A 55,280-nucleotide genomic window follows, 5' to 3' on the forward strand; every position below is an offset into this window, starting at 1 on the left:
TACACTTTACTTGGTCTGCATAACTTTAAACCAAAAAATGGTTAATTGTCGTATTTAATAAATGTCCATTTATCGGGGTCTTGACCACAGGCACCAAGATCAAGATCTTTTTCCAATACTAATATATTATTTCACTAATGACTTACAATGTTCTTCTACTTCTTCCCATGTCATAAAAATTCGAACTATATCTTCTTCAATAAGTTGTGAGCCAGCCTGAACTTCAATAAGTTCCAAATCAGTAATAGCTTTAATAGCATGTTTCGCTTCAGCAGGTATAACTAATACATCACCAGGTCTAACTGTGCGTATTTCATCATTTAATGCAAATAGACCTTCACCTTTAATAATTGTCCAAACCTCACTTCTTGCATAATGTTTTTGATAGCTTAAATTCTTCTCTGCCTTTACACTAATTCTCTTTGTTAGGACTTCATTTCCTCCTTTAAATTTTGTATGATCAAGGACTCTATACCAACCCCAACGACGTTCTTCATACATTGGCCGTTGAACAATTCCCTTTAGAATCTCCTTTACTCTGGGACTTTCAGACTTATCAGTAACTAGAATCCCATCAGGACTTGCTGCAATAACTGCATCCTTAATACCTAAAATAGTTACAGGGATATCTAACTCATTGATTAAATGAGTATTAGTTGAATCTCCGCTAATTATCCCTTTTCCGATTTGTTTTGTACCCATTTCTTCTGTTAACGTATTCCATGTTCCAAGATCTTTCCAACTTCCGCTGTATGAAAGAGCAATAATTTTTTCTGCCTTCTCGACAACTGCGTAATCAAAACTGATTTTTTCAAGATTCTGATACTGTTTCATCAACTCTACATATTGAATAGGTAAACCTTTATCAACTAATAAAGAAAGTACATATTCAAGTTTAAAAGCAAATACTCCACAATTCCATAAAGCATTTTGAGCTATTAATTTATTTGCATCAGCTTCTGATGGTTTTTCTTTAAAACAACTTACTTGAATATATTCATTTTCGTTATTTTGAACCGGGACTATATAACCATACTTTTCTGAAGGAAATGTGGGTTTAACTCCCATCAATGCTAGATTAGCTTTAGACTTTTTTAATGTTGCCTCTAAGTCTTTTATTCTTTCAAAAAAGCTAATATTAACATAAGGGTCAACCGGTAAGACCCCAACCACTTCTTCTAAATTACTCCCTTTTACGGAGTAAAGATAAGTAGCAGCCAAAGCAATAGCAGGAAATGTATCTCGACGTTCAGGTTCTACAATTATTGGAATAGTTTTTCCTAGTTGACTCTGAATCATATCTACTTGGGATTTACTAGTTGCTATTATAGTCGATTCATTTAAATCTAATTTTTCTAACTGCCTCCAAACTCTTTGAACCATCGATTCTAAATTACCGTTATTATCTTCCAGAACTTTTAAAAATTGCTTGGATCTAGAATCATTAGATAAAGGCCAAAGGCGCTTACCAGAACCACCTGAAAGCAATACAAGTTTCATTTGTCCACTCCTCTATTTTTCTATAATATTTTTATTAATTTTTGGTTTACCATTTTATCTGCTTTTTGAAAACTATTTAGTCAGCAACCTATTTTTCATCGATTCTTAAAAAACTATTAATATCTTTACCTTAAGAATCTTTTAAATATAGGCAACTTCTTGAAAGACAGTTCTCCGAAGATTGATTTAAAAATATTATAGCATTTTTGATATTCACTAGTTTTTGCATGAAGTAAAATAAATATAGTGTTTGTTATTAGAATACAAATAGTAGTCAAAAGAATAAAACTCTGCCAATTATCATAAAAAACAAAGTTTGATATAAAATTAAGGAACCAACAACTTATAACGGTAATGAATACCCTGAATACATAGGTAACAAAGTAATTTTTGATACCTTCCTTAAAATAGTTCCTATATAATATATAAGGTTCAATCCATAATGATGTTGTAACTGCACTGATCACCGTTCCTATAAACACACCAGCTATTCCTAAATATTTTAATAATATTATCGAGGCAAATAAATTGATAAAAGCTTCTATTAAAGGTTTGTATCGATCGTTCCAAAATAAACCCAAGGCATTTCTAAAGGATAATATATTCTGTCTCATCCCAGTTATATAAAAGATTGTAACTAGTATTGTTACCAAAAACGGACTGAATAGATATTTTTCACCTATCCATAATTGAATAAAGGGATTTATTAAAACATATATACAAACAGTTGTGAAGAAATAGGCCCAAAAATTTATAAACTCTAATAATTTAAATCTTTGTTTAGCATATTCAGGGGTTTCAGTCGCCGTAAGATTCCCAATACTAGCAGAGACAGACTGTGTAAATTGAGTTAGAAATGCCTTCACCAATCCTATCAATAATAAATAGTTTGAATATATTCCTACTGAACTTAGTCCAAAATAAATCGAAATCAATAGATTATCAGTAGAGTTTACTGCAAGTGAGCCAAATTTATGGTATAATAATGCTCTTATTTTTTTAAATAATTCAACCTTTAAACCCTTAATAAGTTTTTCCGTTAATTTCTCTTTAAAAACTACACTATACTCTTTATTAACTTTATATGATATAGATGCATTTGCTAATATTGTAAATACTACTTTTATTATTAACGTAAATATAAAGTTCTTAGTTAGAATTAATATTATTATCTGAATAATAGTGGATATTATAGAAAAGAGAGACAGTATAAGTGTATTTTTATACTCCTTTTGGTCTGCACTATATAAAGATTTTTTATACGCAAAGAAATAAGTGCTTGCTGTATCTAATACAAGTAAAATATAAATTAATTCTTTATTTGGAAAATTAACATCGCCCTTAATAAAAAAATCCAAAAAAGGTGTAATCAAAATGCCTGTTACACCCACAAAACATCCAATATTAAAATATAATTTTTTATATATGTGTAATAGGGCATTTACCTTGATATAATCCTTCTCTGACAATGGTTTATATAGGCTAAAAATGATTGCATTACCTATGCCTAATTCTGCAAATGATAATAAATTTAATATATTACTAAATAAACCTTGAGCCCCCAAATATTCTATTCCTAAATAATATATAAACACAGTCCTATAAAAGAAGCTCACAAAATAGGTTAGAAACTGTGCAATAATAGTCCAACTGACATTTTTTATTGTCTTTCCAACTCTGCCGCTATTGTTCATCACTTACTCCAGTATTTTCTAGACTTTTAATTGCATTAAAGACACGCATACAATTTCCTCTATCTCTCAAGTTGAAAAACTTATTAATTCTAAAAAGGTATTTATTTTCAATTTTCCCCTCATTAGTTACAATTAATCGACTAAGTTCTTGTATAAGTAATTTTTCATTATCAACGACTGGTCCGAAACCATCAGTTGAATAATCAAAATATGATTGTGCGTAATGATTCTTAATAAATTTAGGAGAATCAAATTGATAATAAACTACAGGTCTTTCCATATAAGCAAAATCAAAAAAAACACTTGAATAGTCTGTAATTAAAATAGCAGATTCATTTAAAAGCTCTTGAACATCATAGTCATTAAAACTTGCAATCCCTATTCTACTATTATTACTGTAAAATTTATCAATATACTTCTGCATTTCATAATGTGGATAAAAGACTAGGTTATAATCTTCTTTTTCAAGTAATCTCTTTAGTTCTTCGTTTGCTAGTAGGTTTATATATGTTTTATAGTATTCAGATTCAATAAATTCTTCGGAGCTCGACAAACTTTTCAGCCAAACCCTCCAAGTGGGCATCACCAGTATACTCTTTTTTGGCTGTATTATATTTAGATTATCAAAACGTGGAAGCCCTAAACACTTTACCACCCCTTTAGGATGACCATAGTTTTCCAAAACAGTTTCATATTCTCTCTTTGCGCTACAAATAAATAAATCTAATTTAACATTGGAATTATACAGCCCGAATAAATTATCTTTAATTACACCATGTTGCAAAAACACTTTCTTTCCCTTTATTATTCCTAACTTATCAAATAAAGAAAATACATCAATATTAGGAGAATACCCCATAATGTGAGTACTAATCTTAATAGATGAATTATACATAGATAAATAGTGTTGAAAGGATCGATATTTAATGACTCTACCTAAATTTTTGACCTTGTCAGTGTCTGCAGATTTAGCTGAAATAATATAACGTATATCAATATCAGGATAATTTTTTCTAATAAATTTAAATAAATGGTATCCATTATCTCTTGCATCTGTTCCCCTCTCAGAAATAATCCAATAAGATCTATTTTTTTTGATAAAAATAATAGAACAGAGTATGGCAACTAAATATTTTATTGATTCTATAAATATTTGTAATATAAAGTGAATTCTCCTTTTAATTCCTTTATAGGCTTGCTCAAAAGTTAATTTTCTAATTTCCAAAGTTTAACACCTCTTATAACAAAAAAAGCAGCCTTTTCCGCTGATTCTCGCTTTTGTGAACTGTTTCCTAGTAGCTCTTTTACAATTTAAAATTTGATTTCCTTACAGTGGTCCTAAATTTTCAAAATAAAGCTTATTAACATCATTTTAAATATTTACTTTTCCTTTTTATTTGATAAGATAAATTCTAATAACGAATTAAATTGCTTTTTTGCAAAATCAATTCCACGCTCTTGAATAATATCTGAAACAATTGTTTTTTCCGGTTTAATATTCTGAACCTTAATTAGCGCTTTTTTTAATTTCTCTATATCATTATTTTCAATTACTAATCCATTGATTCCTTCCCTTACAAAATCCAGGGATGCACCAACTTCTTTTGTACAAATAACTGGGAGTCCTGCAAATACAGCCTCTTGAACTGCAACGGAGTATGGCTCCATACCAGGGTGGACATATGCATCTGCATTCAAATAAAATTGATGAATTTCATCAAAAGGTAAACCAGGAATTAAATATATATTCTCCGTCGGATGAGCCTCTAAGTAATCATTTACTTCTTGGAACTGTTCCCCCTTCCCAATTAATATCAAAGCAGTTTCCTTAGTACAGACAGCTGAATAGGCCTCAAGTAGATTTAATACATTTCGACTTTCAATAAAGTTTCCAATAAATAGATAGGTATATTTATTTGATGTCATTTCAATTATTTGATTTTTCTGGTCGATATTGTTAGTTTTTTTAATTTTTTCCCAATCAAGCGTATATAATCCCTCAAAAATTTTATTACTTGGTATATCCTTTAAAGTCCACAATAATTTTGATGCTGTCCCTGGTACCCACAATGCATCAGCATTTTTTGCCATTAAATAATTTATATATCTAAACTTATATGAACCAAATCGATTTAGTGCGGTATCTACACAATATATAATTTTCCTCTTTTTGAGTTTCATATATATATAAACAAACATAGAAGTTAGCGGCATATATCCCTGAATAAATGCAATATCATACTTCCTTTTTCTTAATACTGAAAAAATTTGAGGGTGAAATTCAAATTTTCTAAATACCTTTTTATTTTTTGTCATCTGTATATCTTCATATTCTTTAAGTTTTAGTTTCCATTCAGTATGTGTTGTTTGATTTGGATATAAGGTTATAATATCCATTTGTTCTTTTAATACTCCCTTTGCATATTTTAATACAGGATCTCTATATGGTGCGGGATGCATAGAGAGGAATAATATATTCATATTTTCTTCATTGCTCCTTTTTATCTTCTAACCATTCATATAATTTTGATATATTTTTTTGACTAAATACAGTTTCAAAATAGGCTATACAGTTTGCTCTCATTTCATCTTCATGATTAATCAAATACTCAATTGCTCGGTTAAAATCCAATTCTATATTATCTTTGTCAATAATATAACCAGTTTTTCCGAAATCAATATGTTGAGTAATACCTTCTACGTTAAAACAAATAATTGGAGTTCCCACCCTATAAGCAACTGGGACATTACCACTTTGAGCTGCAACTGTATGGGTTAAAAATAAAGCTAATGAATCCTGAACAAAATTACTTATTTCATCATCTAAAATAAAATCCTTTTTTATTACCTCTATATTTTTAGATTTGATATTTATATTCTGTCTAGTTAATATACGAAATTTTATATTTGGCCACTTCTGATAAATCTTATCTGCAATTAATAACAACCCCTTAATATCCCTTGCTTTATTAATCGTTCCAACAAAGGCAATGTATTTATTGTCCCTAATCTTCCGCTCTCTTTCTTCCTCAGAGGTTAATAATAGGGGGACGATATGTGTCCTTAATTTCTGCCTTTTATATGGCATCATTTGATAAAGCTTTTCTGCTTGCTTTGATGGTAATATTACATCGGTACAATTCCTAAGAAGTAATTGTGAAAAATAATCTAAAAACAATATTTTTATATATCCGCTTAATCCATAGAGGTATCTTTCTTTAAAAGGAACATATGGTTCATGTAATACAACTGAACGAATAGATTTAGGGTTTTTTTTATAAAAAAACTCCATTAGTCTATGGCATAACGGATGTGGGTTATAAATACATATATAATCATATATTGCTCTTCCACATTTTCTTATAATTTCTTGACGAATATTTTTCCACTCTATGAAATAAGATCTAACCATATTATTTGACATCTTTACAAAATGTATTACATTATCTTCTTTTATTTGGGGAAGAATGAACCTATCATATTCAAAATTCAATAGGTATTCCACATTATAACCAAGTGATTTTAGATGATTACCAATTAAAAAGAATTCTTTGGGTAAACCGGGGGCAGTCTTAATGCTAATAATTAATGCTCTTTTCATTTATTTCATCCTTATTAATTTTTCTATTTGAAATATGTCGTCTTTACCTTTTATTTGTTTTTGTTTTATATTATTTTCAATCTGTGAAATTAATAAAGGATTATCAAGTATCTTACTTAACTTATTAAGAATATCCACTTTATTATTTTCTACAATAATACCATTTTTATTATTGACTACTTGTTCCAATGCAGATACATAATTTGTTACTAACACAGGTTTACCTAAAATTAATGCCTCATCTACAGCCATTGGTTTACCCTCATAATATGATTGAAGTACAAACAAGTTAGATTTTCTAACATATTTATATGGATTATTTTTTTCCCCTAACAAGTACACATAGTCCTGTAAATCATTTTCTAAAATCCTTTTTTTAGCAATATCCTTATCAGGACCATCACCTATTATATACCAAGTGAATTTAAAACCGCGAGACTTTAAACTTTTACAAATCTCTATCATCCTAAATATTGCTTTGGATTGATCGTGAATTCGACATACAGTGACAAATTTAAAAGTATTATTTTTAAACAATGACTCTTCCTCTATTTTCTCTAATGAATCTTTTATTATCTTTTCCTCGTCGAAAATATTATAAACTGTTAGTATTTTATCTTTATAAATTGGAAATCTTTCTGCCAATGTTTTTTTATTGAAATTACTTACAGTTACAATAAAATCAAACCCTTTAAAATAGGGAGAATCTATATTTTTATCAAAGCATGCTTCATTATAATTTGGGTGAATCCAAGCTAACTTCATTTTAGATTTAACTTTGTTAGCAAGGAAGTACATGGGTAACAGTTCTGTCCAAGAAATAGCTACATCATATTCCTTATTTATTCTCTCGTAAACTTTAGAATGCTTAATAGAATATAATTGGCTATCTCTCATTATACTATTCACCGTACATGCACCACGAAAAAGCTTTCTTTTTATTCTTCCCTTAATACTATAGTAAAACTCTAAAGAGTATATCATTTCTATAATTCTTCGAATCCTTCTGTTTTTTATTCCTTTAAATTTTGAACTAATTTCATATACATTTACATCGTTGGAAATTAGTTGCATAAGGTTTCCTTCACAACTAAATGTATATACATCAATCCATTTAGCTTCATAATCCACCAAACATTTATTTATAAAAGCAATTAAACTTTTCCCTGTACCCCCCATTGATATATCACCAGTTATAATTGCTATTTTTTTCATTATGGACCTCCGCTAATTGACTTATAATTTCGCAAATTAAACAATCGGGTAATAAAATAATACCCGATATAATTTTTCCTATTTACATATTGTAAACAAAGATTTTTATTTATAATTCATATGTTAATTTTAGTTGATCAAAACAATTGTAATAGTTAAAATGAGTCATCATCTCAATAGGAACCACTTCCCCTATCAACTTCCATTTACTTTGCCTTTGTCAATGTAAAAAAAGTTAGCAATAATAAGGCTTTAAAGTTCGCTAGAATAAAAGTAAACACGAAAACAAGATTCTATACATCCAACTGTTACACCCTTCCCCGTCCACTGTCTGCTAAATATCGGTCTCTAAAGTCAAAACGTAAACAACTCCGCTGTGGCTTGATTTTCTCTAATCTTGAAATTGGCTCTATAAGTCCGTGACTAGAGCTTCTTGTTTTGTCCAAGAAAGCGGTTCTACAAGAATAAAATTCAATTACAAAATAAAGTCATTAATTATTTGTCGCTTTTTTTATGATTATTTCCTTACCTAAGGATTTTTTTTCAGGCTGAAAGTTAAGAAATAAAATAATAAAATATGTCCAACTTGGAAATATACTTATACTGGATGCAAATATTAACCAAATCAATTTAGCTGTAAGTATAGGTAGTCCATGTTTATCTGAAATCCCTCTATTTCTTCTGAAACTATATCGTAAAGAGCTAATTACGGCTCCTATAAATATAACAAATCCTAAAGCTCCTGTAGTCATTAAAATATCGATATATGTGCTATGAGCCGCAGCACCAATATTAGTGAAAGGCAGACCTTTTAATGTATATCCATTAATACAAAAACCACCAAATAATTGTCTAAAAATGCTTTGATTATAATAGAATTCTAAATAACGTTCTTGAATATTACTTCTTCCTGATGTCGCTGTTGAAACATCATTACTGAACAAAGCATTTAGAACTCCTTCGATTCGAAAGCTATATACCTTAAACAGTGATAAGGTACTTGATGAGTTCATTACAAAATAAATAAATCCAAGCATCCCTAAAAATAGGATTAGAAGTATAGTAATTCTTTTAACCCAACTTATTTTCTTATTAAAAACAATATATATATATAATGCTAATAAACAACAAAGAAGTCCTGTCATACTTCCAGTAAATGAAATCATAATAAAAAGTGTAATCACTAGTAAGCATTTCAGTATTTTATTTTTCATATTTATTGACAACATAAAACAAAAACCTATGCATAAAAACATTGCCATATAGTTAGGATCATTTTGAGTACCACTATAGCGAGCCATGAGATTAATTGAACTTAAAGAGTCATCAAATGCCACTCTTATATTTTGATTAATTAGACCATAAAAGGAAGCACTAAAACACATAAATATATATATTCTAATAAAATGCATCTTCAATTTTTCATTATCGGAATTATTTATTTCTGCAAGTGCAGTAACAAAAGCTATTAATCCTAAACAAAGTATTATGAAGTCATAAAAAGATGTATAATAAGCTATTACAATAAATCCATATAAAAATAAAATTGTTATTAGATTTTTTGATAGATGACTTTTAAAATTTATTTTAAATATTAATACTCTAATGCAAAATAGAACTGCATAAATATTTACTAAAGATACTCCACCGGGATATAAAAATAATCTTGGAGAATACAAAATAAAAATAGGTAATAATAGTATAAATTTATCCTTGGTTAAGAAATAAAGCATTGCAAAACATAAAATAGTTGAAATGCCTATGTCTATTAAAATGTTTTGATTAACAAATAAAGGGCATATAATTGCTAATATTAAAATTAATGCATCTAAGGGATTCTCTCTATAATTTCCCTTTAGCTCCTTTGTTTTTTCATTGCTCATCATTTTCAACTATTCCTTCCAGAAAATCTAGAACATTTTTTGAATTATTCTCCCAACATTTTTTTTTGATAAATTCTATCTGTTTTTGATTAATTTGATGTGGTAATGAAAGTGTATTTGCCATTACTTCTAATAAACCCAAAATAGAATTTTCTTTTGGAAAAATTATATATTCATTATATTCTTTCGGTATCCCTTCGAGTGAGAAACATATTACTTTATTTCCAGTTAGTAAATATTCCATTATTTTCGAAGGAAACGTATATTTTGTAACATAACCATCAGGAATTCTCGGGCAAACTAGAATATTGGCCTCATTCTGTAAGTTTACAGCTTCTTCATTTGTTATATAACCCAAATAATTTATTCTATTGTCACTTCTTTCATAACTGCTTACAAGCCCCTCAAATTTCCCTTTACCGGCTATTATTAACCTAGCATCTTCGTCCTTCAACCTTTTAAAAGATTCTAGTAAAATTTCAATCCCCGAATTATCATCTAATGCTCCAGTATACAGTATTATTTTATTATTTCTATTAACTTTTAATAAATTACTTTTACTCCCAAAACCCCCCCCTTCGATTATTATATTTTGCATACCAGGTGCAAAGTCATCGACAATGTGTTTAGTAATCTGTACAATTCCATTAAATTTTTTAATTGAATTAATTTCAAATTTCGCTTCTAATTTATCAGAAAATTTATCTTGAAATTTAGGAGGTAAATCAGCGATAATCGCAACCTTTTTTATATTAAAGAAAGTGCTTATTAACAAGACCGGTATACACATAAAAGACATTGTATTATAGATAAGTATGACCCTATTTTTCTCTTTCCGAGTTTTTAATGCCCATTTCCCTAGCATTAGAGTTAAATTTATGCTGCACAAAATTTGCTTAAGTCCAAAAATATTTAAATAGGGAACAACATACCCATCTCTATATTTATTTTCCAGATACCTACTACTAATGAAAATTTTCTTAGTCCTTGGAAATGATGCATAAGGGAGTATAATAAACTTGTTCAATTTATTGTTTTTCCCTAGCTGACTCGTTATACCAAACTGGTACTTATTACCGGCTATTGATCCACCTGAATATTTCATTATAATCTCTGGATTCACAAGTGTACCAACAAACGCAATATTCATTTATTTTATCTCCCTCCTAAATTTTTAATTTCTAACATCATTTTCCCCCAACAATTCCCTTCATTTTTTATTACTTTAGCACTAGGTATTATGGTTACATTTCCATTTAAAACTTTTATCATGCAATTAATAATTTCCTCTTCTTTAAAAGGATTAAAATAAAGTGCATTGTCATAATTCCCTAACACTTCCTTTGAGAACTCACAGTTCGAAGCCAATATAAAGCAGTTATTTGCCATTGCTTCAATTAATGGCAAACCTAATGACTCAATATATGATGGGAAAACTACAATACTTTCATTATATAAATTACACACTCTTTTATAAGGAATCCTCCCTAAAAAAACAAACTTATTAGATATTGGGCCTTTTATATTTGTGGCTCTAATATATTCCTCTTTAGTTATTGTTAAAAATATTTTAAAATTGTTATATCCTTGACTTTCTAAAGAATTAACAGCTTTATCAAGTAAGATAAAATTCTTATATATTGCAGGGCCAGCCGGATAGAAAAATTTATTAGATATTTTCCTGTCATGCTGTACTCTGTTGTTAAATTCCGGGAGATTATACCCAACTTTTACAACCTTACTATTGGATTCTATATATTGTTTTACTGCACTTTTTATCCATTCTGTCTGTACAAAAATACATTTTGCTTTCTTTAAAGACTTTTTTATAAAATAGCCCAAAATATATTGTCTAATTGCACAGTCAAATTCACCACGTCTAAAAATAGAAAAATTATATTCCTTTTGGAAAGGTAGTGATTGATGCATATATATCATTTGTACAGCATTTTTGTATCTAAGAGTAGTATTCTGCATTGATAATACTACATTTGGCTTATATTGCTTTAAAATGCTAGGGATCCTTTTCATTTCAGCATACGCCCTACCAAAAACATTCATTTTCGTTTTAGATAGATTAATTACCTGGATGTTTTCAGTTGATTCTAGTTGCTGATTTGAAACAATAAATAGCCATTTAATTTTATTCTCCTTATTTTCCTTTAAATACTCATAAAAGTCCTTTAATACAGCTAATCCACCACCGTCCACGGATACTAAATTAACTAATGCAATTCTCATTTTATTCTTCTCCACTCTAATATGGTATCCTTTGTTTATCCCAATTAACTCCAGATTTTATACGTTTAGCAGGTACTCCAGTAATAATTAACCCAGTTTCACTAAACTTTTTACTTACTAAACTACGGGTTCCTACTATAGTATTGTCCTTAATGATAGAACCCTTCAAAATAGTACAATCATTTCCTATCCACACATGATTTCCTATGGAAACATTATTACTTCTATTAATTCTCTCACCATCCATATTAACTATGGAATGACTATCTCCCGTACGGATAGTTACATTTGATGAAAATAAGCAATCCTCACCTATTTCAATAATTGTCCCTTCAATGCATGCAAAATGAAATCCAAAACATATAGTACTGTTACTATTAATAATAATGACATTACCGTCATCCTCAATAAAGAACTCTCCATTTTCTATAAAAGAATTTTCGTGAATAATAATTCTATTATTGTTTCCGTTAATATATATTTTAAAGTCCTTTAGATTACTATTCGATTTAAAGATGATTTCATTATTATTACCAATTATTTTAACCTTTATATTTTTTGCCCATGCACCATTGTTCTTTATTTTATTTTCCTTACCTTTTATATTTTTTTTCGGTTGAAAAATTAAGTTATATATTATTTTCGTCAACTGCAAAAAGTGTTGATTCTTTTTTATAATTCCTTTCGCTCTTGAATTCACCATAAAATATTTTCCCCGTTATACAAATATTTATTTCTTTAGAATCTAGAGAGATAACTTATTTATTACTTTTTAAACCTTTTATTTCTTTACCCATACAACTCTGTTTACATAATCAGTATAGGACAGTATAATCCTTATGACTTTATCCGAAACATTAGGCATACTATAATCCCTTACAAGTCCTAACGTACTCTTTCTCTGTGTTTCCAAAATCTCCAATCCTTGTAATATTCTTTCCTTTTTTAGTCCAACCATCATTACAGACGCCTCTTCCATTGCCTCTGGTCTTTCATGAGCTTGTCTGATATTTAATGCCTTAAACCCAAGAATTGAAGACTCTTCACTAATCGTTCCACTATCACTTAGAACAGCCTTAGCTTTAGTTTGAAGTTTCACATAATCATTAAATCCTAAAGGCTTCATTGTTTTTACCAAAGGATTAAACTCTACCCCTTTAGCATTAATCATATTTCTAGTTCTGGGATGAGTACTTATAATCACAGGCATATTGTATTTCACAGATATCGCATTTAGGCTATCAACTAAATCTTTAAAATTAGTTTCTGAATTGATGTTTTCTTCTCTATGTGCAGAAACTACAAAATATTTCCCTTCCTCAAGACCTAATCTCTCTAGAATATTGGATTTATCAATGTCATCTTTTCTAGAATTCAGGACCTCAAACATTGGACTTCCTGTTTTAATGATTCGATCTGAAGGAAAGCCTTCTCTCAAAAGGTATTCTCTCGCAATATCACTATAGGTTAAATTGATATCAGACGTATGATCGACAATTTTTCTGTTTGTTTCTTCAGGGACTCTTTGGTCAAAGCAACGATTTCCAGCTTCCATATGGAAGATTGGAATATGTCTTCTCTTCGCAGCTATTGCAGTTAAACAGCTATTTGTGTCACCCAGAACTAAAAACGCATCTGGCTTAACATCTTGTAAGATTGGATCAATCTTAACTAAAATATTTCCGATTGTTTCAACAGCTGTGCCTGTAGCAGCATTTAGAAAATAATTAGGTTTCTTTAAATTAAAATCCTTAAAAAACACTTCATTTAATTCGTAATCATAATTTTGACCAGTATGAACAAGAGTATGTTCAATAGCATTTGACTCTTCTAGTTTATTAATAACAGCCGACAGTCTAATAATCTCCGGTCTAGTACCGACCACTGTCATGACTTTTAATTTTTCCATTATATTATACCTCCAAGAAGTAAGTATCAGGCCTTTCTGGATCAAAACATTCATTTGCCCACATTACTGTTACGAGATCACATTCCCCTACGTTTACAATTGAATGTGTATATCCGGTTGGAATATCTATGACCCGTAACCTTTCCCCACTTACTCTATATTCAATAATTTCTTCAGAGTCTATTTTTCTGAAGCGGATTAATCCTTCTCCACTTACAACTAAAAATTTCTCATTTTTAGTATGGTGCCAATGGTTTCCTTTTGTAATCCCAGGTTTTGATACATTTATGGAAACTTGTCCTCTTTCAGGTGTTCTCATAAATTCTGTAAAAGAGCCTCTATGATCGGAATTCATTTTAAGATCATAAGAAAATTGATCTTCTGGTAAAAAACTTAAGTAAGTACTATAGAGCTTTTTAGTTAGAGCATCCTCCATATTAGGGATACTTAAATTTGTTCTGCTTTCTTTAAAACTCTTTATAAGGTCCGCTAAATCCCCAAGTTTAATATTATGTGTTACAGGTACAACACAGAAATCATCCTGAACAGTTGGCCTTCCTTCTAGAGCCCTAATAAACTCTTCTAATACATCATCTATATAACAAAGATTAAGTTCTACTTCAGGGTTGTTAATCTGTATATCTAAGCCCTTAGTTATATTATGACAAAATGTAGCTACTACTGTATTATAGTTTGGTTTACTCCACTTACCAAATAAATTTGGAAGTCGATATACATATACCTTAGCATCAGTCTCATAATAATAATTTAATAATAAATCCTCTCCAGCTTTCTTACTTCTTCCGTATGGGTTATCCTTTTCTGCTTGAATAGAAGAAGTTAGAAGCACAGGGACTTTATTATTATGTTTCTTTAATAATTCAAGTAATTGAGAAGTTAAATCAAAATTCCCTTCCATAAATTCTTTTTCATCTTTTGGTCTATTAACCCCAGCTAAATGAAAGACAAAATCACATTCTTTTGTATATTTCATAAGTAGTGAAGGGTCACTTTCCCTTGTAAACTCAAATATATCGCTATACCCGTTGTTTTTAAGCTCCGCGATCAGATTTTTTCCTACAAACCCTTTTGCTCCTGTAACAAGAATATTCATTACTCAATACCACCCTTTAATTCATAACGTGAACCTTTTTATTCCATCCTTTTAATTCGTTTTGCACATAATCTAATTCAAGTAACTTTTCTTTAATTTGTTCAATTGTAAGGATTTGTGTATTATCCGAATTATACTCCTCTACAGTAGTAAGCTTTTGATCTCCTTCTGCAAAGTACTTATCGTAGTTAAGCTCTCTTTTATCGGAAGGAACTTTATAGAAACCAGGTAAATCTTCTGCTTTTACATATTCCTCTTTGGTAAGAAGTGTTTCATAACGTTTTTCTCCATGGCGAGTTCCAATAATTTTTATTTCATTATCCGCATTAAATAATTCTTTTACAGCTTGAGCAAGATCACCAATGGTACTTGCTGGAGATTTTTGAACCATAATATCTCCTGCTTCTGCATTTTGAAATGCAAATACTACTAATTCTACTGCTTCTGCTAAACTCATAAGAAATCTTGTCATATTAGGATCCGTTACTGTTAAAGGTTGTCCACTTTTAATTTGTTCAATAAATAATGGGATAACCGATCCACGCGAAGCCATCACATTACCATATCTGGTTCCACAAATAAGAGTTCTATCTGGATCAACAGTTTTAGATTTAGCAACAAATACCTTTTCCATCATAGCTTTTGATATTCCCATTGCATTAATTGGATAAGCAGCTTTATCTGTCGAAAGGCAAATTACCTTTTTTACTCCATAATCAATAGCGGCTGTTAAGACATTATCAGTTCCTAATATGTTAGTTTTCACCGCTTCTAAAGGAAAGAATTCACAAGATGGTACTTGCTTTAAGGCAGCAGCATGAAATACGTAATCAACTCCATGCATTGCATTTTTTACACTGGCTAAATCCCTTACATCACCAATATAAAACTTTAATTTATCATTTTTATATAATTTACGCATATCATCTTGCTTTTTTTCATCCCTTGAAAAAATTCGAATCTCTTTTATATCACTTTCTAAGAACCTTTCCATAACAGCATTTCCAAAAGAGCCTGTTCCACCAGTTATTAATAAAGTTTTATCTTTAAACATATTATTAAACCTCCAATATTTTTTTCATCATATTTACATATTGTTGAGTGCAAATCTCCTTGGTGTACTTTCCAAGGAAAACATTTCTACAATTTTTTCCCATCAAGTCGCGTTTACCTTTATCATCTTGCAGTTCTTTGATCGCACTCACTAATTTATTACTGTCTCCTACTTCAAAAGCATATCCTGCATTATTATATGTTAAATCTCTAGCTATATCTGATTCCAAACCCATTATGGCAATGACTGGTTTGCTAGCCATCATATAACTGTAAGTTTTGCTAGGTACAGCTAGTCCAGTTAAGCCATCCGCTAAGCTTACGATGAAACAATCGCTGATATTAAGTGCATCTTGGAAATCTTGCCCATGCAGAAAATCAAAGATGCTAACATAATTTAAATTCTCTGATTCTACAATATTTTTTAATGTCTTCATCTTATTTCCGTGTCCAGCAAAAACAAACTGAATTCTATTGTCACCTTTTAGTTCCCGTATAGCATCAGCAATAGTATCGAGATCTTGGCATATTCCTATATTGCCAAAATAAGAAACTATAAGATTCCCGTCTTTTATAATTGAACGGAACAGTGGATTCTTGGATGACTCCACTTTATTGGACACTCCCTTATCCTCATACCAATTAGGGATTACTTCAATTTGGTGTTCATACAACGATGATCTATGTTTAAGTAGGTAGACTTTCATTTCATTTGATAAAGCAACCACTTTATTTACATGCTTAAAAATACTTTTATTAACAATTTTCATCATTTTGCTTATGATGCTATTCTCTAAAATAGTGTTTGTAATATAGGCCATTTCAGGATACACATCATAACTAACAAATATTACCTTTGTATTAAAAAATTTATTAGCAAGCGCCGCAATTAACGGTAAAACTGGTGGATTTGAATAAACAATAATTGCTTTATATTTTCTTAGGTCCCAAAATCGTAAAGCAACTGAAAATGTAAATGAAAAATAGTTTATTAATCTACCTATGAAGTTTGTACGTTTAAGTTGAATATATTTTAATCTCTTTATTTCAATATTCTCATGAGTCTCTTTCAATGGTACTTCATCAAATTGATTGTACTCTTTGGGATATCCAGATATTGCCCCAACAGTAAATCCAGCTTTACTAAGTGCCGATGCAGTATCAAAAGGTAGTGTAGCAGATGAAACGTATTCAGGATAAAAGTACTGACATAAAAATAAAATATCTTTCCTTTTCTTCATTACATTTACTCCCTACCTTCAGTGCGTATAATTGACTCTTCGAATGAAACAACCTCATAGTTTATTTTTTCCATATTTATTTTAGTCCCAGAGCATTCTAAGATTCCTATATCATAAACAAATGTTCCAAATACTTTCCTTAAAGTACCTGACAGTTTAAGGCCTATTGCAATAGCCCAATTAAAAACCTTTGTTGTCTTGATTTCCTTACCCTGTACTTTTGCAATAAGCCTCACTAGTTCACTGGTATTCACATAATCGTTGTTTTGAGGGAATAATATCCCCCCAATCCTATTCTCTATTAATAATCTTATAAATTCTGATAAGTTATCAATATATATCATGCTACGTTTGTTTTCTATTTCAGGAAAAATGGGTAGCTTTATAGCCATATTTGCTAGTCTGGAATAGTTTCCAGGACAACCTTTCCCGTATACAATTGGTGGCCGGAGAATAGCTACATGAAAATCAGTAGAGTTAATCTCTAAAAGTAGCTGCTCTGCTTCATATTTTGACTGAGCATAAGGTGTTTTGGGTGCTGGAATAGTATCTGTAGTAATATATCCTGTCTCAGTACCATAAACCCCCATAGTACTTAAAAATATGAATTGCTTCACACCTTCCTTTTTGGCTTTCTTAGCCAGTTCTCCTGTTAGATCTCTATTTACCTTATAATACTTATCCGTATCGTTTTCTTTAACATGAACAATAGCAGCAGTATGAAAAATGACATCATAGTCAATAAATGATCTTTCCCTCCAACGATCATCTCTTACACTAATAGCATCTACAGAATACTTATCAGGATATTGTGAAACCCACTTTTGAAATGAGGTACCTATATAACTATTTATTCCTGTAATAAGTATCTTTTTCATCGTGAAACATTCTCCTCTTTAGTACTTGCTGCTTTTGTAGATCCTAAATTTATATCAACTAAACACTTATTGACATATTTATCTTCCCCAAATAATACAACACCAATAGTCCTAATAATAATCTTCAAATCAAGCCACAAGCTGTAATGCTCCACATAATAAACATCAAACTTATAACGTTCCTCTAAGGTAAGATAGATATTCCCGCTTACTTGAGCTAACCCTGTCATACCTGGATTCATATTAAGCCTTTTAGAAATTTCTCCAGTATAATCAGCTAGTGATGCTACTCGTTCGGGTCTTGGACCAACAAGGCTCATTTCACCTTTCAATACATTTAATACTTGAGGAATTTCATCTATTTTACTTCTTCTTAGAAACTTTCCAATGGCTGTGACACGGTCATCATCTTTCATTACTTCTTGGCCTTTAACCATTTTTTCTGAACCCGGTCTCATCGTTCGAAATTTATAGACTTTAAAGATTTTCTTATTTAACCCTGGTCTATTTTGTAAGAAAAACACCGGACCAGGAGATGTAACCTTGATAATAATTGCAATTAAAATCCATATCGGAAGAAATGGAATAAGTACTATTAATGAAACAACGATATCAAATAAACGTTTAATTGCTTTTTGAAATTTATTATCCTCCATGATTAACCCTCTATCACATAATCAATAGGAATCAAATACCCATCCCTAAGTTTAATTTCACCTTCATCTTTATTTGTCTTAGCAGACCATATTCTATATGTTTTATCGCCATTATTATAGAAGGCACCTGGATATGGATGTGTGACTGCTCGCACTAATTTATCAGCTTCATCCATAGTCATACCGACAACAATCTCGCCATCTTCTGGTTTTCTTCCCGGCCATTCAGTGGCTTCACCTTCATTTTGCTTCGCAAGTGTAATATTGTTATTAACGATATCATCCCAATACTTTGAAATTAGTGTAATGTGCATTTCATCAACTTTTTGATAAAGTTCTGTTGCTGTAGTGTTTTTATCCAGTTTAATAACACCTTGACCAATAATATCACCGGTATCTACGCCTTCATCCAACTTAAACATAGTTACACCAGTTTCTTCTAACCCTTTGATAATTGGCCATGGTATTGGAGCTCTACCTCTACCAATTGGCAATAAAGTAGGGTGCATACCAATACAACCATACGTCGGTATTTTAAGCACATCTTTCTTAGCAATCTGGGACCAACCAATAATGAACAACCAATCGATCTGGTATTCTTTTAAAGCATTTAGAACCTCTTGATCATTGATATTATCGATCTTCAAAAGTGGTGCATTATGTTCAATTGCAATATCATCTAAATAGATTCTTCCAGACTTATTCTTTGCTTTTTCATCTTTTAGTGTAATAAGTAAATCTAGATTCCCACCAATACGATATATTTCTTCAATGCAACTTAGCCCTAATTGAACACAAGTTGCAAATGCTATTTTCAACTTCACGCTATATCCTCCTCGCAAATTTTAAAACCCTCGTCTGAATACACTCTCAAAGGCTTCTGCATAGACCATTCCTGACTGTCCCCCACGATATGCAGCAAGACCTTTAATTACTTCCCTACTTCTGGGATGAGGATAATCTCGCATTACACCACGATACTGTGCCAGAGCTTCTAACTTTTTATCAACACTCACTTCCCCAACTTCAATAAATGTATTTGGGGAAAACTGATTCATTGCTTTATTTAATCCCCACTCAGTAGCCGATGGCACTTCCATAAAAAGTAGCTCTTTTAAAGGCGCTATATCATTTCTTCTTTGGAACAACCTTACTGCAGCTTGACAAGCAAGGGATGTATGCAGATGGTCATTATTCAAATCTGCAGGATGGTGAGTAAATATAACATCGGCTTTTGTCTCAACAATTGCACTCTCTATAAACTGAACAAGTTTTAAATGTTCTGCAGTATTAAATTGGATATTTGGAAAATCACCTTTAATTACTCTATCCACACCTAATATATTCATGGAGCTGTTCACATCTTCATTAAGCTCATTAGTAGTGGGACGATAATTTCTTGCATTCACTTCCCCTGATAAAATGCAGACATTTACTGAATGTCCTTCTCGTGCAAGCTTGTACATTGTAGCGCCTGCCCCTAATACCTCATCATCTGGATGAGCAACAACAACTAAATACGACATATAATTTAACCTCACTTATTTTTATTCTCAATTCTTGCAATCTGTAAATTATCCCTTAATTCGGCATTTAGTTGGTTAGGACTTAATTGGGACACACACTTATCCAACCAACTACTAACTCACTAAATTTAATCTAACAGACATATCTACCACGTAACATCTATTCAAACTGCCGAGCAAATACAAGCTAAATATTAAGCTTCTAGTGGTCTATAACCGAGTTCCTTCTTAATTAACTAGACCAAAATCATCGCTATAATAAAAAACCGGGAGGATATCAAATACCCCATTCAACATCCCCCCAAATTCTCACATACTACTCACAAGACTATCGTGTACCTCACCAAACTTCGTATTAGCAATCCCAACCAAAGTCTCCTTCAACTCAACAGGTCCCATACCCGGCAAACTCTCAATAACCGTATGAAGCTCCGCCTTCCCCATCGGCTCCGCCTTCCCAATGAAAATCTTCGGAAACACCTGCTTCTTTTGCACTTCATTTTCGTTAAGAAGCTCCTCATACATCTTCTCTCCAGGGCGCAATCCAGAAAAGGTGATCCCGATTTCTTCTATAGAATAACCCGAAAGGGTTATTAGGTTTCTCGCCAAATCAACAATCTTAACCGGTTCCCCCATATCCAGCACAAAAACCTCACCGCCTCGGGCAAGCGCCCCAGCCTGAATCACAAGGCGTGAAGCTTCCGGAATCGTCATAAAATATCGTGTAATTTCAGGATCCGTAACCGTCACAGGACCACCAGCCTGAATCTGCTTCTTAAACAGCGGAATCACACTTCCGCGGCTCCCAAGCACATTTCCAAATCTTACAGCCACAAACTTCGTCTTACTCTCCTTCGCTAAATTTTGCACAATCATCTCCGTAAACCTCTTCGTCGCCCCCATCACATTCGGAGGATTAACAGCCTTATCAGTAGAGATTAAAACAAAATTTTTAACACCGAAGGTGTCTGCCGCCTCAGCCACATTGCGCGTACCAAAGATATTATTCTTCACCGCTTCCATTGGATTATACTCCATCAACGGCACATGCTTATGCGCTGCCGCATGATACACCACATCCGGTCGGTACTGCGCCATTACATCAAATATTCTCTTTCGATCCTGCACATCCGCAATAATCGGAAAAATTTCAAACTCTTCACCGTACGTCCTTCTCAATTCTATATCAATCTGATAAATACTATTTTCCCCATGACCAAGAAGCAGTACTCTCTCAGGTGAAAACCGCGAAATCTGGCGGCAGATTTCCGAACCGATCGAACCGCCGGCACCAGTTACCAAAACCGTCTTTCCTGTCAGCTTATTCGAAATTGAGCTCATATCCAACTCAATCGGTTCACGGCCAAGCAAATCCTCCACCTCAACATCACGAATCTGATTAACCGATACCTTACCGGAAACAAGATCCTCTATTAAGGGAAGGATTTTTGTCTTTGCTTTTGTTTTCGCACATTGCTCATAAATCTTCTTTAACTCGCTTTTCGTTAAAGACGGAATCGCAATTACGATATTATCAATCGCCATACTTTCCACAAGTTCCGGGATGTCCTTGATCGCCCCTTTTACATACAAATTATAGATTTGCAGATTCCATTTATGAAAATCATCATCGACAAAGGCAACCGGGCATAGCTCGGCATCAGGGCTTTTCAACAGCTGCCTGGCAACCATTGTTCCTGCTGATCCTGCACCGACAATTAATGTTTTTTTCTTATTGGAGCCAGTAGAAATATAATGATCACGGAATACGCGCCACGAAAATCTAGAGCCGCCAATAAAGATTAAATGCATCATCCAAGTAATGGCTAAGACACGAAAATAGATATCCTGATCGACCACCAGCTGGACAACAGCTGTCGTCACAACAGAAAATGTTACCGCTTTGACAATGGCGATAAGCTCGCCGACACTGGCATACTCCCATGCTTTTTGATATAAGTGATAAATACTAGCAAAAAGATGATGACATACAAGCAGGGAAATTGAACTCAACCAAATCATCGGCATGTCAAAGACATTATTAAAGGGATGCAAAATATAATAGACTACAAAAATAGAAAACAATACAATTGCTGAATCTAATGCAACAAGCAGCTGCATTCTCCCTTTATATCCCATTACAGCTCCTCCTTTCGTTTTAGTTAGTGGGTTTAGGAAAAGACTTTAGCCTCGTGAGAGGCGGTGATTTTTAAAAGCCTTTTAGCCTCGAAGAGGCGATTACCTGTTCACCTAATTAATAGCTGCTAAATACTTTTTAGTTACTGGCTTTTAGTTGGTTGGTTAGGAAATAGGTAAAAAACATCTAACTACCAACTAATCCCTAATTACTAACTCCTTCTGCAGCATTTTTTCCATCAACTCAAGCAACGGTCCCCGGAGTTCCTCATTCTGTAAAGCAAATTCTAAGGTAGTCTGCAAGAAACCAAACTTCTCCCCAACATCATACCGACGTCCTGCAAAATCATAAGCAAACACGCGCTGAATCTGATTCAACCCCTGAATCGCATCCGTCAACTGAATTTCCCCACCGGCACCGGTCTGCTGTTTATCCAGAAACATAAAAATCTCCGGTGTCAGTATATAGCGGCCCATAATTGCCAGATTAGAAGGCGCCGTTCCAGGAGCAGGCTTCTCTACGAAATTGCTAACCTGATAACGTCTGCCATCAGCTGTTAACGGATCAATAATGCCATAACGGTGCGTCTCGTTATCTCCTACCTGCTGCACCCCGATGACAGAGGCACGTGTTTCATCATATTGATCGATTAATTGCTTCAAACAAGGTGTATCAGCTTGGACAATATCATCGCCAAGCAAGACAGCAAATGGCTCGTCCCCGATAAAATGACGCGCACACCAAACCGCATGTCCCAATCCCTTTGGATCCTTCTGGCGGATATAATGGATGTTGGCCAGATTAGAAGAATACTGAACCTCTTCTAACAAATCCAATTTTCCCTTTTCTCTTAAATTGTGTTCCAGCTCCGGTGCGTTATCAAAATGGTCCTCAATCGCACGCTTGCCTTTTCCTGTTACGATGATGATATCTTCAATCCCTGATGCAACTGCCTCTTCGACTATGTATTGAATCGTCGGTTTGTCGACAATCGGCAGCATTTCCTTCGGCATCGCCTTGGTAATCGGCAAGAAACGGGTACCTAGTCCGGCAGCCGGGATAATCGCCTTTCTTACTTTTTTCAATTATGTCCTCTCCAATCAAATAGGTTCTATGTGAATTTCAATAATAAATAATTAATGAAGGGACATAACTTCATGTACGTCCCTTCATTAACCATTTATGTTAATATTAAACAAATTTAACACGGTAATCTGTTAAAGTCTACACAGATAATTAATCAATATCGGGCATCTAACCCGTCCTCACATCGCGCTCCCGACAACTAGTGTCTAAGGCCCCATTAATGATGAATCCCACAGCGTAACCGAGTGTCCCCGTTGATAAAGGTAAGGAGACATCACCTTGTTTTAGTTGGTTTGTCGGTTAGCTATTGTTTGGTTAGGAAAATCCCTTAAGCCTCGAGAGAGGCGTTGGTTTCAAATAGCTTTTCAGCCTCGAAGAGGCGCAAGACCCAATCAACTATATAGTAACATTTATTGAGTCTAAATACCTAGTCAATTAGTACCAAATAACTATTTTATTTAATTTGACTTCATTTTTCTTAAGCAGCAACCGATATAAAACCGAGAAAAGGAAGCGTTTTATTTAAAAGATCCCAAGAAACTTTTTCTTTTGCACGCGGTTCGGAATCTCTTTATAAACCTTTTTCCCGCTTGCGAGCATCTCGGCATTTTCTTTCAAATAAAAGACGGTATCCATACCGTACGTTTTTTCGACGGAGGCAAAAGCTTCTGTCATTTTAAATGACCGGGTTGTGACATTATGAGCATCTGAGGCGATAAAATGCGTTAAATTCGCTTCAATCAATTGCCCGGTAAATTTCTTAATGTTTTTGCCGAACTGACCGGTTAAGCTGCCAGCGGTAATTTGCGTTAAGGCGCCATTTTTCACAAAGCGATAGAGCATGTCCGGATTTTGGATAATCTCCTGATTCCGCTCCGGATGAACGATAATCGGTATCAGCCCTTTCATCTGCATATCAAAAAGAACTCTCTCCGTATACCGCGGCACATGTCCGGATGGGAGTTCAATAAAGAAGTAGGATGTCTCTGCCAACGGTAATAGTTTTCCTGCATCATAGTCTTCAAGAAGTTCACCGTATATTCGCGTTTCCTGTCCTGGAAGTATTGTAAGTGGGATTTGTTCTTTTGCAAGCGTTTCATTCAGCTCGGCTGCGGCAGCAATGATCGCCGGCTTCTCGTTCGCATATTGTGAGTTGTAATGAGGAGTTGCGATGATGGTTCGTATTCCCTGCCTGACTGCTTCCTCTGCCATTTGTATCGAGTCCTCGATTGACTTTGCCCCATCATCGATCCCCGGCAGTATATGACAATGTATATCAATCATTCATTATACCTCCCTTTCAATCAACCTATTCTTCATTCTGTTTATCGTCATGAACATCCTTAGGAATTATCTATCGATAATGATAGATAAAGTTATTTTAATAAAACAAAAATATTATATCACGTTTTGCATTCCATTTATATCATATCATAATATTATTTCCCTATTAACTAGGAGGATAATGGAAGTTAACTAGAGATAACTACTTAATCTATCCGTCTTGTTCTCAAGAAAATGGATCTATTACGTTGAAATGATATTTTAGGAATACAATAATCGTTGAATTGTCAGATGATGGACACGCCGACTAAAATACTTAACAGGAATGCGTGTTTTATTATCAACGATAGATAGTTCAGAAAGAAGCACTCCCCCATCCCCTTTATGAGCCATCTATGAATCTCTGAATATTTGAATATATTATCCATTCATTTGCTAAGAAACTAAAGTAAACGGGCGTATTGCATATGTAAGATCGGGCATCAAACCCGGCCTCACATCACACCAGCGACAATTCATATCTAAGGGTCCTTCTTCAACAACCCCACAGCGCAACCGAGTGCCTCCGTTGATAAAGGTAAGGAGACATCACCTCAATATTTTCTCTAAAAGAGCTTGGTTGATTCCATATAGCGAACATCCTGCGCGAAAAAAATTATCATTGACGATAAATGATAGTTTGTCCGGCATCACTTAGCTGAAAATACCCTATCATTTTCTTTTCTTTATTCTGCTTGGGATTTCTCGATGTACTGTACTGCCCTTCACAAGCATTTGGGCATTTTCTGTATCGTCATCTACAGTACCGCTCCCCTATATTTTGCCTATGATCCCGATTGCATCTGCCATTTTACATCATTCATCCAGGGTCTTTGCTCCGTCTTTATGCCTTGAGGAATATGACAATAGATGTTCATCATTGGCGTCATCCCTTAGTAAAGACCATTCCATTTTTCCTAAATCTAGTTATAAATACCTGTTTGCCACTAGGACTTTTGTAGCAGAATATTCTAAATATTTAATAAAACAATTGCATTATATCATGTCTTGATTTGAAAATGTTTGATTTTCGACAAAATTTCATGAAAAATTTATAAATTTTTTTTACTTTGTTAGCGAAACGGCTTGCTCTTGTGTAAAATTTTGTAATTTAATGTAAACTTATGGAATAGGTTTCACCCATGAACAGCGGCAGAAGCTGATGATCATATGCTTTGTGTCATAAATAAAAAGTACCTTGTTTGTTTTAATTAGAGGCTTAATGGGGTCTGTGGTTACGGAATGCTGCCTATCATTCGGGAGACGTTTCCCGATTTTTCTAGATGGGATTGATTGTTTGCGTGGTTAGGAGATGTCAACTGGTGCTTATGATTTAATTTTATCTTGATGGAAAGATGGGGCATGGAGCCAGTTGTTTTTTTAAACGAAGGAATGGCAAAAACCCGATCGTGCGGGATCGGGTTTTTATAAATGGTCATCCTTCCCCCATCACAGCCAATATTGCGGATACTGTCTTTTCGGGAAAAGATTGTTATAAATCATCGAAATAAAGACAATCAAAAAGACGCCGATGACAATCGGGATCAGGACGCCCCAGCCAGTCTCAAAGTTGACCGCGACAAGGGCGCTGGCCGCTGCGGGCGGATGCATCGTTTTCGTAAAGGACATGATGATCAGGACGACGACTAAGGTGATCGTCAGGATAAAGAGGTCTTTGCCAAAGATACTCCAGATCGAAAGGCCGGCAATCGTGGAAAGGATATGACCGCCAATGATCTGCCGCGGCTGCGAGAGGGGACCTTTATGGGCGACGAAGACAAGGACGCAGCTTGCTCCTAACGGTCCCATGATCACTGAATATTGAAAGGCAAAGGCCAGGAGGCAAATAACGCCGACGGCCATAAACACACCGGCAGCTGAAATGAGCGAGTCGATGTAGTCGAAGCCTGTATTCATCCTCGATGCACCTTTCATTTTGTTGAAGTAAATCGATACGGCCTCAATCGGCTTATTTTTTTCTGTTCTCTCTGAAATATTCATCTTCCATTATTCCCTTTTGTTTACTTGGATTTTTATTTTTACATTATATACTATGAATATAGTGAATACTACCAGAAAAATTGAGAATTGTTAAATATTTTTTCTTTGGCGGTTTGGGTGCCTGAAAAACTAGTTTGTATGTTATTAGTTGGTTAGGAGAAGCCCTTAAGCCTTGCGGGAGGCAAAACCTAACCAACTAACCACTAACGACTAAGCAACTAATCGATGACTTTTTTCATCGCCAGTTCTTTCCATGCTTGTACTTTCCGGATTGATACTTTCTCCATTTCGGCGATATCGCGGTTCGACAGGCCATGGAAGAAGTGGAGCACGGCCCATTTTTTCTGCAGGTCGGTGAGATGGTGAAAGTGACTCAATAAATCTTCCATTTCGAGCAGCCTTGTTTCGCATTCGATCGTGTCCCAATAGAGTTCGTCCGGGTGGATACAAGCATCCTCCCATTTATTCTCCTTTTGCAGATGCTGCAGCATACGGCCTCTGATCATCATATAGGCATAGTGGGAGAACTCCCCTTTCGCTTCGTCGAATTTCTCGCTTGCTTCCCAGAGGGCAATCAGGCCAATTTGGTAAAATTCATCCTGATTTTTGTAAATATGCATTTTGTGAATGATTGAGTGAATCATGTTTGCATACTCGTTTGCTATTTGTTCAAAGTCCATCTTCGTGTCCTTCTGAACAGTGCACCGTTCGCGGTATTCCCGGGTACTTTTAGCTTATAGCGGATGGAGAATAGGGGCGAATTTTGAAAAACGCGTTTTGAGGTCGGGAAATGGCGTTTTCGGTGCGGAAAAGGACGTTTTGCGATCGGAAAATGATGTTTGGGGGACGGAAAATGGGAAATGAGCAGCAATTGCGTTGCGGGGGGATTTTTTAGAGGAATTGCGCCGAAGGTGCGGAGAAAGCCATTGGAGAAATAAATAGCAGATGTACAGTAACATAATAAATGATAAAATTATTTTTAGGTACTTGTAACATTAGAACTGTATTATTCTATCAAAGAGGTTATAGAAGATATGAATTATTTATTTTGGAATACAAATGAAAAACCAGTTAACGGGATACTTGAGCAAATAATTTTAGATAAGGAATGTGATATTATTTCTTTAGCTGAATATACAGATAATATCACACAACTTTTATCGAACCTAAAAAAAGCTGGGGTAATCTTGTATGAAGCTCCTAAAGTATCGTCAAGAATAAACGTATTATCAAAAATGAAACTAGGAAAACGCTCACTATTAACCGATTCCTCTTATTACACTGTTTTAGAGATACCACATCCTTCTCCCAACAGATTCCACATAGGATTGTAAAACATTAAATATTCTCTTTTTTTGACTGTTCTTTTTAACATAACAAGCCTTCAATTTCTGATCACCTACCCCTTTACTTTTCTATAACTTAGGAGGAATTAAGAATGAAAAACCTTTGGCCAACTTCATTTGATGAACAAGAAGCCCAATCACCGAAAGAGATTTTAGAACAGCAAGCTAAATTTTTACCTACAATTACTGAGGAAATGGTTTTTGCCGTGCTCGAGCAAATTGAGGAGAATCTATTCGATTCATATTTATATGGGCTTAAAGGAGACTTCTTTTATCAATTTTTACTTAAGAGTACATTTTTACCCAACTACCAATTTCGAGTAATGACATTGATTCATGATATAGCGATTTATCCTATTTACCTTAAATTAGAAGATGAGATAGGAAAAGAATTAAAATTAGAAAAAAGCGTTAAACTAAATGATGAGGAAGAATTCATTAATTTTATAGAGATATTATTTAATTCAGAAAGAATTAAGAAAGTAATAGGAGCAATGATTAAATTAGCAAAATCTTGATTCTTACATCTGGTTTTGGGTGCTTGTCACCCATGGTGTCCATATATAGAAGTAAATACAGTAGACCGTGGCAACAATAGCCCCGTTTCCGGGGCTATTGGGCTTGGGGTGCCTGAATAACTAGTGGTTTGTTGGTTAGCTATTAGTTGGTTAGGAAAAGCCCTTAAAGCCTCGAAGGGCAAAACCTAACCAACTAGCCACTCACCTACTATTAGCGATAACTTCTGAGTGTATTCCCCAAATTTTCTACTTCTTTTCCTAGTTCAGTGGTTTTTCGATGATTTTCTTCTAATTGGATTTGCATGGCGTCTAATTTTTGACTCGCTCGTTGCTGTTCGAAGCGGATTTCTTGATAAATTTTCATGCTTTCTTCATGGCGGACCTGCTTTTCATGCAGGTGTAAAGCTTCGCCTAACGTATCGGCCTGTCCGTAATATAAATAGTCGTACAAGCTTTGAAAGCTTGAAAGATTATGATAGCTAGAGGGCAAAAAGGCCGCCTTCTGTTTGATTTTATCGACAAAATCATTTTCTTTGGCCTCATATTTCTCTACTTCAATCTCGTATTTTTGAATATCCTTTTTCAATTCTTCTATGTAGGTACTATTTTTCAGAAAAAAAATGTTCTCGTCCGTCGCTTTTATCCTTTTGATCATCATATAAGCTTTGCCAAAAAGAAGGGTCAAGGGATAGACGAATACAAGACACATGATGAATTGCACAAAGAGGTTCTCAAATAAGATGATTGCGATGACGATAGAGAGACAAAGGGCTGACAACACAGGGAGCACACGAGCGTACTTTTGCTTTGGCTGCGTTTCGCTTTTTCTGATCGTTTCTTCCAGGTTTCTTTTCTCGTTGAATACCTCAGCGAATTTCCGATTGTTCGTCAATCTTTGTTCCTCGAGCCCAATCAATTCGTATAAACGATTCAATATTTCTTGCTTTAACATTCTCCTGCCGCTCCTTTCGTTTTATTTTTTAAAAAGATAGACCGAATCTATTATAATACACTTTCGAACAGTCTGAATATTGGATGAAACTACTGATTTTGCGGTGGGGGGAAGAGAGAAGGATGATCTGATTATTGATACCATATCTTTCCAGGATCGGTATTATTTTAAAAATCCCAATCTCTCCTTACCGCAAATGAGAAATTGGGATTTTTTAATCCCGTAGCTCCCTTTAATAGAAGAGTCTTATTTTCGAAGCAATGCTCATTCATCCGTTCAGTGATTCTCCGGCTTGTTGTTATTAAAACTAATTGTCGAGCAGTCGGATTCTGCGCCAGCCGCTGACATCGCATTGGCCATATTCATTATCACCCGCAGCAACCACCGTGCCGTCCGATTTAAGCCCAACGGTATGGGTACAACCAGCCGCGATCGCCACAATGTCACGCCAATCACTTACATTACATTGGCTATATTTATTATCACCCACAGCCGCCACCGTGCCGTCCGATTTAAGTCCGATTGTATGATTACTCCCCACTGCAATCGCCACCATATCGCGCCAGCTGCTTACATCGCATTGGCCATGTTTATTCAAACCCACAGCCGTCACAGTACGATCCGATTTAAGTCCGATTGTATGAAGATAACCCGCTGCGACCGCCACTATATCACGCCAGCCGCTTACATTGCATTGGTGATACCGATTATTCCCCACTGCCGTAACCGTTCCGTCCCATTTAAGTCCGATGGTATGCCAGTCACCCGCCGCGATCGCCATCATATCATGCCAGCCGCTTACATTGCCTTCACCTTCATGATTTCTGCCCGCCGCTGCCACCGCGCCATCCGATTTAAGTCCAACGGTATGACGCCAGCCTGCCGCAATCGCCACCATATCGCGCCAGCCGCTTACATCGCATTGGCCATGCTTATTCCAACCTACAGCCATCACAGTACGATCCGATTTAAGTCCGATTGTATGAGCATTACCCGTGTTCGCTGCCATATGAACATTACCCGCCGCGACCGCCACCATATCACGCCAGCCGCTTACATCACATTGGCCATATTCATTATCACCCACAGCCGTCACCATACCATCTGATTTAAGGCCAACGGTATGACGACGACCCGCCGCTATGGAATCTTTCGGCCACCGTTTCGTCTTTAACACCGCTTCTGTCGGTGAAATGTCATCCATGTTTGTTTTACCTCCTTGACTGTAAGCAGCCGCGCAGTTTCCTGACAAGTATATTTAAGATGACGATTGCTCGTCAAATGTATGGCTGCAGGAGAAGGGAATCCTAGCAAGCTTGAATACAGGAAACCGATTTAAACACAAATGGATGAAATGAATGTTGTGCTGCATTCCCTCTTAACGGGGTATCGCCGGTTTCGGGCAGATATCGACCGGTTTATTGATTATATCAGCCACTTTGAGCAATATATCAACCAGTTCGGACTAGATATCGACCGGTTAGCAAAAATTCGGAGTGGTGTCATAACCCGAGTGCGATAGCTGATATATCGTCAACTTTTTAAATATATCATCGACTTTGAGTGTTTTATCGTCGACTTTCAAGCAGATATCGTTTTTTTACATAGAAAAAGCCCGCTCCCTGCAGGATATCTGCATGGGTGGCGGGCTTTGAGCGTTAAAGATAGGAACTGGGGAAATTTAGGGAAACGCGAGAACCGTCCCTTTGTTTCACATCAAAAAAACCCCTTCAAATCGTGATTTGAAGAGATTACTTCATGTTGATTGTTCAATAATCATTTGTTGGAGAGGGCTATTTTGCCACGTACTGCATTGAAAAATGCATTGAAGTTAGCATGTGCTAAAGCCACAAACACATGCACCTACAATGATGAGCAAAATAAACAATACGACAATCAAGATAAATTCGTTTCCATAAGAAGGACAGCAGCCGTAACCATAGGCAGGAGCTGCACATCCATATCCATATCCACCTTCATAAGCAGGAGCTGTATAGGCAGGCATTGGAGCAACATTTAGAGGTGCATTTAATGGCGCATTTAGGGGTGCGTTTAAAGGTGCATTAACCCCCATAGTCAGTGGTGCATTAACGTTTGCATACATAATTTTCCCACACTTCCTTTCGAGTAAGGATTTCTATATATATTACTCTCGGAAGCGGGTTTGGAGCCCGTCTATAAAAAATTGGGTGAATGTCGGGGATTGCGAAATGACAAGAAACTACAATAATTCAGAAAGAATTAAGAATTAGCTAAGTCTTGATTTTTACTATTTGAAACAGGGAAACATCAGAACCTCCCCCTATTCCAAACACTTGTCCCAGCTACCACAAGTCCCCAATTCCGCTTAAAACTCCGCTCCCCTCAAAGTGAAGCCAAGCTTCACGGACCCTCTAAGCACCTGAAATCCCAAAACCTATCGACTGGGAAAAACAGGGGAAACACAAGAACTTTTCCCCTGTTTAGTCTCATAATTTTAAGCCTTCCTTCTAACACTAACAGGTGAAATGATCACTTGGAGGTATTTATCAATGAGCAGCAATCAACAGCAGAAGAAGCCTACTTTCCCCGCTCAGCATCAAAACAAGCAGCCGGGAGTCGAAACAGAAATGAATCCCCGTCCGGTATCGCAAAGCCCTGAATACAAGGCTGGCGGAAAATTGGCTGGCAAAAAGGCCATTATTACCGGTGGAGACAGCGGGATCGGCAAGGCTGCTGCTCTTCTTTTTGCCAAAGAAGGAGCCGATGTGGCCATTGTCTACTTAGACGAACATGATGATGCCGCGGAAACCAAAGGGCTGATTGAGGCGGAAGGCAGCAAATGCCTATTGTTTGCCGGTGATATCGGCCAGGAAGATTTTTGTAAAGAGATCATCCACAAAGTAATTGCAGAGTTCGGGAGCCTGGATATTCTCGTGAATAATGCCGCTGAGCAGCATCCGCAAAAGAGCCTGTCGAATATCACATCGGCACAGCTGGAGAAAACATTCCGGACCAATATTTTTTCCTATTTCTACATGTGCAAAATGGCCTTGCCTTTTTTAAAAAAAGGAGCTTCCATCATCAATACCGCTTCGATTACCGCCTACAAGGGCCATGAACAGCTGATTGACTATGCGGCAACAAAGGGGGCGATCGTTTCCTTTACCCGTTCGCTGGCATTATCCCTTGCCGCGCAAGGAATACGGGTCAATGCGGTGGCACCGGGGCCGATTTGGACTCCGCTGATTCCCTCCACTTTTACAGCCGATCAAGTCGCCACTTTCGGTTCGGATACACCAATGGGACGAGCAGGACAGCCTTATGAGCTGGCCCCTGCCTATGTTTATCTGGCCTCGGATGATTCTAGTTATGTCAGCGGGCAGACCATACATGTTAATGGCGGGGTCGTTGTGGGCGGATAAGTGCTGGCATGGTTTCGGGCGGGGGATATCGACCGGTTGGCGAAGATTCAGGGGGAGGTGGTGACCCGTGAGCGATGAAGAGAGAGTTTATCGTTGACTTTAGCTGACATATCGTCAACTTTTTAAATATATCATCGACTTTGAGTGTTTTATCGTCGACTTTCAACCATTTATCGTTTTTTGGCTCATTGCCTGGATTGATGACGCAAAAAAAGACCCGCTCCCTGCTGGATATGTATATGGGAGGCGGGCCTTATTGGGAAAAATTAGGGGGACACGAGAACCGCTTCCCCTGTTTCTACCTTTTATAATCTGTACTGCAAGTTACCAGCAAGTTAAATTTATGCTCTTCAGGTCTGTTCTAGCCAAATATCGTCCTTTCGGCAAGTTCAGTGCGTTGCTGTGACTTAAAAGCAATTATATGAATGTTTTGCTACATTCCCTCTTAACGGGGTATCGCCGATTCCGGGCGGGTATCGATCGGTTTTCTGATTATATCAGCCACTTTGAGCAATATATCGACCACTTTGACCTGGATATCGACCGGTTGGCGAAAATTCGGGGGGAGGTGGTGACCCGTGAGCGATGAAGAGAGAATTTATCGTCGACTTTCGCTGATATATCGTCAACTTTTTAAATATATCATCGACTTTGAGTGTTTTATCGTCGACTTTCAAGGAGATATCGTTTTTTGGCTCATTGCCTGGATTGATGACGCAAAAAAAGACCCGCTCCCTGCTGGATATGTATATGGGAGGCGGGCCTTATTGGGAAAAATTAGGGAAACGCGAGAACCGTCCCCTTGTTTCATTTTTCCAAAACGGATTCTAGTTTTCTTTCCATGAAGCGCAGCAGGTCTTCGCGGAGGTCTTCATGCTGCAGGGCGAATTCGATGGTGGTTTCGATGAAGCCGAGTTTTTCGCCGACATCGTAGCGCTGGCCGTCGAATTCGTAGGCGAAGACGCGCTGGATTTCGTTGAGTCTTTGGATCGCGTCGGTGAGCTGGATTTCGCCGCCAGCCCCGATTTCTTGTTTTTCCAGGAAGAGAAAGATTTCTGGCGTGAAGATGTAGCGACCGATGATCGCGAGATTGGACGGGGCGGTGCCGGGCCTTGGTTTTTCCACAAAATTGCGTACTTGAAAACAGTGGTCATAGCTTTCTATCGGGTCAATGATGCCGTAGCGGTGGGTTTCGCTGTCCGGCACGCGCTTGACTCCGATCACCGATGAGAGCGTTCGGTTGTATTCCTGAATCAATTGCCTGAGGCAAGGGGTTTCCGCCTGCACGATATCATCGCCCAATAACACGGCAAACGGCTCGTCGCCAATGAAGTTCCGCGCGCACCAGACGGCGTGGCCGAGTCCTTTCGGTTCTTTCTGGCGGATATAATGGATGTCGACCATATTGGCGATGTTGCGGACCTCTTCGAGCATGTCGTATTTTTCCTTGCTGATTAAGTTCTGTTCCAGCTCGACCGCGTGATCAAAATGGTCTTCAATCGACCGTTTCCCTTTGCCGGTTACAATGATAATGTCTTCGATGCCGGATTGGATCGCTTCTTCGACGATGTATTGGATTGTTGGTTTATCCACGATTGGCAGCATTTCTTTCGGCATGGCCTTAGTTGCCGGCAGGAACCGGGTGCCGAGTCCCGCTGCCGGAATAATCGCTTTACGGACTTTCTTCACCATGATCGCTCTCCTTGTCACCTTCTTATACTTGAGATCTGAATGCTCATCCCATCACTTAACGGGACAGATGCTAATGTCTGTTGCGGCGTTGTCTTATACTGCGGAATCGTGCATGAATCTATTGGTATTCTTATGACTGGGACATTGAGAATAGAACTATTCTTATGTAGGACTTGGAATTGGATGGGTGCGGGGCGGCAGGATGTCATGCGGGAACTGTGGATTCGGGTTGAGTTCCTTGGCCGAGATGGGTGTGATGGTTGATGAAGGACCTTTTTGGCTGGCTTTTGCGGCATTTTGTCCTTCATAGCTTTGATGAAGGACCTTTTTGGCTGGACTTTGCGGCTTTTTGCCCTTCATCGGCTGGATGAAGGACCTTTTTGGCTGGCTTTCCCGGCACCTTGTCCTTCATAGGCTTGATGAAGGACCTTTTTGGCTGGCTTTCCCGGCTTTTTGTCTTTCATAGCTTTCTTTGATGAGGACATTGCTGCTGGCTTTTTTGAGCTTTCCTTCCTTCAGCTCCCCTATAAATGTGGGATCCCGCCTTCTGCTGTCCCCGGAAACAAAAAAAGCCTTCCAGAGGAAGGTTACCAAAATACGCTTACGATTCATTATATGCGGGGCGGGAAAGGTTTATGACTGGGTGGTGGGCGGCTGTTTTATTTTTGTGTGTTGTTTATGTATGGTGTGGCGGATTGGGTTTTGGGGCCGCTGGAGACTTTAGTGGCGGGGTAGTGTGTACGCCGCTGTGCCGAGAACTTGAGGTGGTGCCGGCACTTTTTTTTCAAAAAAGGGATGGCTGTCACGTACATCCATCCTACCTGGGATTGTTCCACGTTATTTGCTTGCTAAGATTTCCCGCAGTTCATGCTCTAGGTCGCGGACTACGTCTCTAGTTGATAGGTTCTTTTCTTTTTCTCCCTTTTCGTACACTTTCACTAGCAGGTCTTTGAATAATCCTTGTTGGTCGTGCTTCTGGGAATCCATTGAAACGTCTCCTTTGTTGATTATCGTGAAGCCGTATATGTCTGGTTGCACATGCTCGTATTCTACAATATTTTCTGAAATATTACAATATTAATCAAAATTCCTCTAATAGTCATATTATACTCCAATAATTTATGATAGAATATGAGTATAATGCTATGAGGATAAAGTCACAATTTTGTATATATTGTACTAGATTTAAATATCGTGAAGAAATAGGAGTGACAATTTGATGAAAAAGAAGGCGGTAACGGCAGCCACGGCAGCGCTTTTGTCGACAGGTTTTTCGACAACTGTTTTGGCCGATACATACTATCAAGTTCGATCAGGTGATACGTTATCACAGATCGCAAAAAAGTACAACACGTCTATTAGTAGTCTAAAAGGATTAAACAGTTTGTCGTCTGATCTGATTTTTGTGAATCAAAAGCTGAAGGTTTCCGGGTCAATCGGCGGGAGTCCGCAAAGTACGGTTTCGCCAGGTGCGGGAGCTGGTGCTGCGCCGTCTGCCGGGACTGGTGTGTCAAATACCGGGTATTCCAGCAATACTGCCGGGACTGCGGCAAAGACCTATCGTGTGGTTGGCGGTGATACTTTATTAAAAATTGCCAACAAGCATGGGATTTCGCTTGCTGAGTTGAAGCAGTGGAATACGATTGAGAGTCATCTGATTTATCCCGGCCAGGTGATCAATGTCAGCAAACCAGTGAGCGGCGGTACGGCGGCGCCGGTTCCAGCCGGGGCTACTGGAGGCACCGTGAAGCCCGCTCCTGTTAGTCCGAATTCTGGCTTGAATACAGGGAAGCCCTCTGTATCAAATAATGCAGACGGATCGAAATATGTGATTAAAAGCGGCGATACCCTAGGAAAAATTTCACAGCAGATTGGTGTGAGCGTAGCTGCGTTAAAATCGTTGAATAATTTGTCGTCTGATTTGATTTTTGCCGGACAGACATTAGTTGTTTCGGATGCCAGCGGCGGCGGGAGTGAGTGGTCTTCCGGTTCGGGGGCTGTGAGCGGTAATACCGGGACGAGCGGTTCGGGGGTCAGCGGCGTGACGCAGACGACTGCGAAAGGGACTAGTGGGACAGGTGCGTCTATGTCCGGACAGGTTTCAGTGAATTCGGTGATAGCTGAAGCGAAGAAGCTGATCGGGATTCCGTATTTGTATGGCGGGCAAACGACATCTGGTTTTGATTGCAGCGGTTTTATTTATTATGTCCATAAAATGGCCGGTTCGACGATGAACCGCCAGTCATCTGAGGGTTATTACAACCGTACCTATTATGTGGATTCACCGCAGGTTGGCGATCTCGTATTCTTTAAAAATACTTATCGCGAGGGGATTTCCCATTTGGGGATTTATGTCGGGAATAATGAGTTTATTCACGCCGGTTCGAGCGGGGTTATGATTTCTAGTTTAGGTAATAGCTATTGGAATGATCATTTTGATAGTTTTAAACGGTTCTACTAGGGGCGTTTTCGGATTTCAGGAGTTTTTGGATTTCAGGTGCTTAGAAGGATCGTGAAGCTTGGCTTCACTCTGTGGTGGGATGAGTTTTCAGGGGAATTGAGGATTAGCGCTCTTTTTCCGTAACAGTGGTGTAGGAGCGCTTCCTTAATAGAGAAAGAGTGCCGGATTTGAATCGGCGCTCTTTTTTTGTGGATGTATCATGGCGGTGGGATCGTTTTGGGAAAACATTGGTTATGGGCTGTATCAAGGCTTGATAATGACTGAGAATTCGGGGATTATTTTTTCACGGGCTCTATCCGGGCTTGATAATTACCGTGAGTGCCGGGTCTCTTTGTTCACGGGCTCTATCGGGGCTTGATAGTTACCGTGAGTGCCGCGGTTCTTTGCTCACGGGCTCTATCGGGGCTTGATAGTTACCGTGAGTGCCGCGGTTCTCTTTTCACGGGCTCTATCGGGGCTTGATAGTTACCGTGAGTGCCGCGGTTCTCTGTTCACGGGCTCTATCGGAGCTTGATAGTTACCGTGAGCTCCGCGGTTCTCTTTTCACGGGCTCTATCAGCGCTTCATAGTTACCGTGAGTGCCGCGGTTCTCTTTTCACGGGCTCTATCGGGGCTTGATAGTTACCGTGAGTGCCGCGGTTCTTTGTTCACGGGCTCTATCGGGGCTTCATAGTTACCGTGAGCTCCGCGGTTCTTTGTTCACGGGCTCTATCGGAGCTTCATAGTGACCGTGAGCTCCGCGGTTCTTTGTTCACGGGCTCTATCGGAGCTTGATAGTTACCGTGAGCTCCGCGGTTCTCTTTTCACGGGCTCTATCGGGGCTTGATAGTTACCGTGAGTGCCGCGGTTCTCTGTTCACGGGCTCTATCGGGGCTTGATAGTTACCGTGAGTGCCGCGGTTCTTTGTTCACGGGCTCTATCGGGGCTTCATAGTGACCGTGGGTGCCAGGGTTCTCTGTTCACGGGCTCTATCAGCGCTTCATAGTGACCGTGAGCTCCGCGGTTCTTTGTTCACGGGCTCTATCGGGGCTTGATAGTTACCGTGAGTGCCGCGGTTCTTTGTTCATGGGCTCTATCGGGGCTTCATAGTTACCGTGAGCTCCGCGGTTCTTTGTTCACGGGCTCTATCGGGGCTTGATAGTTACCGTGAGTGCCGCGGTTCTTTGCTCACGGGCTCTATCGGGGCTTGATAGTTACCGTGAGTGCCGCGGTTCTCTTTTCACGGGCTCTATCAGCACTTCATAGTGACCGTGAGTTCCGCGGTTCTTTGTTCACGGGCTCTATCGGGGCTTCATAGTGACCGTGAGTTCCGCGGTTCTCTGTTCACGGGCTCTATCGGGGCTTGATAGTTACCGTGAGTGCCGCGGTTCTTTGTTCATGGGCTCTATCGGAGCTTGATAGTTACCGTGAGCTCCGCGGTTCTCTGTTCACGGGCTCTATCCGGGCTTGATAGTTACCGTGAGTGCCGCGGTTCTTTGTTCACGGGCTCTATCCGGGCTTCATAGTTACCGTGAGTGCCTCGGTTCTCTGTTCACGGGCTCTATCGGGGCTTAATAGTTACCGTAAGTGCCGCGGTTCTCTTTTCACGGGCTCTATCGGGGCTTGATAGTTACCGTGAGTGCCGCGGTTCTCTTTTCACGGGCTCTATCAGCACTTCATAGTTACCGTGAGTGCCACGGTTCTCTGTTCACGGGCTCTATCGGGGCTTGATAGTTACCGTGAGTGCCGCGGTTCTCTTTTCACGGGCTTTATCAGGGCTTGAAAAATGATTTTTACCCCTATACTTGGAGATTACGGAAGTCGATTGAACATAAGGTATAACAAAAACCCCGCCCCCTGCACAAATCACAGGAAAACGGGGCTCTTTCTGATTTCTGAATGGCGGCTTGATACTTAACAGGCGCGGTGTCCATCACACACGGACAAATGTCCATTTTTGGTGCCAGGCACCAATAAACAAGCACCTAGAATCCCGAAGTTTGTGTCAATGAAAATTCAAAATGGTAATAAATTGCACTCCTCTAAATAGTAAATAAGTCCCGTTATTAAAAGAAATCATGTTATAATAATCTCCATCATTATATGAAAGACACGTTGTTAAAAGGGTGCCGGAATGGATATGACATTGGAGAAAATTCACAGCAAGAGTTAATTTGGTCCTGATTCTTATGATTGGTTCCGCTGTGCTGTGAGTTTTTGTCAGTCGCTTGCGCATTTATTGGGATACAAGTATGGCAGTGTAGTGCACGTTTATTTTAGCATTGGCATTTCACTTTTCGAGATCTTAATTTTTTTTGGGGATTTTTCTAGCGGAAAAAAGAATATGCTATGCGACAGGTTTACCCAGTTATTGGGGGAAAATTGACTACGAGGAGTTTAAAAATGATTGACCCAACTAATAAAAATTCAGTGATTATTCATGAAGACGTCGATCCTGATTTATTTTATCGTTCTCTGTTTGAATATAATCCGGATCTTGCTTACTATAGTGATACGCACGGAATCATTGCGAAGCCAAATGAAGGGTTTTGTAAAACCCTTGGCTATCGGCAAGAGGAAATTGTGCAACACTCATTGGAACGATTTATTCCGCAAAGTGAAATCCCAAAATATCGAAAGGCTTTTGCAAAAACACTGGCCGGTGAAATCCAGCATTTTAATACGTTATTTTTACCTAAAACAGGGAACCCGCGGATCATTTTCTTATCCATGCTCCCGGCAAAAGTTGCAGGCAAAGTGATCGGTGTTTTTGGAGTCGCAAAGGATATTACGAAAAGACAACTGATTGAACAATCATTACAGGACTCAGAATTAAAGTTTAGAAGTATCGTAGAAGGAGCGTTCATCGGCGTTTACATTTTTACAGAAAACGGCCAAGTAAGCTATGGGAATCGGCAATTCTATAAACTCCTCGGCTTAGAGAATACAGAAGAAGTCAACTTTTGGGACTGTATTCACCCTGAAGACCTGCCCGCTCAAAAAGCTGCGCTTGATAGGTTGATGAATGGTAAGGATGGCGTAGATCATTCTTTTCGATTACTCCGAAAGGATGGCAGCATCATTTTTGTAGAAGCCCATTCTAAAAAGGTATACCTGCAAAATGACCAGCTAACTATTATTGGGGTCCTTCGTGATATTAGCGAGCGGAAAAGAGCAGAAGAGTTAACCCACTATCTAGCCTATTATGATACCTTAACTGCTCTGCCAAATAGAAAGCTTTTTCAAAAAAAATTAGAACAAGTCATAAATGTTAGTAAAACATCAAAGCAAAAATTTGCTGTTCTGTATTTAGATTTAGACCGGTTTAAATATATTAACGATACTTTGGGCCACTCGATTGGTGATAAATTAATCAAACAAACTGCTGAAAGGATAAAACTCCATCTCGGAGAGGAGGCTTTACTTGCTCGCTGGGGCGGCGATGAATTTTTTATTTTGCTGCCCCATATTTTAAACGCAGAGCAAGTTGCTGACCTTGCAGAAACGATTAATGAGGCGGTAAGGGAACCATATCTGATCGATAAGTACAATCTTATCCTCACAACAAGTATAGGGATTAGTATTTTTCCTGACAACGGCGAAGACGCCGAAACCTTAAGCAAGCATGCCGATTCGGCCCTTTACAAAGCCAAAGAAAAGGGAAAGAACACCTATACAATCCATTCTGCATCAATGGATTTAGAAAGCTATCGAATTTTCACCTTGGAGGCAGACCTCCGCCAAGCAATCGAACAGAATCAGCTTGAATTGTATTATCAGCCTAAGGTATGTGCCGACACGTATCAGATTGTTGGAGCTGAAGCGCTGATCCGCTGGAATCACCCGGAATGGGGAATGATTTCCCCTGATGACTTTATTCCTTTGGCGGAAGAAACCGGGGTTATTACCGACATCGATAAATGGATTACCCATAAAGCCAGTTTGCAAAATAAAGCATGGCAGGATGTTGGTTTGCAGAAGATTCCTGTATCGATTAATCTCTCTGCCCAACGCTTTTTAGAAAAGGACTTAATTAGTCATATTAGGACCATCTTAGCAGATGCCAATCTCGATCCTGAATTTTTAGAAATAGAAATTCTGGAATCCACCATGCTTGAAAACGAAACAGTGGTTTTGTCCGTTTTGGCTGAATTAAAAAGGATTGGTGTCCGCGTTTCTATCGATGATTTTGGGACAGGCTATTCCTCCCTTTCCTACTTAAATCATTTTAAAGGATGGTTCGACACCTTGAAAATTGATCGCTCCTTTATTAGTGATTTAACCTGTGCCGACAGCAAGGATTCTAATTTTATTACAAAAACGATTATTGAGTTGTCTCGGCATTTGCATGTGGATACCGTCGCTGAAGGGGTCGAAACACAGGAACAGCTGGATATCTTAATGGAATACAAATGCCGGACTATTCAAGGGTATTTATTTTCCAAACCGGTCCGGGCTGATGCGTTTGCTGACCTTTTAAAGCGGGGAAAAATAGAGCCTCCCGGGGATCATCATCCTGATGAAACGGTATTGGTTGAAGACCGCCGCAAGTTCTTCCGAATTGAGCTGGATTTTCCTTTAAGTGCAGCTATGACCATGACTCGCATTCATGGAAGGAATGTCAAACTTGAAAATACCGAAGTCTTAATTGAAAACATTGGCTTAGGCGGGTTACGTTTTTTATCCGATTTACGGTTAGCCATCCATCGCGATATCATTCTCGAATTTGAAACTGAGATTTTAGGGCACACGATTAAATTGTCCGGAGCGGTTGTGTGGATGAAGGAAGTAAAACCTGGCATTTATCAATATGGATTCGAATTTTCCATTGGTGAAAGTGACCGGGCTGCACTCACATCTCTGCTAAACAAGTTCGCCATCCAGCTGGCAAAGCCTCCGCTCATTCCCAATTGCCGTTTCGTCACAACCAACCGGTATCATTTTTTCAAAGAAAAGAATCGAAAATAAAGTTGGACTCCATGGGACAACCGATAGGGTAAGAGGAAATAAACCCCATTAATAGAGGAAGGATTTTTGTTCATTTATCAAGGTTTACTAGGCTCAATTTAACTTGATAATGACCTTGAGCTCCGGCCATCTTTGGACATGGGCTGTAACAGCACAAACCCCGTCTCCCTGCACAAATCACAGGAAAACGGGGTTCTTTCTGATTTCTGGATGTTGCTTGGAACTTAACTGGCGCGGTGTCCGCCACATGTGGACAAATGTCCATTTTCGGTGCCAGGCACCAATAAACAATCCCCTGCAAACTCATCCTCCCACAGAGTGAAGCCAAGCTTCACGGTCCCTCTAAGCACCTGAAATCCAAAAACCCAGCCAATGGGAAAATCCAGGTAGATGCAAGAACTGCTCCATCGCTTATTCGTAACGCTTGAATAATACGCTATTCTCCTTCGCAATATGAAGGAAAATATCATCGGCCAAGGCATGGAGTTTCGCATAAACTGCTTTCATCGTTGGGCAGGCATACTCCGGTGGTGTGAAATCATCCGTTTCTTTGATGAGGTGCTTAATAATCTCCCCGGCACCATCGTGTTCACCCTCCAATTCGAGAAGCAGGGACTTGACTTCCTCTCTTTCCGCTTCGGTTTTGTCTGGCTTTCTCATCGCTGGGAAAAGTTCTTTTTCCTCCTTGGCGAAATGCTCCTCCAGCTCCATCTTTAACTCGCTGAAGTTTCGATGCAGCGATAGTACCAGTTCTTTGTCATGATGATAGTGCGCCAGCAATACCTTATTCACTAATTGCTCTAATTCCCGCATCAGCACACGCTCCGGTTGATGATGGATTTCAAGAATGAGGTCGATCAACTGTGCATCTGACAGCTCCGTCACGGGCACTTCTTTATTGGGGCTGGCTAAAAAGTCGCTGTACCTGTTCTGTACCTCTGTAATAAAATCTGCTGCAAGACCCGCGTCTTCTATAGCGGCTTCAAGCGTCCGATCCCCCTGACAGCAATAGTCTATATGCAGTTCGTTTAAGCGTGAAGTAATGGCAGGGAAATACGTGACAAGCTCTCCAAGATGCGTTTGACCGTTAATCGCAATGATTTGATTTTGTTTCATAAGAATCTCCCCCTCGTGATTTGATTAACTCTTGTTTTCCTTCTTTCTATGCTTTTATTCTAGTTCATCACGAAGGGGAACTCCTTGATTAGGATCAATTTTTTTTAAAAAATACGCGCGGGAGATACATTCTACAGTACCTAGCACCGCAAGCTAAGACCTTATCAAAAAAACCCCATCCCCTGCACAATCACACAGGAAAACGGGGTTCATTATAATGGCGGCTTGGCATTGAACAGGCGAGTTGTCTATCCTATACGGACAAATGTCCATTTTCGGTGCCAGGCACCAAAATAGGCACCAACAAACAAGGCCCCTTAAAATTCATATCCCCACAGAGTGGAGCCAAGCTTCACGATCCCTCTAAGCACCTGGAATTCCAAAACCTATCAGTTGGAATAATCTAGGGAAACGCGAGAGCCGTCCCCTTGTTTCGCTCTGACATAAATATTATTGGAGACGAGGGAAACGATGATAAAGACTGTCCCAATTAGGTCAAACATTGTTACTTGATTCCCTTGGGATATCGAAATGGCGAGGGTGGTAACGGGAACGAAGTTAATGAACAACAGTCCATTTAGTGGGGACAGGATGCTCACACCGATGTTCCAGCCAAGCAGGGCAATGACGCCTGGGAAGAGGATCATGAACAATAAATGCGGGCTTACTGCTCTGATGTCTTCACCCGATGGGGCGGATACGGCCCCGAACAGCGCTGCCCCTGCCGTCACACATAAGGCGGTGATTGTTCCCAGTAAACAGCTTAACGTGGAATAACGCAAGGCGGACCAGCCGCGAAACGAACTTGCCCCCATCGTGTAAACGACCCAGCCAATCACTCCTGCCAATAGGAGCACAGAAGGGAAAAACCGCTCCGTCGCCCCAAGAAATGTGGTGATATCACCTTTTGTAATTACTAATACCGCACCGGCAAAAGACAAGAGCACGCATAATAATGTGAATAGATGCGGTCTTTTTTTAAAAAACATCCAGACAATGATAATGGAAATCATCGGCATAAGTGACTCCATAATCGCTGCCGACATCACGCCGGATGCCCCTAATAAATCTTCTCCCCAGAAGACTAAAAGATTATAGACGGTAAACCCCATCGTACCGTATAGCCATAAGCGAAGCCCTTTTCCCTCAAAGCGAAAGGTCCGCTTCCCTTCTTTCCATAAAAGGATGACGGCTAAAATGACCGTAACAGAACCATAACGAATGATCGTAAAATAAAATGGGTCGATATGTTTGAAAGCCGCGTGTGCGACCGGAAACATAGCCCCCCATGAAACGGCAGCAATAAAACATAAAATAGCCCCTAAAAATAGATGATTCCTCAACTCCCCATGTCCCCTTTCACAAAAATGACAAATTTATCATCTGCTATTTTTTCCATCTTGTAAAATGAATAATAGTAATGATTGCTATCATTATTTTTGATACCATAGGGAATATGAGAATGATAGAGGGTGGAAATCATGGAATTTAAGGACTTGGAAATTTTTCAAATGGTAGCGGAAAAAGGAACCATTACCGGAGCGGCCAAAGCGTTTAATTACGTGCAATCGAATATTACATCGAGAATTCAGAAGCTTGAAACGGAGCTGAATACGCCATTGTTTAACCGCCATCATCGCGGGATGAGTTTGACTCCTGAAGGAAAAAGGCTTTTGACTTATAGTAAAAAAATATTGCTGTTAACAGATGAAATGAATAAAGCCGTTCGCTGCAAAAATGAACCGTCCGGAAAATTAGATATTGGCACCATTGAAACCGCCATTCATTTGCCAAAAATATTATCCGCCTTTGTGAAAAAATATAAAAATGTCGACTTGTCTTTATTTGCCGGTGTCACGGAAACATTAGAAGAAGATGTATTAAATCATAAGCTGGACGGAGCGTTCGTGACCGAATCAGACTTCCATCCCGACCTTGTCGCGCATGAGGTATTTCAAGAGGAGCTTGTTCTCATTTCCGATAGGCGGACCGCCGCACTGGATGAATTGAAAGAGGAACCATTCCTCTGCTTTAGCAAAGGCTGCGGGTATCGGGCACGTCTTGAGGCGTGGTATCATGACCAAAACATCACCCCAAGGAAAGTGATGGAGTTCGGTACATTAGAAACCATTTTGCGCAGTGTGGCAGAGGGGCTCGGCGTGACATTCGTCCCGAAATCAACCGTCGCCCATTTGGAACAAAACGGTCTCATCCGATTGCATTCACTTCCAGAGCAGTACAGCCAGATTAAAACGGTTTTTATAAGAAGAGCCGATACTTACTTAACGTCAACCATCGAAAAATTTATCGAAACGATTGATGCCAATAAACACTTGTCTGTGGAACCGCTGCGGTTTTAGAAGTTTAAGGTTTAGGGAAATTTAGGGAAACACGAGAACCCCTGTGTTTCCATTTTGCCCAGAATCCTATATAGTAAATGAATAGATTTCCAACGAAGGAGAATGAACCATGAACAGAACTGAAAAGGACCAGGTTAATTATATAGCCGATTTGCAGAATGAGGTTTTTACCAAAAACATGAAAGCAATGCATCCGCAGTCTCGGGAAACGCTAATAGCTGAAATATCGGCAATGGAGAAAAATAAAAACGCCGATGAAACAGTAAAGCAATATTTAAAATGGGTGCTGAAGCAAACAGAAATCAACTTTTATCTGGCCATCCTTCCTCAAGGCAGAGGGTTGATCTTATTTAAGCAAAATTTAAAAGCAGCAATAGTGCTTGGATTGAATCGACCGCATGAAGAAGTAAAGTCCTTCTTCCCCGGGCATGATTTTATTTTAGAAATCCTCAACATCCACTCCATGCAAAAAGGCGAAGGATACAAAATCATGAATAAGGTAATTGATCTAGCAAAGCAACTAAACTCTCCTATCTGTCTATGGACAGAATCCGAAGAAAACGTGCACTACTTTGAACGCTACGGATTTAAAAATCATGGCAAACTAGACGGCAGCGATCAATGGATGATGGTCTATTGAAAACAGGGGGGCAAAACAGGGGGGCGGTTCTCGCGTTTCCCTAATTATTTCCAAAGGTGGGGCACGGGGACAATGTACCTGTCCCCGCGCCTCTTCTATTAGACTGCTTTTCTGGGTTCCCGCTTCCACCTGTCCTTTTGAACCCTTCTATTAGACTGTTTTTCTGGATTCCTGCTGCAACCTGTCCTTTTGAACCCTTCTATTAGACAGCTTTTCTGGATTCCTGCTGCAACCTGTCCTTTTGAACCCTTCTATTAGACTGTTTTTCTGCATTCCCGCTTCCACCTGTCCTTTTGAACCCTTCTATTAGACTGCTTTTCTGGATTTCAGCTTCAACCTGTCCTTTTGAACCCTTCTATTAGACAGCTTTTCTGGATTCCTGCTGCAACCTGTCCTTTTGAACCCTTCTATTAGACTGTTTTTCTGCATTCCCGCTTCCACCTGTCCTTTTGAACCCTTCTATTAGACTGCTTTTCTGGATTTCAGCTTCAACCTGTCCTTTTGAACCCTTCTATTAGACAGCTTTTCTGGATTCATCGCCCAACCTGTCCTTTTGGACCCTTCTATTAGACTGCTTTTCTGGATTCCTGCTTCCACCTGTCCTTTTGAACCCTTCTATTAGACTGCTTTTCTGGATTCCTGCTTCCACCTGTCCTTTTGAACCCTTCTATTAGACTGCTTTTCTGGATTCCTCGCTCAACCTGTCCTTTTGAACCCTTCTATTAGACTGCTTTTCTGTCTTTCTGCCTCAACCTGTCCTTTTGACGCCTTCTATTAGACAGATTTTCCGGATTCTCGCTTCAACCTGTCCTTTTGAACCCTTCTATTAGACTGTTTTTCTGGATTCCTGCTGCAACCTGTCCTTTTGAACCCTTCTATTAGACTGCTTTTCTGGATTCCCGCTTCCACCTGTCCTTTTGAACCCTTCTATTAGACTTTTTTTCTGGATTCCTGCTTCCACCTGTCCTTTTGAACCCTTCTATTAGACTGTTTTTCTGGATTCCCGCTTCCACCTGTCCTTTTGAACCCTTCTATTAGACAGATTTTCTGGATTCCCGCTTCCACCTGTCCTTTTGACACCTTCTATTAGACTGCTTTTCTGCATTCCCGCTTCAACCTGTCCTTTTGAACCCTTCTATTAGACTGTTTTTCTGGATTCCTGCTGCAACCTGTCCTTTTGAACCCTTCTATTAGACTGCTTTTCTGGATTCCCACTTTAACCTGTCTTTTTGAACCCTTCTATTAGACTGTTTTTCTAGATTCCCGCTTCATCCCGTCTGAATCAACCTCGAATTCGGACTGCTTTCTGCTTTAACCTCAAAAAAACCCCCGTCCTCCTGCACAACGCAGGAAAACGGGGGATTTCTTATGTTCTATAGATAACGGCTTGGTACTAAGCAGGGTGCCAGGCACCAAACCGTACCATTGTTTTCCCCAAAAATCACATAGAGAGGAATCCTTTGCCGGCGAGTTTGGCCATTTCTAGTTTGCGCATGTTTTTGTACATGTCTTTTTCCCATTGGCTCACCTTGAGCGGGGTATAGAAGGTTGGTGTTCCCTTTTCCCAGCTTAATGGCTTGCGGGCGATGATCGTGCCTTCTTTGATGCCTGTTTCGATTTGCTGTTTGCCGCCCACTTTTAGTCCGGTGGTGACTTTTTGCTGTTTGATTTTACCTTTATCCAGGACGGAGAGCTGTTGCTTCTTTTTGCTTATTTTATCGACGCTGGATGCCGGTACGGCGAGGGCGTGTTCGATTGCTTCTGTTGTGATTTTCACGTCCACATGGGTGCCGTGGGCCATTTTTTCCGGCTCCTCAGCAAGCACAACAGTGAAGGAATAGAAGCTCTTTTTCTCCACTTTCGGCTCATTTTCAGGCGAAATCATGACCTGGTCAACGTACCCTTTATACTTTTTCCCGTTCGCGGTGACAACGGCTTCCATGCCCGGTTCGACCTTGGCCTGTTCACCCTCGGTCAGCGTTCCCTTGATCATGTTTTCCTTTGAAGCGATGGTGAGTACCGGGTTGGAAAGGTCTTTGTTGATATCCTTCACCACGCCGGTGATATCGCTCTTTTCCTCAAGGCGTGGCAGCTTGTCGTCTGCCGTTGCGATTTGGCTATCAACCTTTTTCACTTCGCCCTCTAAACGCTTAATTTCCGCTTCTGTTTGAAAAATATCCATCTCAATGGAGACGGTATCGTACAGATATCCCTCTTTTTTATTCACATTCTTCAGCGATGTATCGCTTTCCAGGTCTTCCAGGTCATCAAGCTTGTCTTCCAGCCCGTCGATTTGTTTTTCCAGACTGTCCTTCTCGGCTTCGAGGATGTCGATGGTTTCCTGATAGGTGTCCGTTTCATATTTAAACAAGGTTGTACCCATTTGGACTTCCTCGCCTCTTTTTACCGAAAAGCCTTCAAAGCTGCCCTTCGAGTCGTCGTAATAAACGAGCTGTTCTTCCAACGGCGCGGAAACGCCGTCTTTTTTCATCGTTTCGACGAGTTTCTCTTCCTTCGCGGCAATCCATTTATTGATGTAAAAAGAGCGTGCCACGGCGGATTTATCTTTAAAAATCAGATAGAGGTTGGCGGCAACAAATAATACGACAATGATTGCAATAATTCCCGGGATCCACTTTTTCACGTATGCCGCCTCCTATAATAATTTTTCCAACTGCATAATGTTTAAAAATACAGCTGCTATCAAAATGATCACGTTCAAGCCGATGACGATGAGCGCCGTCATCTGCGGTGTTTTGTGCGAAAGAATCTTGACGTATTTGTACTGCAGGACGATGGCCCAGATTTTGAAAAGCGTGATTTCTGCTAAAAATTGCAGGACGATGTTGTTCGTGGTGAACAGCTGGCCAATGACGCCGAGCGAAAATGGATTAGAAATTTCCGGAAGACCCATTGTAATCGTCAAGATAGCTGTGATTAATTTTTCCAATAAAAAAATGCCTAACACGTATTGCTGCACGACGATGTATTTCTTCCATTCGATGTCGGAGACGGTCCAGAAAAGGATGGATGGGACGGTGATTACGAATAGCGCAGCGAACATGGCCCAGAGGATTTGTCCGAGAGCAAAGAAGATTTTCGCCGCCTCAAATTCTGTATTTGTCAGGTTGTTGATTTGTTTGGACAGGATTTCGTTGCCGATGCCGAAATAGGCCGTGACGGCGGATAGAATTAAGGTTAGGACCGCCAGGAGCACCATTTTCCACCAAAATCCGGTAATTTGTTCTGCTTTGACTAAACTGTTTGCATTCATATATGGATGCCGCAGCCCCTTTAGGAGCCGCACATGGTACATCATAAGGCTTATCCTCCAATAGTAATGGGTTGGTAACTACACTAGTTTATTTTAATACAAATTTAGCCAAGGTACCACAATATTTGCGCTTTTGGTGCCAGGCACCGAAAGTTCGGTGCCTGGCACCAAAAATGGACATTTGTCCATATGGGGCGGACTATGTTCAGATGTGGATGGATGCTGCTTTGCCCCACTCTTGCGAAGTGTTCATTTTGCTGTGCGGTCCGAAATAGAGCCTCATTGCGGAAGGAATATTTCTCTAATCTATACGCTTGTCTTATACATCAAGGGGGTTGTCCTCATACGATATGGTGTAACTACAATTATTTAAAAAATGAGGTGAAAACATGAATTATTCACAAATGGAGATTCAAGGAGCAGTCAATGATGCTTTGAATGCCGGTTTAGGTGATTTTATGTATCAGGAGCCTTTTAGTTTACACCGCCGTTCTTCCCGCCGCAGCAGCAGCCGGAGCCGTAGTCACAGCAGCAACCGGAGCAGAAGCAGAAGCCGTAGTCACAGCAGCGACTGGAGCAGAAGCAGAAGCAGAAGTCGTAGTCACAGCAGCAGCCGGAGCAGAAGCAGAAGCCGTAGTCACAGCAGCAGCCAACGTGGTAACCAATGGGGCAGCCAACGGGACTACCGTCGTGATGACCGCCGTTGCCGCGGCTGCAGGTGGTTTTAATATTCTAGGGTGGGACAAGGGGGCAGCCCCTGTGTCCCACTTTTTGTTGAAACAAGGGGACGGTTCTCGCATTTCCCTATTTTTTACCAAAATAAAAAAAGAAGGCAGCCCCTTCTGAATGCTCTCACCACTGATTTTCTAGCTAAAATTTAATATGGGGGTCTTCCTGGAAGGGACGCGGAAACGGGTCCGTTGTCCCGTTTGAAAGGGGAACATGGGACATGCAGGCCCCATGTCCCGCTCAAAACCAGCCTTTTCGTTTGAACCAGAGGTACATGGTGAGACCGACTGTGCCCATGTAGCCTAGGGCAAGGAAATAGCCGTATTTCCAGTTTAGTTCGGGCATGTATTCAAAGTTCATGCCATACACCCCTGCGATAAAGGTAAGCGGGGCGAAAATGGATGTCATGATCGTTAAGACTTTCATGACATTATTGGTCAGGTGTGAATTCAGTGATAGATAGCTGTCGCGGATGTCGGCGGTAACCTCCCTGTTGGCCGCGACCATGTCGGAAAGTTTTAAGAGATGGTCATAAATGTCTGAGAAATAAGCTTTTCGATCGGCGAAGCCGGTGAGACGGCTGGAATTTAACATCCGGTAGAGCAGGTCGCGCATCGGGTCGATGGTGTGGCGCAGCTTTAACAGCATGGAGCGGATTTCAAACAGCTCGAATAACAAATCGTTCATCGATTTCTTATCCGGATTATCCTCAATTTTGCCTAATATATCTTCGATTTTATAAATGATTGGGAAGTAATTATCGACAATCAGGTCAAGGAGTCTGTGAAACACTTCGAGCGAGTCGCAATTCCCGCACCTTTTTTCCGCTAATAGGGAATTCCAGACCTGGGTCACTTCCGGTGCCGCCATTTGATGGAAGGTGACAATGAAATTTTTTCCAATAAAAAAAGACAGTTCGCCTTTGATGATTTCAAAGTCCTCTTCACGGACCATATGTGTGACGTAAAACGTGTAATCCTCGTAATAATCCAATTTCGGGCGCTGCGGAATGTGGATACAGTCTTCGATGGCTAGTGGATGGAAGTGAAAGGTGGCCGCCAGATGGTCGATTTCCTCATCCGTCGGGTTGTAAAAATCGGCCCACCACCATTTATATTGCGAGAAATCAGCCTGGTATATGCTGATGTTGGATTCGATTTGGTTGTCGTGCTTGATGGCGATGATGTTGATCAATGCGTACACCTTCCTAGCTGATGGGTCGTGCTGGATTTGTCTTCTCTTCTTAGAGTAGTTTGTTTCATTTCCCTGATTTTATTTTGATTTGTTTGCTTGTGTAGGTTGCGGAAATTTTGGTGACAAACAAGGGAATTACTCCTCTGTTTCTAAAAAAAGGCGGATTTTGGACAGGTTAAAACGGGAGCTTAGAAAAGTTGTCTTATAGATGGGGGCTTTTGGACAGGTTGTGGCTGGAACTCGGAATAGCTGTCTTATTGAGGGCGACATAAGGACAGGTTGCTGCTAGTACTCAGAAAGACTGTCTTATAAAGGGCGGTATAGGGACAGGTTGCTGTTGGTACTCGGAAAAGCTGTCTAATTGAAGGTGGCAAAGGGCAGAAAAATGTCCTTCATCGGGAGTGAAGGACAAAATCAACGGAATGGTAAAAATTAGGGAAACAGGAGAGCCGTCCCCTTGTTTCCCTATATTGTTTTCGCTTTTTGCAGTAGTTGTTCCCATTGTTGCTGGAAGTCTTCCGGTGCTAGGGGAGGGCTGTAGAGATATCCCTGCACGTGGGTACATTGTTTCTTCCGTAAAATCTTTTGTTGCTCAGGCGTTTCTACCCCTTCCGCAATGATATCAAGCTGCAAATGCTGCGCCATCGAAATGATGGTCGAGATGATCGCATCATCCTGCTCATCCCCTGAGAGATCTCTGATAAAGGATTGGTCGATTTTCAGACGATCAATCGGAAGGTGCTTTAAATAATTAAGGGAGGAATAGCCCGTTCCAAAATCATCGATGGCAATTTTGCAGCCTAAATCTTTCAGGTCGTGCAACGTTTTTGTTGCGTGTTCGATATTCATCATCATGCTTTCTGTAATTTCCAGTTCCAAAGCTTCAGGAGGTAATCCCGTCTCATGCAGAGTCCCTTTTATCGTTTCGATTAAGTCTTGCGAATAAAATTGGCGCGATGACAGGTTCACAGCCATGCAAAGAGATGAAATTCCATGCTCGTGCCACTCTTTTAGTTGTCGGCATGCGGTCTGAAGCACCCATTCACCGATCGGAACGATCAGCCCTGTGTTTTCCGCAATCGGAATAAATTGGGCTGGAGAAATGGGACCATAGTTTGGATGGTGCCAGCGGATCAAGGCCTCCACCCCTTGAATTTGTCCGGTTACAATATCGACCTGGGGCTGATAAACTAACCGAAGTTCATTTCTTTGCAAGGCATGATGCAAATGGTTTTCCAAAACGAGCCGGTCGAAGGCATGACCGCCCATGGATGGCTTATATATTTGAAAAGAAACCTGTTGCTGTTGTGCCTCTATGAGCGCAATATTTGCATGTTTTAAAAGCTCGTCCCCCTCATTTCCATGGTGAGGATACAAAGCACTGCCAATCGTTCCCGACACGTTTAGAAGAAGATGTCTCACTTGCAAAGGTTCGTTCACTTTATTTTGTATCTGTTTGCACACCGATACCCACTCGTCTTCTCGATCCAGACAAGGGTAAATGATGGCAAATTCATCCCCTGTCAGCCGTCCGACAAATACATCGGATGGGAACAGTTCTTTCAGTCTGTTCGCAACTGATTCCAGAATTAAATCACCAATAGAGTGTCCAAGGGCTTCATTAATATGTTTAAACCGATCGATATCGAGCACCAACAGGGCAAATGGCTTTTGGCTTTCCATTTCCTGTGTTAGTTTTTCCTTTGTGAAACGAAGATTCGGCAGTTTTGTTAAATCATCGTGGAATGCCATGTACTCAATTCTTTCTTGGTCCTCTTTCTGTTTTGAAATATCGCGGAATACAATGATCGATCCGGTCACAGATCCCTCTTCATATAAGGGGCTTGTCACATAAGAAACTGGAAATAAGGAACCGTTTTTGCGCATGAACCACTCTTCTGCGCTTCGATGCACTTCCCCATTGGCACTGGATTTTGCACTCAGGCATTCTTCATACAAGAATGAGTTTCCATTTTCTTTGCGATGAATGATATCATGGAAATTTTGCCCGGCACACTCTTCTTTTAGCCAGCCAAGCATTTGTTCCGCTTCCCGATTCATCATGGTCAGCATGCCATCTGTATTGATGACGATCAGCCCTTCTCCCATATGGGTGGTAACCGACTGAAGAAACGCTTCGTTTTGCCGTAATAGTTCCTCGGCCTTTTTTTGATTTTCTTTCATGATATTGAAATTGAGCACCAATTCGCCAATTTCATCTTTTCTCGTTATGGCTATCGGTTCTTGTGTATAGTCGCCAAGTGCCATCGACTTGGCATGCTCTGCTACTTGCAGAATCGGTTTCGTCATTTTTTTTGAAAAAATAAGAATGACCATCAGACCCGCCAGCAGCGAGATTCCAAGGGTAATTAATAAGATGTAAAGGACATGATGCGCTCCGGCATTAAAGTCGGGTAAATAGGCTCCGGCACAGACAATCCAATTCCAATATGGATCTTTTTCCGCATAGGTAATTTTCGCCACATTGACATCCGGGTTTTCGGCCAATGGCCATTCATAGGTGGCAAACCCTCCACCATTGTTTGCCGCCTTTACGACTTCTTGTGTCGAATAAACGCCATCAGTCGTCCTTATATTCCACACATCCTGCCCCTCAAAGTTCGGATGTGCGAGTTCCACCCCCGCGGAATTGATAATAAATAAAAAGCCATGTTTTCCTAAGTTCAGGCGCGGATTGATGGGACGCTGCCCGTTCGCATCTTTTTTTCCCAAAATGGCCTCTTTTACTTCCTCTTGTGCGTCTGCCAATGAAATCCTTCCTGCCTTAACTTGATGGTCCATCGCTTCAATCATTTCAAAGGTCATGCGTACATTGGTTTTCAGACCTTCAGCTCCGAGAGTATTCAAACTGCTCACGGCAGATTGGTAGCCGATGATTCCAATTAAGAGACTCGGTACGGCAAGAAATATTAACGACACGATAATTAGTTTCATGCGTAAGGATATTTTCAAAAAAACTCTCCCCTTAATTGCCTTGTTTTACTAAGCGCTTCCATTGTACCTTTCCTTTAAATAGTACTATAGATGCGGTAATAATGACATAGGAATCAGCAATATTTTTCTCGGTCTTACTTGGTGAAAATTTCGTGAACGAGTAAAAATGGGGTTGTATCTTATTGTAGGAAACGATAACTGAGATGGATTCGGATGTTTAGGGATAAAAATAGACCATCCTTTTTAATGGTCTGCCTTTTTTTCAAACGAGGTTACTTTCCCTTTCCTCTTCATGAAAAGGTTCAGATTTAATTAACTTCAGCACTTGTTCCATACTATAAACACCTGTATCTTGGTCTACCGTCCACTTGGCGGCATAGGCTTATAGATAGTGCACGAAATAGAAGTGACCCGTATGGGAATCGAACCCATGTTACCGCCGTGAAAGGGCGGTGTCTTAACCGCTTGACCAACGGGCCAAATGAAATATTTCTTGTAAGCTAAACATAAAAAAGCCCCTAATAGATCCTATAAGGGGCTTAGCCTGGCAACGTCCTACTCTCACAGGGGCAAAGCCCCAACTACCATCGGCGCTAAAGAGCTTAACTTCCGTGTTCGGGATGGGAACGGGTGT

At 39.1% G+C, this 55,280-nt stretch carries 43 protein-coding genes, 1 tRNA gene and 1 rRNA gene; 8 read left to right on the plus strand and 37 right to left on the minus strand.

Annotation, left to right across the window (positions count from 1 at the left end):
- Window positions 1-126: 126 nt before the first annotated feature.
- From HNR53_RS20650 to HNR53_RS20765, 24 genes are all read right to left on the minus strand, one after another.
- A complete protein-coding gene (locus HNR53_RS20650; protein WP_184529657.1) occupies window positions 127-1,500 on the minus strand; it encodes a sugar phosphate nucleotidyltransferase in 1,374 nt (457 codons plus the stop codon).
- Between the two features lie 125 nt (window positions 1,501-1,625).
- Entirely contained in the window at window positions 1,626-3,194 is a 1,569-nt protein-coding gene (locus HNR53_RS20655) for a lipopolysaccharide biosynthesis protein (RefSeq protein WP_184529659.1), read from the minus strand.
- A complete protein-coding gene (locus HNR53_RS20660; protein ID WP_184529661.1) occupies window positions 3,184-4,419 on the minus strand; it encodes a CDP-glycerol glycerophosphotransferase family protein in 1,236 nt (411 codons plus the stop codon). The genes HNR53_RS20655 and HNR53_RS20660 overlap by 11 nt, the downstream gene beginning before the upstream one ends.
- Before the next feature lie 155 nt (window positions 4,420-4,574).
- Window positions 4,575-5,675, minus strand: a complete 1,101-nt coding sequence (locus HNR53_RS20665; protein WP_184529663.1) for a glycosyltransferase — start codon at window positions 5,673-5,675, stop codon at window positions 4,575-4,577.
- A gap of 7 nt (window positions 5,676-5,682) precedes the next feature.
- The gene (locus tag HNR53_RS20670; protein ID WP_184529665.1) at window positions 5,683-6,795 is read right to left on the minus strand and encodes a glycosyltransferase; all 1,113 of its coding nucleotides are present in this window, start codon (window positions 6,793-6,795) and stop codon (window positions 5,683-5,685) included.
- Window positions 6,796-8,010 carry a glycosyltransferase gene (locus HNR53_RS20675; RefSeq protein ID WP_184529667.1) on the minus strand — a complete coding sequence of 405 codons (1,215 nt, stop codon included), beginning with the start codon at window positions 8,008-8,010 and terminating at the stop codon, window positions 6,796-6,798.
- Window positions 8,011-8,501: 491 nt separating this feature from the next.
- Window positions 8,502-9,896, minus strand: coding sequence for an O-antigen ligase family protein (locus tag HNR53_RS20680; protein ID WP_184529669.1), 1,395 nt, complete (start codon window positions 9,894-9,896; stop codon window positions 8,502-8,504).
- The gene (locus tag HNR53_RS20685) at window positions 9,883-11,043 is read right to left on the minus strand and encodes a glycosyltransferase (RefSeq protein WP_184529671.1); all 1,161 of its coding nucleotides are present in this window, start codon (window positions 11,041-11,043) and stop codon (window positions 9,883-9,885) included. The genes HNR53_RS20680 and HNR53_RS20685 overlap by 14 nt, the downstream gene beginning before the upstream one ends.
- A 5-nt stretch (window positions 11,044-11,048) precedes the next feature.
- Complete coding sequence (locus HNR53_RS20690) at window positions 11,049-12,134, minus strand: glycosyltransferase (RefSeq protein WP_184529673.1); 1,086 nt, start codon at window positions 12,132-12,134, stop codon at window positions 11,049-11,051.
- 16 nt (window positions 12,135-12,150) lie between these two features.
- The gene (locus HNR53_RS20695) at window positions 12,151-12,837 is read right to left on the minus strand and encodes an acyltransferase (protein WP_184529675.1); all 687 of its coding nucleotides are present in this window, start codon (window positions 12,835-12,837) and stop codon (window positions 12,151-12,153) included.
- A gap of 78 nt (window positions 12,838-12,915) precedes the next feature.
- On the minus strand, window positions 12,916-14,043 hold the full coding sequence (wecB, locus tag HNR53_RS20700) for a non-hydrolyzing UDP-N-acetylglucosamine 2-epimerase (protein WP_184529677.1): 1,128 nt from the start codon (window positions 14,041-14,043) through the stop codon (window positions 12,916-12,918).
- Window positions 14,044-14,047: 4 nt separating this feature from the next.
- A complete protein-coding gene (locus tag HNR53_RS20705; RefSeq protein WP_184529679.1) occupies window positions 14,048-15,157 on the minus strand; it encodes a capsular polysaccharide biosynthesis protein CapF in 1,110 nt (369 codons plus the stop codon).
- Between the two features lie 16 nt (window positions 15,158-15,173).
- Window positions 15,174-16,211, minus strand: a complete 1,038-nt coding sequence (locus HNR53_RS20710; protein ID WP_184529681.1) for a polysaccharide biosynthesis protein — start codon at window positions 16,209-16,211, stop codon at window positions 15,174-15,176.
- 4 nt (window positions 16,212-16,215) lie between these two features.
- Window positions 16,216-17,451 (minus strand): glycosyltransferase family 4 protein, encoded by a 1,236-nt coding sequence (locus HNR53_RS20715; RefSeq protein WP_184529683.1) that lies wholly within the window; start codon window positions 17,449-17,451, stop codon window positions 16,216-16,218.
- Between the two features lie 5 nt (window positions 17,452-17,456).
- Window positions 17,457-18,329, minus strand: coding sequence for an NAD-dependent epimerase/dehydratase family protein (locus HNR53_RS20720; RefSeq protein ID WP_184529685.1), 873 nt, complete (start codon window positions 18,327-18,329; stop codon window positions 17,457-17,459).
- A complete protein-coding gene (locus HNR53_RS20725) occupies window positions 18,326-18,985 on the minus strand; it encodes a sugar transferase (RefSeq protein ID WP_184529687.1) in 660 nt (219 codons plus the stop codon). The genes HNR53_RS20720 and HNR53_RS20725 overlap by 4 nt, the downstream gene beginning before the upstream one ends.
- A 2-nt stretch (window positions 18,986-18,987) precedes the next feature.
- Window positions 18,988-19,809 (minus strand): formyltransferase family protein, encoded by an 822-nt coding sequence (locus tag HNR53_RS20730; protein WP_184529690.1) that lies wholly within the window; start codon window positions 19,807-19,809, stop codon window positions 18,988-18,990.
- Between the two features lie 21 nt (window positions 19,810-19,830).
- On the minus strand, window positions 19,831-20,511 hold the full coding sequence (locus HNR53_RS20735; RefSeq protein WP_184529692.1) for a PIG-L deacetylase family protein: 681 nt from the start codon (window positions 20,509-20,511) through the stop codon (window positions 19,831-19,833).
- Between the two features lie 309 nt (window positions 20,512-20,820).
- Window positions 20,821-22,650 carry a polysaccharide biosynthesis protein gene (locus tag HNR53_RS20740; RefSeq protein ID WP_184529694.1) on the minus strand — a complete coding sequence of 610 codons (1,830 nt, stop codon included), beginning with the start codon at window positions 22,648-22,650 and terminating at the stop codon, window positions 20,821-20,823.
- Between the two features lie 195 nt (window positions 22,651-22,845).
- Window positions 22,846-23,733, minus strand: a complete 888-nt coding sequence (gene galU / locus HNR53_RS20745) for a UTP--glucose-1-phosphate uridylyltransferase GalU (protein ID WP_184529696.1) — start codon at window positions 23,731-23,733, stop codon at window positions 22,846-22,848.
- 523 nt (window positions 23,734-24,256) lie between these two features.
- Window positions 24,257-25,018, minus strand: coding sequence for a tyrosine-protein phosphatase (locus tag HNR53_RS20750; RefSeq protein WP_184529698.1), 762 nt, complete (start codon window positions 25,016-25,018; stop codon window positions 24,257-24,259).
- 1,274 nt (window positions 25,019-26,292) lie between these two features.
- Window positions 26,293-26,496, minus strand: a complete 204-nt coding sequence (locus HNR53_RS20755; RefSeq protein WP_184529700.1) for a hypothetical protein — start codon at window positions 26,494-26,496, stop codon at window positions 26,293-26,295.
- Between the two features lie 10 nt (window positions 26,497-26,506).
- Entirely contained in the window at window positions 26,507-27,058 is a 552-nt protein-coding gene (locus HNR53_RS20760; RefSeq protein ID WP_184529701.1) for an HPP family protein, read from the minus strand.
- 218 nt (window positions 27,059-27,276) lie between these two features.
- A complete protein-coding gene (locus HNR53_RS20765; protein ID WP_184529702.1) occupies window positions 27,277-27,738 on the minus strand; it encodes a sigma-70 family RNA polymerase sigma factor in 462 nt (153 codons plus the stop codon).
- A 354-nt stretch (window positions 27,739-28,092) separates the two neighbouring features.
- Between HNR53_RS20765 and HNR53_RS20770 the strand changes: the two genes are divergently transcribed.
- Window positions 28,093-28,392 (plus strand): hypothetical protein, encoded by a 300-nt coding sequence (locus HNR53_RS20770; protein ID WP_184529703.1) that lies wholly within the window; start codon window positions 28,093-28,095, stop codon window positions 28,390-28,392.
- A 104-nt stretch (window positions 28,393-28,496) separates the two neighbouring features.
- Window positions 28,497-28,922, plus strand: a complete 426-nt coding sequence (locus tag HNR53_RS20775) for a hypothetical protein (RefSeq protein ID WP_184529704.1) — start codon at window positions 28,497-28,499, stop codon at window positions 28,920-28,922.
- Between the two features lie 211 nt (window positions 28,923-29,133).
- Here the strand turns inward: HNR53_RS20775 and HNR53_RS20780 are convergent, their stop codons facing one another.
- From HNR53_RS20780 to HNR53_RS20790, 3 genes are all read right to left on the minus strand, one after another.
- Entirely contained in the window at window positions 29,134-29,874 is a 741-nt protein-coding gene (locus tag HNR53_RS20780) for a hypothetical protein (protein WP_184529705.1), read from the minus strand.
- Window positions 29,875-30,181: 307 nt separating this feature from the next.
- The gene (locus HNR53_RS20785; RefSeq protein WP_184529706.1) at window positions 30,182-31,078 is read right to left on the minus strand and encodes an RCC1 domain-containing protein; all 897 of its coding nucleotides are present in this window, start codon (window positions 31,076-31,078) and stop codon (window positions 30,182-30,184) included.
- 627 nt (window positions 31,079-31,705) lie between these two features.
- Complete coding sequence (locus tag HNR53_RS20790; RefSeq protein ID WP_184529725.1) at window positions 31,706-31,879, minus strand: YjcZ family sporulation protein; 174 nt, start codon at window positions 31,877-31,879, stop codon at window positions 31,706-31,708.
- Window positions 31,880-32,405: 526 nt separating this feature from the next.
- Here HNR53_RS20790 and HNR53_RS20795 point away from each other — a divergent pair.
- Entirely contained in the window at window positions 32,406-33,278 is an 873-nt protein-coding gene (locus tag HNR53_RS20795; protein ID WP_184529707.1) for an SDR family oxidoreductase, read from the plus strand.
- 807 nt (window positions 33,279-34,085) lie between these two features.
- Here HNR53_RS20795 and galU (HNR53_RS20800) read toward each other — a convergent pair.
- Window positions 34,086-34,967, minus strand: a complete 882-nt coding sequence (gene galU, locus HNR53_RS20800; protein WP_184529727.1) for a UTP--glucose-1-phosphate uridylyltransferase GalU — start codon at window positions 34,965-34,967, stop codon at window positions 34,086-34,088.
- A gap of 840 nt (window positions 34,968-35,807) precedes the next feature.
- Window positions 35,808-35,957, minus strand: a complete 150-nt coding sequence (locus tag HNR53_RS20805) for a YwzD family small protein (RefSeq protein ID WP_184529708.1) — start codon at window positions 35,955-35,957, stop codon at window positions 35,808-35,810.
- A gap of 232 nt (window positions 35,958-36,189) precedes the next feature.
- Between HNR53_RS20805 and HNR53_RS20810 the strand changes: the two genes are divergently transcribed.
- The gene (locus HNR53_RS20810) at window positions 36,190-37,431 is read left to right on the plus strand and encodes a C40 family peptidase (RefSeq protein WP_184529709.1); all 1,242 of its coding nucleotides are present in this window, start codon (window positions 36,190-36,192) and stop codon (window positions 37,429-37,431) included.
- A 2,382-nt stretch (window positions 37,432-39,813) separates the two neighbouring features.
- The gene (locus HNR53_RS20815) at window positions 39,814-42,378 is read left to right on the plus strand and encodes an EAL domain-containing protein (protein ID WP_184529710.1); all 2,565 of its coding nucleotides are present in this window, start codon (window positions 39,814-39,816) and stop codon (window positions 42,376-42,378) included.
- Between the two features lie 411 nt (window positions 42,379-42,789).
- Here HNR53_RS20815 and HNR53_RS20820 read toward each other — a convergent pair whose 3' ends face one another.
- Window positions 42,790-43,494 (minus strand): DUF542 domain-containing protein, encoded by a 705-nt coding sequence (locus HNR53_RS20820; RefSeq protein WP_184529711.1) that lies wholly within the window; start codon window positions 43,492-43,494, stop codon window positions 42,790-42,792.
- A gap of 389 nt (window positions 43,495-43,883) precedes the next feature.
- On the minus strand, window positions 43,884-44,837 hold the full coding sequence (locus HNR53_RS20825) for a DMT family transporter (RefSeq protein ID WP_184529712.1): 954 nt from the start codon (window positions 44,835-44,837) through the stop codon (window positions 43,884-43,886).
- A 138-nt stretch (window positions 44,838-44,975) separates the two neighbouring features.
- Here HNR53_RS20825 and HNR53_RS20830 point away from each other — a divergent pair, with 138 nt between their 5' ends.
- Both HNR53_RS20830 and HNR53_RS20835 read left to right on the plus strand, forming a co-directional pair.
- Entirely contained in the window at window positions 44,976-45,854 is an 879-nt protein-coding gene (locus HNR53_RS20830; RefSeq protein ID WP_184529713.1) for a LysR family transcriptional regulator, read from the plus strand.
- A 109-nt stretch (window positions 45,855-45,963) separates the two neighbouring features.
- Window positions 45,964-46,494, plus strand: coding sequence for a hypothetical protein (locus HNR53_RS20835; protein ID WP_184529714.1), 531 nt, complete (start codon window positions 45,964-45,966; stop codon window positions 46,492-46,494).
- Between the two features lie 1,441 nt (window positions 46,495-47,935).
- On the opposite strand, the gene HNR53_RS20840 is transcribed toward HNR53_RS20835, so the two are convergent.
- Together HNR53_RS20840 and HNR53_RS20845 are read right to left on the minus strand one after the other, a co-directional pair.
- Window positions 47,936-49,138 (minus strand): efflux RND transporter periplasmic adaptor subunit, encoded by a 1,203-nt coding sequence (locus HNR53_RS20840; protein WP_184529716.1) that lies wholly within the window; start codon window positions 49,136-49,138, stop codon window positions 47,936-47,938.
- Window positions 49,139-49,150: 12 nt separating this feature from the next.
- On the minus strand, window positions 49,151-49,813 hold the full coding sequence (locus tag HNR53_RS20845) for a hypothetical protein (RefSeq protein WP_184529717.1): 663 nt from the start codon (window positions 49,811-49,813) through the stop codon (window positions 49,151-49,153).
- A gap of 405 nt (window positions 49,814-50,218) precedes the next feature.
- On the opposite strand from HNR53_RS20845, the gene HNR53_RS20850 reads away from it, so the two are divergent.
- Window positions 50,219-50,614, plus strand: coding sequence for a hypothetical protein (locus HNR53_RS20850; RefSeq protein ID WP_184529719.1), 396 nt, complete (start codon window positions 50,219-50,221; stop codon window positions 50,612-50,614).
- Window positions 50,615-50,737: 123 nt separating this feature from the next.
- Here the strand turns inward: HNR53_RS20850 and corA are convergent, their stop codons facing one another.
- The 4 genes from corA to rrf form a co-directional block, all read right to left on the minus strand.
- Window positions 50,738-51,691, minus strand: a complete 954-nt coding sequence (gene corA / locus HNR53_RS20855; RefSeq protein ID WP_184529721.1) for a magnesium/cobalt transporter CorA — start codon at window positions 51,689-51,691, stop codon at window positions 50,738-50,740.
- Between the two features lie 465 nt (window positions 51,692-52,156).
- A complete protein-coding gene (locus tag HNR53_RS20860) occupies window positions 52,157-54,664 on the minus strand; it encodes an EAL domain-containing protein (protein ID WP_184529723.1) in 2,508 nt (835 codons plus the stop codon).
- Window positions 54,665-55,053: 389 nt separating this feature from the next.
- Window positions 55,054-55,125: transfer RNA gene (locus HNR53_RS20865), tRNA-Glu, on the minus strand.
- A gap of 63 nt (window positions 55,126-55,188) precedes the next feature.
- A 5S ribosomal RNA gene (rrf, locus tag HNR53_RS20870) occupies window positions 55,189-55,280 on the minus strand; the annotation flags it as partial.

Source organism: Bacillus benzoevorans, from assembly GCF_014207535.1.
Taxonomy (GTDB): Bacteria; Bacillota; Bacilli; order Bacillales; family Cytobacillaceae; genus Bacillus_BD; species Bacillus_BD benzoevorans.

Bases quoted from the DNA above. Each gene is read 5' to 3' on its own strand.
- HNR53_RS20650 (WP_184529657.1), bottom strand. From the start codon at position 1,500: ATGAAACTTGTATTGCTTTCAGGTGGTTCTGGTAAGCGCCTTTGGCCT.
- HNR53_RS20655 (WP_184529659.1), bottom strand. From the start codon at position 3,194: ATGAACAATAGCGGCAGAGTTGGAAAGACAATAAAAAATGTCAGTTGG.
- HNR53_RS20665 (WP_184529663.1), bottom strand. From the start codon at position 5,675: ATGAATATATTATTCCTCTCTATGCATCCCGCACCATATAGAGATCCT.
- HNR53_RS20670 (WP_184529665.1), bottom strand. From the start codon at position 6,795: ATGAAAAGAGCATTAATTATTAGCATTAAGACTGCCCCCGGTTTACCC.
- HNR53_RS20675 (WP_184529667.1), bottom strand. From the start codon at position 8,010: ATGAAAAAAATAGCAATTATAACTGGTGATATATCAATGGGGGGTACA.
- HNR53_RS20680 (WP_184529669.1), bottom strand. From the start codon at position 9,896: ATGATGAGCAATGAAAAAACAAAGGAGCTAAAGGGAAATTATAGAGAG.
- HNR53_RS20685 (WP_184529671.1), bottom strand. From the start codon at position 11,043: ATGAATATTGCGTTTGTTGGTACACTTGTGAATCCAGAGATTATAATG.
- HNR53_RS20690 (WP_184529673.1), bottom strand. From the start codon at position 12,134: ATGAGAATTGCATTAGTTAATTTAGTATCCGTGGACGGTGGTGGATTA.
- HNR53_RS20695 (WP_184529675.1), bottom strand. From the start codon at position 12,837: ATGGTGAATTCAAGAGCGAAAGGAATTATAAAAAAGAATCAACACTTT.
- wecB (WP_184529677.1), bottom strand. From the start codon at position 14,043: ATGGAAAAATTAAAAGTCATGACAGTGGTCGGTACTAGACCGGAGATT.
- HNR53_RS20705 (WP_184529679.1), bottom strand. From the start codon at position 15,157: ATGAATATTCTTGTTACAGGAGCAAAAGGGTTTGTAGGAAAAAATCTG.
- HNR53_RS20710 (WP_184529681.1), bottom strand. From the start codon at position 16,211: ATGTTTAAAGATAAAACTTTATTAATAACTGGTGGAACAGGCTCTTTT.
- HNR53_RS20715 (WP_184529683.1), bottom strand. From the start codon at position 17,451: ATGAAGAAAAGGAAAGATATTTTATTTTTATGTCAGTACTTTTATCCT.
- HNR53_RS20720 (WP_184529685.1), bottom strand. From the start codon at position 18,329: ATGAAAAAGATACTTATTACAGGAATAAATAGTTATATAGGTACCTCA.
- HNR53_RS20725 (WP_184529687.1), bottom strand. From the start codon at position 18,985: ATGGAGGATAATAAATTTCAAAAAGCAATTAAACGTTTATTTGATATC.
- HNR53_RS20735 (WP_184529692.1), bottom strand. From the start codon at position 20,511: ATGTCGTATTTAGTTGTTGTTGCTCATCCAGATGATGAGGTATTAGGG.
- HNR53_RS20740 (WP_184529694.1), bottom strand. From the start codon at position 22,650: ATGGGATATAAAGGGAGAATGCAGCTGCTTGTTGCATTAGATTCAGCA.
- HNR53_RS20750 (WP_184529698.1), bottom strand. From the start codon at position 25,018: ATGATTGATATACATTGTCATATACTGCCGGGGATCGATGATGGGGCA.
- HNR53_RS20755 (WP_184529700.1), bottom strand. From the start codon at position 26,496: ATGACCATTTATAAAAACCCGATCCCGCACGATCGGGTTTTTGCCATT.
- HNR53_RS20760 (WP_184529701.1), bottom strand. From the start codon at position 27,058: ATGAATATTTCAGAGAGAACAGAAAAAAATAAGCCGATTGAGGCCGTA.
- HNR53_RS20765 (WP_184529702.1), bottom strand. From the start codon at position 27,738: ATGGACTTTGAACAAATAGCAAACGAGTATGCAAACATGATTCACTCA.
- HNR53_RS20770 (WP_184529703.1), top strand. From the start codon at position 28,093: ATGAATTATTTATTTTGGAATACAAATGAAAAACCAGTTAACGGGATA.
- HNR53_RS20775 (WP_184529704.1), top strand. From the start codon at position 28,497: ATGAAAAACCTTTGGCCAACTTCATTTGATGAACAAGAAGCCCAATCA.
- HNR53_RS20780 (WP_184529705.1), bottom strand. From the start codon at position 29,874: ATGTTAAAGCAAGAAATATTGAATCGTTTATACGAATTGATTGGGCTC.
- HNR53_RS20785 (WP_184529706.1), bottom strand. From the start codon at position 31,078: ATGGATGACATTTCACCGACAGAAGCGGTGTTAAAGACGAAACGGTGG.
- HNR53_RS20790 (WP_184529725.1), bottom strand. From the start codon at position 31,879: ATGCCTGCCTATACAGCTCCTGCTTATGAAGGTGGATATGGATATGGA.
- HNR53_RS20795 (WP_184529707.1), top strand. From the start codon at position 32,406: ATGAGCAGCAATCAACAGCAGAAGAAGCCTACTTTCCCCGCTCAGCAT.
- HNR53_RS20805 (WP_184529708.1), bottom strand. From the start codon at position 35,957: ATGGATTCCCAGAAGCACGACCAACAAGGATTATTCAAAGACCTGCTA.
- HNR53_RS20810 (WP_184529709.1), top strand. From the start codon at position 36,190: ATGAAAAAGAAGGCGGTAACGGCAGCCACGGCAGCGCTTTTGTCGACA.
- HNR53_RS20815 (WP_184529710.1), top strand. From the start codon at position 39,814: ATGATTGACCCAACTAATAAAAATTCAGTGATTATTCATGAAGACGTC.
- HNR53_RS20820 (WP_184529711.1), bottom strand. From the start codon at position 43,494: ATGAAACAAAATCAAATCATTGCGATTAACGGTCAAACGCATCTTGGA.
- HNR53_RS20830 (WP_184529713.1), top strand. From the start codon at position 44,976: ATGGAATTTAAGGACTTGGAAATTTTTCAAATGGTAGCGGAAAAAGGA.
- HNR53_RS20835 (WP_184529714.1), top strand. From the start codon at position 45,964: ATGAACAGAACTGAAAAGGACCAGGTTAATTATATAGCCGATTTGCAG.
- HNR53_RS20845 (WP_184529717.1), bottom strand. From the start codon at position 49,813: ATGATGTACCATGTGCGGCTCCTAAAGGGGCTGCGGCATCCATATATG.